Annotated in this window: 45 protein-coding genes; 17 read left to right on the forward strand and 28 right to left on the reverse strand. The window is 70.6% G+C overall.

All coding sequences use genetic code 11. The features are described 5' to 3' along the window. Positions 1 to 157: 157 nt before the first annotated feature. The 6 genes from sufD to VM889_12070 all read right to left on the reverse strand — a co-directional run bounded on the left by sufD (position 158) and on the right by VM889_12070 (position 6,104). A complete protein-coding gene (sufD, locus tag VM889_12045; GenBank protein ID HVL49282.1) occupies positions 158 to 1,483 on the reverse strand; it encodes a Fe-S cluster assembly protein SufD in 1,326 nt (441 codons plus the stop codon). Between the two features lie 5 nt (positions 1,484 to 1,488). Beyond that, a complete protein-coding gene (gene sufC / locus VM889_12050; GenBank protein ID HVL49283.1) occupies positions 1,489 to 2,247 on the reverse strand; it encodes a Fe-S cluster assembly ATPase SufC in 759 nt (252 codons plus the stop codon). 21 nt (positions 2,248 to 2,268) lie between these two features. Next, positions 2,269 to 3,717 carry a Fe-S cluster assembly protein SufB gene (gene sufB, locus VM889_12055; protein ID HVL49284.1) on the reverse strand — a complete coding sequence of 483 codons (1,449 nt, stop codon included), beginning with the start codon at positions 3,715 to 3,717 and terminating at the stop codon, positions 2,269 to 2,271. Further along, positions 3,714 to 4,211, reverse strand: a complete 498-nt coding sequence (locus tag VM889_12060) for an SUF system Fe-S cluster assembly regulator (GenBank protein ID HVL49285.1) — start codon at positions 4,209 to 4,211, stop codon at positions 3,714 to 3,716. The genes sufB and VM889_12060 overlap by 4 nt, the downstream gene beginning before the upstream one ends. Before the next feature lie 86 nt (positions 4,212 to 4,297). Next, the gene (locus VM889_12065; GenBank protein ID HVL49286.1) at positions 4,298 to 5,224 is read right to left on the reverse strand and encodes a DMT family transporter; all 927 of its coding nucleotides are present in this window, start codon (positions 5,222 to 5,224) and stop codon (positions 4,298 to 4,300) included. A gap of 37 nt (positions 5,225 to 5,261) precedes the next feature. Continuing rightward, positions 5,262 to 6,104 carry a winged helix-turn-helix transcriptional regulator gene (locus VM889_12070; GenBank protein HVL49287.1) on the reverse strand — a complete coding sequence of 281 codons (843 nt, stop codon included), beginning with the start codon at positions 6,102 to 6,104 and terminating at the stop codon, positions 5,262 to 5,264. A 73-nt stretch (positions 6,105 to 6,177) separates the two neighbouring features. On the opposite strand from VM889_12070, the gene VM889_12075 reads away from it, so the two are divergent. After that, positions 6,178 to 6,603, forward strand: a complete 426-nt coding sequence (locus VM889_12075; protein HVL49288.1) for a hypothetical protein — start codon at positions 6,178 to 6,180, stop codon at positions 6,601 to 6,603. 70 nt (positions 6,604 to 6,673) lie between these two features. Here the strand turns inward: VM889_12075 and VM889_12080 are convergent, their stop codons facing one another. The 6 genes from VM889_12080 to VM889_12105 form a co-directional block, all read right to left on the reverse strand. Next, positions 6,674 to 8,221 carry a hypothetical protein gene (locus VM889_12080; GenBank protein ID HVL49289.1) on the reverse strand — a complete coding sequence of 516 codons (1,548 nt, stop codon included), beginning with the start codon at positions 8,219 to 8,221 and terminating at the stop codon, positions 6,674 to 6,676. An 84-nt stretch (positions 8,222 to 8,305) separates the two neighbouring features. After that, the gene (locus VM889_12085; GenBank protein ID HVL49290.1) at positions 8,306 to 8,896 is read right to left on the reverse strand and encodes a hypothetical protein; all 591 of its coding nucleotides are present in this window, start codon (positions 8,894 to 8,896) and stop codon (positions 8,306 to 8,308) included. Between the two features lie 37 nt (positions 8,897 to 8,933). Continuing rightward, complete coding sequence (locus tag VM889_12090) at positions 8,934 to 9,278, reverse strand: hypothetical protein (GenBank protein HVL49291.1); 345 nt, start codon at positions 9,276 to 9,278, stop codon at positions 8,934 to 8,936. A 36-nt stretch (positions 9,279 to 9,314) separates the two neighbouring features. Next, entirely contained in the window at positions 9,315 to 10,577 is a 1,263-nt protein-coding gene (locus VM889_12095) for an FAD-dependent oxidoreductase (protein ID HVL49292.1), read from the reverse strand. Between the two features lie 97 nt (positions 10,578 to 10,674). Next, entirely contained in the window at positions 10,675 to 12,513 is a 1,839-nt protein-coding gene (locus tag VM889_12100) for a S8 family serine peptidase (GenBank protein HVL49293.1), read from the reverse strand. A gap of 53 nt (positions 12,514 to 12,566) precedes the next feature. Beyond that, complete coding sequence (locus VM889_12105; GenBank protein ID HVL49294.1) at positions 12,567 to 13,241, reverse strand: metal-dependent transcriptional regulator; 675 nt, start codon at positions 13,239 to 13,241, stop codon at positions 12,567 to 12,569. A 351-nt stretch (positions 13,242 to 13,592) separates the two neighbouring features. On the opposite strand from VM889_12105, the gene VM889_12110 reads away from it, so the two are divergent. The 8 genes from VM889_12110 to VM889_12145 all read left to right on the forward strand — a co-directional run bounded on the left by VM889_12110 (position 13,593) and on the right by VM889_12145 (position 18,890). Then, positions 13,593 to 13,943: a hypothetical protein gene (locus VM889_12110; protein HVL49295.1), complete on the forward strand. Its 351-nt coding sequence runs from the start codon at positions 13,593 to 13,595 to the stop codon at positions 13,941 to 13,943. Between the two features lie 8 nt (positions 13,944 to 13,951). After that, positions 13,952 to 14,296 (forward strand): thioredoxin family protein, encoded by a 345-nt coding sequence (locus VM889_12115; GenBank protein HVL49296.1) that lies wholly within the window; start codon positions 13,952 to 13,954, stop codon positions 14,294 to 14,296. A gap of 50 nt (positions 14,297 to 14,346) precedes the next feature. Next, positions 14,347 to 15,603: an FAD-dependent thymidylate synthase gene (locus VM889_12120; protein ID HVL49297.1), complete on the forward strand. Its 1,257-nt coding sequence runs from the start codon at positions 14,347 to 14,349 to the stop codon at positions 15,601 to 15,603. A 45-nt stretch (positions 15,604 to 15,648) separates the two neighbouring features. Further along, positions 15,649 to 16,176, forward strand: coding sequence for a hypothetical protein (locus VM889_12125; protein ID HVL49298.1), 528 nt, complete (start codon positions 15,649 to 15,651; stop codon positions 16,174 to 16,176). Between the two features lie 61 nt (positions 16,177 to 16,237). Continuing rightward, positions 16,238 to 16,681: a hypothetical protein gene (locus VM889_12130; protein HVL49299.1), complete on the forward strand. Its 444-nt coding sequence runs from the start codon at positions 16,238 to 16,240 to the stop codon at positions 16,679 to 16,681. 46 nt (positions 16,682 to 16,727) lie between these two features. Then, a complete protein-coding gene (locus tag VM889_12135; GenBank protein ID HVL49300.1) occupies positions 16,728 to 16,901 on the forward strand; it encodes a hypothetical protein in 174 nt (57 codons plus the stop codon). 88 nt (positions 16,902 to 16,989) lie between these two features. After that, the gene (locus VM889_12140; GenBank protein ID HVL49301.1) at positions 16,990 to 17,442 is read left to right on the forward strand and encodes a hypothetical protein; all 453 of its coding nucleotides are present in this window, start codon (positions 16,990 to 16,992) and stop codon (positions 17,440 to 17,442) included. 44 nt (positions 17,443 to 17,486) lie between these two features. Further along, positions 17,487 to 18,890: a metallophosphoesterase family protein gene (locus tag VM889_12145; GenBank protein HVL49302.1), complete on the forward strand. Its 1,404-nt coding sequence runs from the start codon at positions 17,487 to 17,489 to the stop codon at positions 18,888 to 18,890. Here VM889_12145 and VM889_12150 read toward each other — a convergent pair whose 3' ends face one another. Continuing rightward, positions 18,891 to 20,072, reverse strand: a complete 1,182-nt coding sequence (locus tag VM889_12150) for a TraB/GumN family protein (GenBank protein HVL49303.1) — start codon at positions 20,070 to 20,072, stop codon at positions 18,891 to 18,893. A 274-nt stretch (positions 20,073 to 20,346) separates the two neighbouring features. Beyond that, positions 20,347 to 20,847 carry a hypothetical protein gene (locus VM889_12155; GenBank protein HVL49304.1) on the reverse strand — a complete coding sequence of 167 codons (501 nt, stop codon included), beginning with the start codon at positions 20,845 to 20,847 and terminating at the stop codon, positions 20,347 to 20,349. Between the two features lie 86 nt (positions 20,848 to 20,933). Here VM889_12155 and VM889_12160 point away from each other — a divergent pair, with 86 nt between their 5' ends. Together VM889_12160 and VM889_12165 are read left to right on the forward strand one after the other, a co-directional pair. Then, positions 20,934 to 21,524 (forward strand): MEDS domain-containing protein, encoded by a 591-nt coding sequence (locus tag VM889_12160; GenBank protein ID HVL49305.1) that lies wholly within the window; start codon positions 20,934 to 20,936, stop codon positions 21,522 to 21,524. Between the two features lie 25 nt (positions 21,525 to 21,549). Further along, the gene (locus tag VM889_12165) at positions 21,550 to 22,227 is read left to right on the forward strand and encodes a hypothetical protein (GenBank protein HVL49306.1); all 678 of its coding nucleotides are present in this window, start codon (positions 21,550 to 21,552) and stop codon (positions 22,225 to 22,227) included. On the opposite strand, the gene wecB is transcribed toward VM889_12165, so the two are convergent. Both wecB and VM889_12175 read right to left on the reverse strand, forming a co-directional pair. Then, positions 22,221 to 23,279 carry a UDP-N-acetylglucosamine 2-epimerase (non-hydrolyzing) gene (gene wecB, locus VM889_12170; GenBank protein HVL49307.1) on the reverse strand — a complete coding sequence of 353 codons (1,059 nt, stop codon included), beginning with the start codon at positions 23,277 to 23,279 and terminating at the stop codon, positions 22,221 to 22,223. The two genes, VM889_12165 and wecB, sit on opposite strands and share 7 nt — an antisense overlap. Next, entirely contained in the window at positions 23,276 to 24,598 is a 1,323-nt protein-coding gene (locus tag VM889_12175; GenBank protein HVL49308.1) for a nucleotide sugar dehydrogenase, read from the reverse strand. Before VM889_12175 ends, wecB begins: the two co-directional genes overlap by 4 nt. 281 nt (positions 24,599 to 24,879) lie before the next feature. Between VM889_12175 and VM889_12180 the strand changes: the two genes are divergently transcribed. Continuing rightward, entirely contained in the window at positions 24,880 to 25,677 is a 798-nt protein-coding gene (locus tag VM889_12180) for a hypothetical protein (GenBank protein ID HVL49309.1), read from the forward strand. Here VM889_12180 and folD read toward each other — a convergent pair. From folD to VM889_12195, 3 genes are read right to left on the reverse strand one after another with little or no spacing between them, the layout of a single operon-like run. Further along, positions 25,674 to 26,549, reverse strand: coding sequence for a bifunctional methylenetetrahydrofolate dehydrogenase/methenyltetrahydrofolate cyclohydrolase FolD (folD, locus tag VM889_12185; protein HVL49310.1), 876 nt, complete (start codon positions 26,547 to 26,549; stop codon positions 25,674 to 25,676). The genes VM889_12180 and folD overlap by 4 nt on opposite strands. Further along, positions 26,546 to 27,370 carry an HVO_0476 family zinc finger protein gene (locus tag VM889_12190; protein ID HVL49311.1) on the reverse strand — a complete coding sequence of 275 codons (825 nt, stop codon included), beginning with the start codon at positions 27,368 to 27,370 and terminating at the stop codon, positions 26,546 to 26,548. The genes folD and VM889_12190 overlap by 4 nt, the downstream gene beginning before the upstream one ends. Positions 27,371 to 27,416: 46 nt before the next feature. Beyond that, positions 27,417 to 28,112, reverse strand: coding sequence for an NUDIX hydrolase (locus VM889_12195; GenBank protein ID HVL49312.1), 696 nt, complete (start codon positions 28,110 to 28,112; stop codon positions 27,417 to 27,419). A gap of 362 nt (positions 28,113 to 28,474) precedes the next feature. Between VM889_12195 and VM889_12200 the strand changes: the two genes are divergently transcribed. The 3 genes from VM889_12200 to VM889_12210 all read left to right on the forward strand — a co-directional run bounded on the left by VM889_12200 (position 28,475) and on the right by VM889_12210 (position 32,552). Beyond that, the gene (locus VM889_12200) at positions 28,475 to 31,678 is read left to right on the forward strand and encodes a hypothetical protein (protein ID HVL49313.1); all 3,204 of its coding nucleotides are present in this window, start codon (positions 28,475 to 28,477) and stop codon (positions 31,676 to 31,678) included. A gap of 1 nt (position 31,679) precedes the next feature. Then, complete coding sequence (locus tag VM889_12205) at positions 31,680 to 32,033, forward strand: hypothetical protein (GenBank protein ID HVL49314.1); 354 nt, start codon at positions 31,680 to 31,682, stop codon at positions 32,031 to 32,033. Between the two features lie 186 nt (positions 32,034 to 32,219). Continuing rightward, entirely contained in the window at positions 32,220 to 32,552 is a 333-nt protein-coding gene (locus VM889_12210) for a hypothetical protein (protein ID HVL49315.1), read from the forward strand. Here the strand turns inward: VM889_12210 and VM889_12215 are convergent, their stop codons facing one another. The 8 genes from VM889_12215 to VM889_12250 form a co-directional block, all read right to left on the reverse strand. Next, entirely contained in the window at positions 32,553 to 32,810 is a 258-nt protein-coding gene (locus VM889_12215) for a hypothetical protein (protein HVL49316.1), read from the reverse strand. A 74-nt stretch (positions 32,811 to 32,884) separates the two neighbouring features. After that, positions 32,885 to 33,376, reverse strand: a complete 492-nt coding sequence (locus tag VM889_12220) for an SRPBCC family protein (GenBank protein ID HVL49317.1) — start codon at positions 33,374 to 33,376, stop codon at positions 32,885 to 32,887. A 163-nt stretch (positions 33,377 to 33,539) separates the two neighbouring features. After that, positions 33,540 to 34,100: a hypothetical protein gene (locus VM889_12225; protein ID HVL49318.1), complete on the reverse strand. Its 561-nt coding sequence runs from the start codon at positions 34,098 to 34,100 to the stop codon at positions 33,540 to 33,542. A 68-nt stretch (positions 34,101 to 34,168) separates the two neighbouring features. Beyond that, on the reverse strand, positions 34,169 to 34,879 hold the full coding sequence (locus VM889_12230) for a hypothetical protein (protein ID HVL49319.1): 711 nt from the start codon (positions 34,877 to 34,879) through the stop codon (positions 34,169 to 34,171). A gap of 57 nt (positions 34,880 to 34,936) precedes the next feature. Then, on the reverse strand, positions 34,937 to 35,557 hold the full coding sequence (locus VM889_12235; protein ID HVL49320.1) for a hypothetical protein: 621 nt from the start codon (positions 35,555 to 35,557) through the stop codon (positions 34,937 to 34,939). Between the two features lie 37 nt (positions 35,558 to 35,594). Continuing rightward, positions 35,595 to 36,662 carry an mRNA surveillance protein pelota gene (locus VM889_12240; protein HVL49321.1) on the reverse strand — a complete coding sequence of 356 codons (1,068 nt, stop codon included), beginning with the start codon at positions 36,660 to 36,662 and terminating at the stop codon, positions 35,595 to 35,597. Further along, a complete protein-coding gene (gene rqcH, locus VM889_12245; GenBank protein ID HVL49322.1) occupies positions 36,659 to 38,671 on the reverse strand; it encodes a ribosome rescue protein RqcH in 2,013 nt (670 codons plus the stop codon). Before rqcH ends, VM889_12240 begins: the two co-directional genes overlap by 4 nt. A 40-nt stretch (positions 38,672 to 38,711) precedes the next feature. Continuing rightward, entirely contained in the window at positions 38,712 to 38,906 is a 195-nt protein-coding gene (locus VM889_12250; protein ID HVL49323.1) for a hypothetical protein, read from the reverse strand. 119 nt (positions 38,907 to 39,025) lie between these two features. On the opposite strand from VM889_12250, the gene VM889_12255 reads away from it, so the two are divergent. Next, positions 39,026 to 39,544, forward strand: coding sequence for a hypothetical protein (locus VM889_12255; GenBank protein ID HVL49324.1), 519 nt, complete (start codon positions 39,026 to 39,028; stop codon positions 39,542 to 39,544). A gap of 3 nt (positions 39,545 to 39,547) precedes the next feature. Here VM889_12255 and VM889_12260 read toward each other — a convergent pair whose 3' ends face one another. Next, on the reverse strand, positions 39,548 to 40,720 hold the full coding sequence (locus VM889_12260) for a hypothetical protein (protein HVL49325.1): 1,173 nt from the start codon (positions 40,718 to 40,720) through the stop codon (positions 39,548 to 39,550). 180 nt (positions 40,721 to 40,900) lie between these two features. Between VM889_12260 and VM889_12265 the strand changes: the two genes are divergently transcribed. Then, on the forward strand, positions 40,901 to 42,658 hold the full coding sequence (locus VM889_12265) for a winged helix-turn-helix transcriptional regulator (protein HVL49326.1): 1,758 nt from the start codon (positions 40,901 to 40,903) through the stop codon (positions 42,656 to 42,658). The last annotated feature ends 223 nt before the right edge of the window (positions 42,659 to 42,881 follow it).

Genomic DNA, 42,881 nt, shown 5'->3' on the forward strand with positions numbered 1-42,881 from the left:
GGGGAAGGGGGGCGGGGCAACGGTCGGAGGAAGGGGCCCGGAGGCGGATCCTTGAGCCGCGTTCCGCCGACCGACACGAAAGCGCTACGCGAATCGGGCCGGGGCCGAAGGGCCCCAGGGGACGCCGCTCGGGACGGGTCCGGCCCGCAAACGTCGATCAGGCTTCGCGCGCCTCGCGGTCGAGCCAGCCCGCGACGAGCGCCTCGACGCGCTCGCGGACCGCCGGGTGCTTGATGCGCGCGAGCACGTCGCCCGCGAACGCGCGAACGAGGATCGCGCGCGCCTCGCCCTCCGGGATGCCGCGGGCGCGGAGGTAGAACAGCGCATCGGCGCTGATCTGCCCCGTCGTGGACCCGTGCGTGCACTTGACGTCGTCCGCATAGATCTCGAGCTGGGGCGTCGAGTCAATGAGCGCGTCTTTCGACAGGATCAGGTTCTTGTTGGTCTGCTTCGCGTCGGTCTTCTGGGCGTCCGGCCGCACGATGATGCGCCCGAGGAAGACGCCGCGCGCGTGGCCGGTCGCGACGCCCTTGTAGAACTCGCGGCTTCCGCAGTGGGGCTTCGCGTGGTCGATGAGTGTATGGTTGTCGACGTGCTGCCGACCCGTGACGAGGAAGAGGCCGTCCAGCTCCGCGTACGCGCCTTCGCCGTCGAGGACGTTCACGAGATTGTGCCGCGCGAGCGATGCGCCGATCGAGACGGAGTTCGTCGTGACCGTGCTCGAGCGGCCCTGGCGGACCGCGGTGCGCGCGACGTGCGTCGCGGCGTCCGATTCGCGCTGCACGCGAAGATGCTCCACGACCGCGTTCTCGCGGGCAAGGATCTCGGTGACCGCGGTCGAGAGGTACGCGCCCGCGGGGCCTGCGTGCGTCTCGACGACGCTCGCCTGGCTCGAAGCCTCGGCGACGACGAACACCCGCGAGGCGACGAATGCGCGCTCCGCGCCCGTCTGGTAGTGGACGACGTGGATGGGCCGCTCGGCGACGGCGCCGCGCGCGACGCGGACCACGACGCCGTCGGCGAAGAACGCCGTGTTGAGCGCTTCGAAAGCGTCGTCCTCGTCGACCGGCTCGGAGCCGAGAAGGCCCTCGAGCGACTTCGGGTCCTTCGCGAGGACCGAGGAGAGCGACTCGACGGTGACGCCCGCGGGAAGCCGCGAGACGTCGGAAAGGGTGGGCGCGTGGCGGCCGTCCACGAGGACGATGCGCGCGCCCTCGTCGGCGCCCGGGAACAGGTACGGCGCGAGCGCTCCGTGGTCGGCGCGCGCGGGGCCCGCCGGCGTCCACGCCGTCTTCGCGACCGCGGAGACGTCCGTGTACTTCCACGCCTCGACCTTGGTGGTGGGAAAGCCCTTCGCGAGGAATCGGGCGAGGGCGGCCTGGCGGAGCTTCGCGACCCAGGCGACCTTCGCGCCGGGAAGCGCGGCCTCGAGCGCGCGGAAGCGCTCGGCCCAGAAGTCGGTCTTCGTGACGGCCTGCGACATGGCGATCACCGGGCGGCCTTGGCCTCAGCTTCGAGCCAGGCGTACCCTTTCGCCTCGAGGTCGAGGGCGAGCTGCTTTCCGCCGGATTTCGCGATGCGGCCTTCCACGAGGACGTGCACGTGGTCGGGCACGATGTAATTGAGGAGACGCTGATAGTGCGTCACGACGATCATCGCGCGCTTTTCGTCGCGGAGCTTGTTGACGCCGCTTGCGACGACGCGCAGCGCGTCGATGTCGAGGCCCGAGTCCGTCTCGTCGAGGATCGCGAGCTTCGGATCGAGCACGGCCATCTGGAAGATCTCGTTGCGCTTCTTCTCGCCGCCCGAGAATCCGTCGTTGACCGCGCGTGTGAGGAGCGACGGGTCCATCTCCACGAGCTTGAGCTTCTCCTGCGCGAGCTTGTGGAACTCGAGCGTGTGCAGCTCGCTTTCGCCGCGCGACTTGCGGATTGCGTTCAGGGCGCTCTTGAGGAAGTACGTGTTCTGCACGCCGGGAATCTCGACGGGATACTGGAAGGCGAGGAAGAGGCCCGCCTGGGCGCGTTCCTCGGGGTCCATGTCCAGGAGGTTGCGGCCCTCGTAGAGGACCTCGCCCTCCGTGACCTCGTAGGCCTCGCGACCGGCGAGCACGCCCGCGAGCGTGCTCTTGCCGGAGCCGTTCGGGCCCATGATGGCGTGGACCTCGCCCGGGTTCACCGTGAGGTTGACGCCGCGCAGGATGCGCTTGTCGCCGATCTTCGCATGCAGATTCCTGATCTCGAGCATGGTCATGAAAGTCACATCCGCTCAGCCGACGCTGCCTTCGAGGCTGACGCTCAGGAGCTTCTGGGCCTCGATCGCGAACTCCATGGGAAGCTCGCGGAAGACCTCCTTGCAGAAGCCGTTCACGATCATCGACGTCGCGTCCTCGGCGGAGAGGCCGCGCGACTTGCAGTAGAAGATCTGGTCCTCGCCGATCTTCGACGTGGTCGCTTCGTGCTCGAGCTGCGCCGTCGAATTCTTGACCTCGATGAACGGGAACGTGTGGGCGCCGCACTTGTCGCCGATGAGGAGCGAGTCGCATTGGCTGTAGTTGCGCGCGCCCTCGGCGTTCTTCATGATGCGGACCATCCCGCGGTAGGTGTTCTGGCCGAAGCCCGCGGAGATGCCCTTGGAGACGATCGTCGAGCGGGTGTTCTTCCCGATGTGGATCATCTTCGTGCCGGTGTCCGCCTGCTGGCGGTTGTTCGTGACGGCGACCGAGTAGAATTCGCCGACCGAGTCGTCGCCCTGGAGGATGCAGCTCGGGTACTTCCACGTGATCGCGGAACCCGTCTCGACCTGCGTCCAGGAGATCTTCGAGCGCTTGCCGATGCACTTGCCGCGCTTCGTCACGAAGTTGTAGATGCCGCCCTTGCCGTCCTTGTCGCCGGGGTACCAGTTCTGGACGGTGGAGTACTTGATCTGGGCGTCGTCGAGCGTAACGAGCTCGACCACGGCCGCGTGGAGCTGGTTCTTGTCGCGGATGGGCGCGGTGCAGCCTTCGAGGTAGCTCACGTAGGCGCCTTCCTCGGCGACGATGAGCGTGCGCTCGAACTGCCCCGTGTCCGCGGCGTTGATGCGGAAATACGTGGAGAGCTCGAGCGGGCAGCGGACGCCCTTCGGGATGTAGCAGAACGATCCGTCGCTGAACACGGCGGAGTTGAGGGCCGCGAAGAAGTTGTCCGAGTAGGGCACCACGGTGCCGAGCCACTTCTTGACGAGCTCCGGGTGATTCTGGACCGCTTCGGAGAACGAGCAGAAGATGATGCCGTGCTTCGCGAGCTCCTTCTGGTACGTCGTCGTAACGGACACGGAGTCGACGACGGCGTCGACGGCAATGCCCTGGAGGCGCTCCTGCTCCTTGAGCGGGATGCCGAGCTTGTTGTACATCTCGAGGACCTTCGGGTCCACCTCGTCGAGCGACTTCGGGCCGTCCTTCGTCTGCGTCTTCGGCGCCGAATAGTAGACGATGTCCTGGTAGTCGATGGGGGGATAGTGGACGTTGTGCCACGTCGGCTCCTTCATCGTGAGCCAGTGGCGGTACGCCTTGAGGCGCCATTCGAGGAGCCACGCGGGCTCGTTCTTCTTCGCCGAGATGGTGCGGATGACGTCCTCGTTCAGCCCCTTCGGGACGGCGTCGGCCTCGAGGTCGGTGACGAAGCCGTACTTGTACTCGCGCTCGGCGAGCTCCTGGATGGTCTCGTTGGACGTCATGGGCGGGTCCTCCGGGGTTCGGGAGAGGCGGCGATCGGGTGCGCGGCGAGACCGCCGAGCGCCACGAAGCGCGGGCCGCTCGGGGCGGCCATGTCGGCGAGCGTGACGGATTCGAACGCGCCGCGGATGGCGTCGTTCAACGCCTGCCACTTGCTGTGCGCGGGGCACGCATCCTCGAAGTCGCAGCGGCCGGCGCCTTCCGTGCAGAGCGTGAGCGCGATCGGGCCGTCGAGCGCCGTCACGATGTCCGCGACGGTCGTTTCGCGCGCCGCGCGGGCGAGGCCGTAACCGCCCGCGACGCCGCGGTGCGAGGTCAGGATGCCGGCGCGCGCGAGGGCCTTGAGGAGCTTGCTCACGGTGGGCAGCGGAAGCTCGGTCTCGCTCGCGAGGTCGCGCGCCGTGTGCATCGGGCGCCCGGGGTGGGCGGCGATGTGGACCAGCAGCATCAGGCCGTAGTCCGTGAGGCGCGAGACGCGGATCATGCAGCTCTCCAAATGGGACAAAAGCGGTCCAGTATAAAAAGGCTCAGCCATTACAGGCTTCCGAACGCGGAATCTCGCTGGAATCGCGTTAGCACGTGTCAGGCTCGCCCGCCCGGCGCGGGCGCCGCGGCGGCGGGTGCCGGGCGGGGCCTGGAAAGCGCCCCCAGCCACACGCCGGCGAGCGTCACCGCGCCCCCGAGCGCGAGCGCCGGGGTGAGCGGCTCGCCCGTGAGCGCCGCGGCGACGGTCACGGTCACGAGCGGCATGAGCACGGCCGTGTAGCTCACCGCGGACGCGGACCAGCGGGCGAGGATCCAGACGAGCAGCCCGAAGCCAATGATCGAGGACGTGACGAGCCACGCGAGGACGCCCCACGTCAAGGGCAGCGCGGGGAACACGATCGGCTCGCGCGCGACGAGCGAGAGCGCGAGGAGCGAGACGGCGCCGATGGGCATCGCGACCGCGTTGGCGGCGAGCGGATGCATGCGCGGCGCGCGCTTGAGGAGCACGGTGGCGAGGGCCCCCGCGGCCGCCCCCGCGAGCACGGCGAGGAGCGACGCGAGCGGCACCTCCGTCGTGAGCTGCTCGCGGAAGACGAGGGCGATCCCAGCGACCGCGAGGAGGCCGCCCGCGACGCCGCGGCCCGTGAGACGCTCGAGCCCGAAGGCCGCCGCGATGACGAGAGTAAGGAGCGGCATCGTCGCGAACGCGACGGACGCGACGCCTGCGGGCGCCGCGAGGAGGGCGTAGTAAAGGAAGGCGTACGACGCGCCGAAGGAGAGGAGGCCGAACCAGCCGGCCGCCCGGAGCCCGGAGCCCGAGGGGAGCGGCACGCGCCGGAGGCGGACGAGGGCAAGAAGGATCGCCCCCGCGATGAAAAACCGAAGCGCCGCGCCCCAGAAGGGGGCGAGCTCGCGGTTGCTCACGCGGACCGCCACGAAATTCACGCCGAGGAACACGACCACCGCCGCGAAAGCCGCGACGATGAGGGCGGTCGGCGTCGCGCGGGGGGAGGCGTCGTGCATGCCCCTGCATCGTCGCGGGGACGGATAAGGCAGGAAGTCAGGCTGCGTGGAGCGACGCGAGGAGCGGGATCGGGAGCCCCATCGCCACGTCGAACCGGCCCTCGGCGGTGATGGCGTAGGCGCCCCCCGTCCGCTCGACGGCGCGCAGGCGCGAAAGTTCCGAGAGCGCGCGCGTGAGCGCCTCGTCGCCGGCGCCCAAGCGCGCGCGGATCCCGGTGAAGCGCAACGGTCCCGCGAAGGCGAGAGCGGCGAGCGTCTCCCCGTGCCATCGACGCACGCACGTCTTTGCGAACCGCCGCGCCGTCGCGAGCCCGTCCTCGAGCCCTGCGGGCGGGGCGCGCGCCCCGTGTTCGCGGGCGAATCGGGCGGTGCAGGCGACGAAACGACGCAGGGCGCGCGCGGATCCGAGGCCGGCGACGGGCGCGGGGGCGCGAACCGCGCTCGACGCGCCCGCGAGGAGACGCGCATGCTCGGATTTCGCGATCACGAGCGCGTACGTCGCGCACGCGAGGCGCTCGCCGCGCGGCGTGAGGCCGAGACGCACGCGCCGCGCGGGCCCCGGGAGACGCTCGCGCTCGAGGAGGCCGTGGAGCGCGAGGTCGTCGAGCTTCGATGCGAGGCTCTCGCCCGCGAGTCCGCCGAGCGCGCGGCGCAGGTCGTTGAAGCCCATCGGGCCGCGCGCTCCCAGGACAAGGAGCGATTCCAGCACCCATCGGCGGTAGACGAACCGCGCGCCGCGACCCGCGACCGCCGGGTCGGGCCCGCCCGGGGCGCCGAGGCGCGCCGCGAGCGTCGCGCCCGCGTCGGCGGCCTCGCCGAGGAGCGCCGCGCCCTTGGCGTCGAGCGGCGCGACCGACCGGGTCGAAAGGACGAGACCCACGCCTCTCGAGAGGGGGGCGGCGGGATCAACGTTCGCTTCAGGGTTAAATCCGGGGCGCGCCCTTGGGAGGCCCGTGCCCGAGCCACGTCGCCGGCTCACCCCCGAGGAGCGCCGCGAGAAGGAGGAGGAGGCGAAGCGCCTGCGCGAGCGCCGCGAGCGCGAGCTCGCGGGCGTCACGACGCCGTCCTACGCCCCGGACGCCCCCCGGCGCGCCCCGGGCGCCGCGCCGCCCGCGACCGTCGCGACGCGCGATCCGCGCAAAGCCGCCGCGGAATCGCGCGCCGCGAAGCGCGAGGAGGAGAAGGCGCTTCGCGAGCGGCGCGAGCGTGAACTCATCAAGGCGAAGTCGCTCGAGCGGGCGCGCGGCGTCATGCACCGCGACGACCCGTGGTCGCGCGCGGAGGCCCCTCCGCTCAGCGCCCGCTTGAAGGAGCTCTTCGGCGACGAGCCGATCGAGCCCGGGCGTCAACGCGGCCCCGCTCGCCGGCACAAACCCTGAACACGGAGGCCAGGCGCGGGCGGCCACGACTCGCACGCCGTCTGGCGAAGGCTTCAGCCCGCCCGTCGCGTCAGCTGCTCTCGTCTGGGTCCCACAGGCTTTCGCAGTCGGGGTCGAGGGGCCAGTCCGGGTAGATGTCGCCATCGTTGTTGTAGCCGTCCCAGCATTCGGGATCGGGGCTTTCGCTCCCGCTCTCCCAGCATCCGCCGTCCACGATGTCGATGCGACCGTCGCCGTCGTTGTCGCGGAGGTCGTCGCAGGGGTTGGAGTTCTGACCGTCTTCTTCTGTGACGAAGCGATATTCCGACGAACCGGTTCCGGCGCTTCGCCACTCGACACGACCCGAGAGTGGATGGACCGACGCTCCATGGACGTGCCACGTGTCGGCGATGCCGGACGGGGTCGGCGCGTAGCTCACGTCGCCTTCTTTGGTGGCGTGGTTCACGGAGCATACGTGTCGGTAGGGTGTGAGTTCGAACGTTCCCGTCCGAACGTCGGCTTCCCGGCCTTCGGCGGCGGCGAGAGCCGCGCGATCCGCGTGCTCGGCGCAGGCGACCATTTTTCCTTCGTAATACGAGAACGGCCTCATGGGGAGGCCGTAGGAGGCGGTCCCCTTCCAGACGACGAAGGGCAGCGCGCCGGGGGCGGCCGCCTTGTGGATCAAGGCGCTTCGCCCTTCGTGGCCGACGGCGTAGACGAGCGACCAGGAAAAGACGGTATCATGGCCCGTTCGGGTCGGCTCCATGAATTCGCGGGCGAACACCGGGTCCTCAACGTCGTAGGTCGCCTTGACGAGGTAGGCTTCGGGGTTTGCCTCCATCCACGTCGCGAACGTCGCCCGGAAGGCGGCGACGGCCTCTTGCAACGTGAAACCCGCACGCATCGGCTCAGCGGGGCCGTCGCGCGTCAGGGGGACCCACGTCGCGTCCACGTGGACGGCGGGGAAGGGTTGGGCAGGATTCTTCGGGGCGAGTCGCGGGGCGTCGGGGTCCCCGCCGACCGAGGTGAGAAGCCGGAGATATTGGCCGAACCAGAGACCGCGCGAAGGCACGGGATGCTCACCATCGTACCAGAACGTGTGACGGGACGTAACCCCCCAAAGCTCGTGTTCAACCTCGACGCGGAAGAGGCGTTTCCCCTCGACGTCCTCCCATCCAACGGCCACGTAACGGCCGTTCCATTCGTGGCCCGGCGTGGTCGAGACGATGTCCCCGGGGGCGATCGTCTTCCCCATGAGGCCCAGCGTGATGTGACCGTGTCGCACGTAGGCGAGTCCTTCGACGTCGGTGGCGCGTCGGTCGCGGAAGTGGGATATGTCCCTCGAATTTTGGTTATCCGTCTGGACGACCGTGGCCACCGAGACGGCGTGGTGGAGCGAAACGAAGGCCGGGGGCAGGTGGCTCAGATCCAAGGCCACGACTTCACGGCGGACGCCCCACGCATCTTCGAGTTCGAGGATTTCGTCGCCCCAAGCCCAGGTGTGGGGACCCACGACGTGCACTTGACCCGCCCTCGGATAGGGGATCGTGATCCCGTCCTCGTTCGAACCGGCCGCGACGCCGATCACGTTCGAGAAAGCGATGAGGCCCGCCATGGCGACGAGTCCGAGCTTCGGCATGGCCCCCTGCAAGAGTCGGGGCCTTCATGACAGTATCACTCCGATGAACCCGACCTCTCGCTTCCGATCCGTACGGGGCAGGTCTCAGAGGCCATCCTTCAGGACGAGGAGGTCCGCCTCGACGAGCGCGATCCCGGAGGCGACGTGATGCGTCTCCCAGAGCCCGCTCTCGCGCACGGCCTTCGCGCCCGAGGCCAGGCCGCGCCAGACGGGCGACGGTCGCACCCGGGCGAGCGCGAGCGTGCGCGTCGCGCGCGCGGCGAGCTGCCGGCGCATCTCCGGGCTGTCGACGACGAGCGTCCTGAACGCGACGCGCTCGCGCATCCACGTCGACACCTCGGCTTCGAGGTCCGCGGTCGCGGCGTCTTCGCCGGGCCGCGCCCACCGCTCCGCGAGCGCCTTGTCGCCGCGGCCGCGCGCGAGGGCGTCGCCGACGAGCCGGCGGAAGGCCCACCGGTCGCGCATCCCCGCGTAGGCGCCGAGCACGACGTCCGCGACGGCGCCGCGGGGCGACGAGGCCTCGACGCGGACGATGCGGGGCGCGCCATCCGCGAGCGTCTCCCCGGCCTCGTACGCGAACGCCAAGCCTGGAAACGCGAGCGCCTCCCGCGCGGCGTCGGGCCCGTGGACCGGCGCCCGGGCGAGGAGCGCGTGCAGGCGCGGCGCGAAGTTCACGCGGCGGGAGCGTCCCGTCCGCTCTTGGGGCTGCCGGTCACGGCCGCCAGGCGAAGCCCGCCTTCGCCGCCCACGACGGGAGCACGGAAGCGACGGCGACGGCGGCGGAGAGCGCGACGGCGGCGTCGCCGGCCCTCGCCGCGACGAAGACGAGCGGCTGCAGGACGCCGAGGACGACGGCGAGCGTCGGGACGAAGCTCGCGCGCGACTCGAGGAGACGACCCGCGCCCCAGGCCTCAAGCGCGGAGAGGATGCCGGCCCACACGAAAAGCAGCTCGAAAAAACCGGGGCGGCCGCTGACGACGACGTAGACGACGGCGAGGTTGAGGAGCGAGGCGGCCACGAGCGCGAGGGCGGGCTTCGAGGGCGTCCGGACGCGCACGGGGATCCAAGGCCTCCGCTCGGTTTCAAGCCCGCGTCAAGCCGGGTTGACCTTCACGCTCGCGGCGAGGCCCTTGAAGTCGAAATCGGCCTTGAGGAACTCCTGCTTCAGGTTCGTGCAGTCGATCCGGCCGATGACGATCTTCTTGAGGTGCGGCAGCGCCTTCGCGTCGCCGATGAGCACGGCGCCGATGAGCTTGTTGTCCTTGAACACGAGGCGGCGGTAGGCGCCCTCGCCCACGACCGCCTCCGTGAACTCGTCGCCCATGATGTTCCCGACGCTCATCACGGGGAATTTGAAGTGCGAGATGGTGTAGGTGTCCACGAACTCGAACGGCGTGGGCTCGCCGATGCCGGTCGAGGCCTGGAGCATGTTGAGCGCCGCGACCTCGCCCTGGCGCTTCGCGCTCGCCCACGAGCCGTTGATGTTGAGGCGGTTGAGGAGCGGATCGAAGTACTGCGCGATGTCGCCCGCGGCCCAGACGTCCGGCACGCTCGTGCGGAGGAACTGGTCGCAGAGGATGCCTTCGCCCGTCTTCACGTTCGAGGACGCGACGGGGCGCAGGTTCATGTTGAGGCCGATCGCGACGCCCACGATGTCGGCGGGGTATTCCTTGCCCTTGTCCGTGACGAGGCCGCGCACGTGGTTGCGGTCGTCGACGCGGAACTCGGTCGGCGTCTCGAAGAAGAGACATTCGACGCCCATGTCCGCGAGCGCCTTCTCCACGATCTCCGAGCCTTCCTTGTTGATGCCTTCGCGCCACCAGCGGTTGCCCCGCATGATGTACTTCGTGGGCACCTTGTTCTTCGCGAAGATGACGGCGAGGTCGATGCCGAGGAGACCCGCGCCGATCGCGACGCCGTGCTTCGCCTCCTGGGCCGCGGCGCGGATCGCGCGCGCGTCCGCGAACGTCCAGAAATTGTAGACGCCGTCGGCCTGCCCGTTCGGGACGGGGTACTTGCGCGGGGTGCCCCCCGTCGCGACGAGGAGCTTCGTGTAGTCGAAGCGGGAGCCGTCCTCGCAGATGACGACCTTGTTCTTGTCGTCCACCATCGCGACGGTCGTGTACAGGTGCAGGTCGATCCGCCGGTCCGTGTACCACTTCACGTCGTGGATCTTGCACTTGTCCTCTTCCTTCTCCCCCTTCGCGTAGTCCTTGATCATCACGCGGTTGTAGAGGGGCTCGCCCTCGTTCGTGATGATGGCGATCTCGGAGTCGGCGTCGCGGGACCGGAGCGTCTCCGCCGCGGTCGCGCCGGCGATGCCGTCGCCGATGATGAGGTACTTCTCCTTCGCCATGGGGATCGACCGGGCCGATCGTCTGACTTGGAGTAAAGCCATAAAGGTTTGGAGGCCGGAAGGCGGCGTGGCACGGTGTGCCACGCCACGTGGGGCCTCAGGGGAGACCGTCATCGTAGACGAACGTGTGGGTCACGTCCGTCGCGGGGTCGACGACGCCGTCGCCGTTCACGTCCAGTTCGAGCGTGACGCGGACGTCGCCGTCGACGCCGTACGCATAGGCGAGCGTCGGGGTCTGGAACCACGTGCCCGTCGGCGAGCCCGCGCGGGACGTCGCGGGTTCGTGGGCGATGCCGCTCCCGAGATATTCGATCTTCGCCCGGACCGTCACGTTGGCGCCCACGGTGCCGAGCGCCGTGACGCCCGCGTCCTCCGCGAACACGCGCACGCTCAAGAACCGCGCCCCCGGAACGAGGACGTCCGTCGACGGCACAGGCTTGCCGAGACCCTCGAGGTCCGTGATCGCGTTCGCCTGAAGGCTCCCGGCGCCCGGGTTCAGCGAGCCGGCCGTCGGGCCGCTGAAGACGACGCCCCATACGCTGTTCGTGTTGACCGCGAGCGCGGCGTCGCGCGGCGTGAGGGGCGCTGCAAGCGCGGCATCGACGGCCGCCCGCGCATCGACGAGGCCGTGGCCCGCATGGCGGTTCGGGTACGGCGCGTAGTTCGCGAACGGGTACGCCGTCGCTTTCAGCATCGCTTCGACGGTCGCGGGCGACAGGGGGGCGACGTTGGCCGCAAGGCGCGCCGCCTGCATGAGGGCAACGACGCCCGCGACGTGCGGGGCGGCCATGCTCGTGCCACTTGTGATCATATAATGCACGGGATCTGTTTCCGCGTACTTTCCTGAATAAACAGGCGAGCCTGCCACGAAAGCTGTGCGGGAGCGCGTGGACTCGATCCAATTGCCGGGCGCGGCGACGTCCGGCCACGATGACATGTCCGCGCCGCCGAGACCGCGGCTCGACGATGTGTCGAGGCCGCCCTCCGTCGAGCCCACGCCGCCATCAGCGTAGTTCGCGACGCAGACGACGCCGGGAAGGTTTGCGTTGTTCCCGGCCTTGATCTTGCACAGCCGGTTCACGCTGTCCGTGCCCTCCCCGCCGTCACCGTTGTTGCTGGCGGAAAAGACGACAGTCATCCCGGCGTTCACCATCGCGCGGATGGCCGTCGTCTCGGCAACGGTTGGGTTTCCGGTGCCGCCGAACGAGTTCGTCACCACAAGAATGGGGGGCTCGCCTGCCGCCTTCGGGTTTGCGAGGACATGGTTCCAAGCGCTCGTGGAGCCGAGGATGCTGTTGCCGGCGCCCAAACCGTATGTGTAAAGCCGAGCCCCAGGGGCTACGCCTTTCACGCGCCCGCTCGAGGCGACGCCTTCGCTCCCGACGATGCCCGCCACATGCGTTCCGTGCCCGCTGTGCTCGTCGGAGTTCTCGACGGCGACCCATACCCCTTGCCCGCCGACGTTTCGGAGGTTGCGGGCGCAGCGGCCCTGGAGATCGGGATGCCCACAGTCGACGCCGGTATCCACGACGGCGACGCCAACGCCCGTCCCGTCGACGCCGAGCGCCGTGTGGACGGCGCGCGCCCGGGTCGCGGTAGTGGCGGTCGAAAGGTGATAACCGAAGGGCTCGTCGCGCTCCACGGCGAGGACACCCGGTGTCGAGGCGAGAACGCGCCAAGCGGCCGCGGGACCCGCGGCATACGCGATCGGAAAGGATTCGAAAACGATCCGGGCTTCGAGCCCTGCATCCGCGAGCGCGGCCTCGCGGTCCACGCCGGGCGCGAACGTGACAATGAAGGCGCCCGCGCCGTCCGCGCGAAGAGCGTCCGCGACAGGTGGTGCGAGAACGGAGGAATAGGCGGCCGACGGAGCGGCGAGGGCAAGGGTCGAAACAAGAGTCATGACAGCGATCGCAACGGTGACCTGACGGTGCAAGGCGGAGCCTCCCACATCGTGACACGTCGTCGCAGGCTAAAAACCATGGGTGTCTAACGGCGGGGCGCGACCTGCACCGCGCGCGCGAGGTCGGCCGCGACGGCCCGCACCGCGCCCTCGACCGCCACCCGCACGATGCCCGTCGCCGCGTCGCGCTCCACCATGCGGACGCCCGTGTTCGGAAAGAGCCCAAGATCGGCGAGGCGCCGCAGCACGCCCGGGTCGCGATCCGACACGCGGCCCACCACCGCCTCCGCGCCCGGCGCGAGGTCCGCGAGGCTCACGAGGCCGCCCGGGCGGTACTCTAGCTCCTTCGTCGGGATCGGGTCCCCGTGCGGATCGAACCGGGGGTCCTTGAGCGCCGCCGAGATGCGATCCTCGAAGGCCTCCGAGATGACGTGCTCCAGGCGCTCCGCCTCCTCGTGCACCTCGTCCCACCCCATCCCGAGGGCCTCCACGAGGTACAATTCGATGAGCCGGTGATGCCGGATGATCTCGAGCGCGATCTTCCGCCCCGCCGACGTCAGCACCACGCCGCGGTACGGCTCGTGCTGCACGAGCTCCAGCTCCGCGAGCTTCTTCAGCATGTTCGTGACGCTCGCCGGCGCCACCGCGAGACGCTCCGCGAGACCCGTCGTCGACACCGTTCCGCCCTTCTCCTCCGTCAGCTGGAAGATCGCCTTCAGGTAATCCTCCATCGCGTGCGTTACGGCCGGCGGGCGGGGCACGAAGGCGCTACGAAGCCCGACCGCCATAAACCGCGCGGCGAGGAAGAGGGGGGACCGGGCGCCGGGCGCCGGGCATCGGGCGTCGGGTGCCGGGACCGGGGACCGGGGGCCGGGTGCCGGGCATCGGGCCCGGGACCGGGCGCCGGGACCGGGTGCCGGGCATCGGGCGTCGGGTGCCGGGACCGGGCGCCGGGACCGGGCGCCGGGTGTCGGGTGCCGGGACCGGGCGCCGGGTGCCGGGCATCGGGCCCGGGTCCGGGCGTCGGGACCGGGACCGGGACCGGGACCGGGTCCGGGACCGGACGTCGCGTCCGAAAGGTACGTGTCGCATGACGCGCAACGGGGAGAACGATGCGCTACGCCGACGTGCAGCGCGCGCTCGATGCGCTTCCGCCCGGGGCGCCGCTCGCCGTGCCGAGGGCCGAATTCGGCCCGCCGCATCCGCGGTGGCGGCGGTCGATCGGGCTGCCGAGGACGGGCGCCCGGTGGCTCACGCAGTGGCGCGACGGCGTCGTGCACGTCCACGTCACGCCGACGCACTACGTCTTCCACCGCGACCGGCACGACCCGATGCGCGCGCCCCTCGCGCATCTGCGCGACGACGTCGCCACCGTGGTCTTCGGCGCGCTCGCCGCGCGGCGCCGCCGCAACCGGTTTTCCCTGGCGCGCCTTGCGCACGCCTTAAGACGCAGGTCCGGATAGGCGACGCCGTGGACGTCCTCACCGAGGCCGACTTCGACGGCGCGCGCCTCAAGCGCGCCGGGCCGGTCGTCGTGACCTTCGTCGCCGACTGGTGCGGCTCCTGCCGCCGATTCGCCCCGATCGCGACCGCCTACGCGGAGAAGCACCCCGACGTCCCCCACGCGTTCGCGGACGCCTCGGACGACGACGGGCCCCTCTGGGACGCTTTCGGTCTCGAGATCGTGCCCTCCATCGCCGCGTTCTACGACGGCGAGCTCGTCGCCCGCCGCGACGGCAAGCGCGGGTGGGGCCTGCCCGAGGACGCGCCCGCCGAGATGGCGGCGGCGCTTCGCAGGCGCATGCGCGGCGGCTGACGCCTCCGGGCGGCCAAAGACTCTTGATGCGTGGCCCCTTTCCGCGGCCCATGCAGGCCGCCGCGACGCCCGCGCGCAAGACGAGCGCCGTCCCCGAGGACGCGCGCCTCATCCTGAAGCCGGTCGGATTCATCGTCCGCCGACCCTCCCGCGCCGACGACGTGAGCATCGTGAACGGCGCCCGCGCGTCGTTCGCGAAGCACAAGGCCGCGCTCGGCCCCGAGGACGTCCGCACGCCGGAGGAGACCGCCGCGCTCAACGCGGACGCCGCGTGGGTCGCGCAGAACGGCGGCCGCCCCGCGCAGGCAGGGCTCGTGTACCGCCTCCTCGGGCAAGGCCACGAGACGCCCTGCGAGCAGCACGGGATGCTCCTCCGCATCCGCCGAGCGCCGCGCGGGCTGCGCAACCTCGTGCCCGACGAGATCGACTGCGAGGACGACGCGCTCTCGGGGACGATCAGCTTCCCCTGGACGCTGAACTTCCGCCATGCGATGACGCTCCATCGAAGGGCCCGCCGCGCGGGGGACGAGGACGCGTTCGCGATCGCCTCGGCGATCCTCATGCGGTTCCACGAGCAGGGCGTCGTGCACGGCACGAGCGCGTATCTCCGGAGCGCGGGCATGACGCTCGAGGGGTTGCGCCGCGACGCGCTTTCCGGCCTCGCTCACGTCGAGATGGTCGCGAACCCCCCGACGGAGCGGGACGCGGTCGCCGCCATTCGCGCGCACCTGGGGAACTCGGTCGAGGGCCTCGACGACGCGGGCGTCGTCGCCTACTGCTACGACCGCCGGCCGGCGCTCCTCAATCTCTGGGTCTTCACGTGGCAGATGCGGGCCATCATCCACGTTTTCTGGGACCTCGTTCGCCACCGCAAGAGCAGCCCGAACGGCGAATCGGGCCGGTACAGCGTCCTCTACGACGAATGGATCCAGCTCGAGCCGCACGAGGTGCGCACGCAGGTCGGCTCGCCGCTTTCGTACGAACGCGGGTCGGCCTCGCCCGAGATGGGCCGCGAGTTCCAGGAGGACCTCGACCGCTTCAACGCGCTCGGCGCGGAGCTCTACCACAAGTGGGTGGACCGCAAGGTCGCGCGCGAGATGGCGTCGTGGTTCGAGACGCTCGCGAAGTTCCGCACGTTCGTGTGGACCTTCCGCGGCCTCGGCCTCGTGAACATGGTGGGCCTGCGCAACCATCCGACGGCGCTCAAGGAGCTCGCCCTCTACGCGGCGGCGATGGAGGACGACCTCAAGGCCGAGGCCCCCCACCTGCACGCGGCGCTCGCGGCGCGCGACCGCCATGCTCCGTGATCTCCAACCGGCATGCTTTATCGGCCGAGGGTCGCTGCCCCCGCCATGGCGGATTACGTCCAGCTGCTCGTCCGTTTGATCCACGTCTTCTTCGGGCTCGTCTGGGTCGGCGGGCTCGTGTTCTTCGGCCACGCCGTCGGCGGCGCCATGCGGAAGCTGCCCGGCCCGATCGCGGGTCCGGCCTCGCTCGCGATCGGCAAGCGCATGTCGAACCTCTTCGCCATCGCCGCGCCGGTCACTGTCGTGTTCGGCGTGATCAATCAATACATGATCGCGGGGAACATCGCCTACGAGGGGAGCCTCTGGAACATCTCGCTCGGCGCCTCGCTGATCATCGGTGTCGTGATGCTCATCCTCGGCTTCGGCGTCTCCCGCCCGTCGCTCATGAAACTCATCGCGCTCGTCGAGGCCCGCCCCGCGCCGGCGCCCGGGACGCCGCCCGCGCCTCCGACCCCGGAGATGGTTGCGATCCAGCAGCGCATGATGAAGGCCGGCATGACCGTCACGGCCCTCGGGGTCATCGCGGTCGTCCTCATGGTCGTCGCGGTCCTCGCGCGCAACGGGATGCTTTGAGGCGACTCGAAAGGCAAGCTTCATGGCCGCGCCCGCGGTCGAAGGTCTGGATGGGTTAGCCATGGCCAAGACCGCGGGCGCAAGCCACGCCTCCCAGATCCTCGCGACGCTCGCGACGTCGGGCATCGTCGTCGCCTTCCTTCTCCCCTGGACCCTCGTGGGCGCCCCGGGCGCGCGCGTCGAGCACGCTCTCTGGGATGGGACGGGCGACGTCTGGTCCATGCCCCTCAAGGAGGTCGTCGGCCCCGTCGTGCTGCCCACGCTCGTCGTCATGACGAGCTTCGTCCTTTTCCTCTGGAGCCTGCGCGGCAACGCGATGTACCTCCGGGTCGGATCCGTCATGCTCTTCGCGGCCGCCGTCGCGTTCTACCTCGCCCGCTTCGTCCCCCTCAAGGCCGCCGATCCCACGGCGGCCCTCGGCGCCGGTTTCTACGGCGCGCTCCTTGCGAGCTTCGTCGGCGTCGCCGCCGCCTCGCGCGCGGTCCGGGCGGGCAAGCTCGCCTGACGATGCGGCCGGATCCTTGATCCGTGTCGCCGCGCGAGCCCGTTGCATGAAGCAACCCAAGAAGCCGAGCCCCTGGCCCGAGGACCGCCGGGCGGACGAGCCGAAGAATCCCGAGACGGAGAAGAACGTCCCCAGGAACGTCGGCGACGAGGAGCGCGGCGAGCGCGACATGAAGCTCGGCGAAGGCGAGCGGAAACCCTCGCGCGAGGAGCGCGTCTGACCGGGTGCGCCGACCTCGACGCATGCGTCGCCTGCATGGCCGTCCGGCCGCAGGAGGAAGGATATGCCATGGCCGCCGAAAGGCGGTCATGGCCCTTCCCGAGACGAGCGAGGTCGAAACGTATCGTCGCCATCTCGCGAACCTCCATACCGTGCGCCTCGTGAAGGAGCGCGTGTCGACCGAGCGGATGCCGAAGCTCCTCGCGCTCGCGCCCGACGAGCCGGCGGAGCGGACCCTCCAGGGCATCATCATGGACGCCCTGCGTCAGAAGGACGAATTGGAGGACATCCTCATCCAATGGCGCCGCATGCTCCCGGGCGCCCGCGAGCACCGTGACGAGCGCCCCCGGGCGCCCAACACGGGCTTCCGTGAAATGTTGGGAAGCCTCGCCGAGGTGAAGCGCAATGCCGTCCTTCTCTACCTCCAGGCTGCAGCGGATTGCCCGAATCCCGCGCTCGCCGAGCGCCTCCGCCGCCTCGCCGCCGAGGACGGGGAGCATGCCCTCATCCTGGACGAGCTTCTCGAGCGCGCGATTCTCTGACCCGTCTGGGCAAGATTCTTGACGGGTCGCCGCCTGACGAGGGCATGCGGCGCCTCGCCTTCTTGGTCGCATTCCTCGCGCTCGCCCCTGGCGTGCTTGCGCAACTTCCCCCGGGTTGGTCGGTCGCGCCGTCCGGGCTCCACGTGGCGCTCGACGCGGACCCGACCGCGGCGCGCATCGTGTGGCTCATGGCCTCCGACGCGCCGGGTCCCTCGCCCGCGCCCGTCGTGCAGTACGGGCCTACGACTGCGTATGGCTCGGTCGCGACGGGCACGTCCGCGCGCCTCCAGGGCGAGTGGTCCATCGTCTGGAGCGCGCGCCTTGCGGGCCTTCCTCCCGCGACCGACATCCATTACCGCGTCGGGTCCGATCTCCACGGATGGACGGAGGACCGCGTCTTCACGACGCCGCCGATACCGGGGACGGATCATTTCGTCGTGACCGCGTACGGCGACCAGGGGAGCGCCTACGACCGCACGACCGTCGCGGGTTCGAGCGTCAACGGCGTCGGGGCCCGCTACAACGAATCCGACCCCACGGGCAAAGTCGTCAAGGCTGTGCTCGCGCGGAATCCGGACCTGCATCTTCACCTCGGCGACGTGAGCTATGGCGCCTGGGACGGCTGGCAGCTCACCACGGAGCCGCTCGCCTCGACGGTCCCGTACATGGCGGCGATCGGGAACCACGACATCGACAAGACGATCGATGTCGAGAACTACGTCGCGCGCCTTCCGATGCCATCCGCTCCCGGCGAACACCACTACGCGTTCACGTTCGGGACCGCCCGCTTCATCGCGCTCGACTCGGAGAACGCGTGCGTTCGCCGCGTGATCCCCGGCGCGACGCCCATGCAGACGGGCTACACCAAGTGCACGGACGAGGCAAACGACGCGCAAGTCGAATGGATCGAGCGCGAGCTCGCCGCCGCCCGCTCGGACCCCGCCATCAAGTGGGTCATCCCGTTCTTCCACCGGCCGATGGTGAGCGACGGCAAGCACGGACCCAATGCGATCCTGAATGCGCTCTGGCTTCCCGTGTTCGAGCGGCACAAACCCGATCTCGTGCTCCAAGGCCACGACCACCTCTACGAGCGCTCGAAGCCGCTTCTCGATTGGAAACCCCATCCCGATGGCATCGTGTATGTCGTGAGCGGCGGCGCTGGCCGCGCCCTCTACGAGTTCCGCAACGAGACCCCGCCCGCTTGGGAGGCGGCGCGCGCGCGGGCGTTCCACTACCTCTCGCTGGCCTTCGACGGCGACCGGCTGACGGTCGAGGCCGTCGACCTCGACGGCAAAGTCCTCGACGCATTCACCCTCGAAAGCCGCGCCTCGCGCGCCGCTTCGCGGTCAGGCGGCGCGGACGAGGATCCGAAGGCGACGCCCGCCGGGCCCGTCGGTTTCGCGGCGCTCGCGATCCTCGTTGCGGCCTGGGTCGCGCGGCGCGCGTGATCAGAAGAACCCGGCCGGCACGACATACGTGAGCGCGAGGAGGAAGCCGATCTGCGCTCCCAAGCCCGTGAAGGCCGCGACGAGAAGGACGCGCAGCACGCGGTTGCGATAGAAGTCGCCGAGCTTCTCGACGCGCCGGACGGCCTGGAAATCCCCGATCGTGGGCTTGCGCAGCCAGGCCTCGATGAATCCGACGATGGGCCCCGTGCCGATCGTCGGCCTCAGGGGCTTGAGCGGCGCGACGACCATCGCGGAGAGGATCGAGAGCGGATGCGCGAGCGCCGCGAGAGCGCCGAGCGCGGCCCCGCCGCCCGTGAAGAGCGCCCACGTGACGGCGATGTCCTTGAGCTTCTCGAAGTCGCCCGTCGTGACGCCGAGATAGAGCTGCCATGCGAAGACCGCGATCACGAGGCCGATGAGCGCGAAGCCGATCGCCGCGCCGAGGGGAAACCCCTTGGGGGGCACCGTCTCGAGGGGCGCTCGCTCGGGGATGGTCCGGGGATCCTCGAGGTATTTCGCGACGCCCGCGACGTGACCCGCGCCGAGCACCGCCACGACCTTCCCGCCCTTCGCGCGGGCCTCCTGGATGCGGGAGGCGAGAACCGCGTCGCGCTCGTCGAGGACGACCGTCTTGACCGAGGGGGCGATCCGCGCCAGCTCCTCCATCATCGCGGAAAGGGCGTCCTCCTCCATGATCTCGTCCGTGTCGAGCACCTCGTCGGCGCCCGAGAACGCCTTCATGAATTCCCACGAGATCCGACCCTTCTCGCGCGCGCCCATGCGCCGCCAGGCCCGCTTGAACGTCACTCCGATGTCGCGGTCCGCGAGGACGAGATCCTTCTTCGAGCCCTCCGCGAATCGGACGGCCTCGAGCATCTCCGCGCCGGGATCCGCGCCGCCCTCCTTCGACATCCGCTTCTGGTGGCTCGCGAGAAGCGTCTGCGCGAGCACGAAGTACGCCTGACCCCCCTTGAGAAGCGCGCTCATGGGCGTCTCCTCCCAGGCCTGCTTGTCCATGAGAGCCTTGTAACGGGGCGGGTCGAGCTCCACGACGACGGTGTCGGGCTGCACCTCGGCGAGCACCTGCTTCACTTCCTCGACGCTCTTCGCGGAGACGTGCGCGGTGCCGACGAGAACGACGCCCGGAAGATCGACGCGCATGGGGAGGGGACCTTCGGGCACGTTAAGTTCCGGCTCACTTAAAAGTTGGGAAAAGAGGAAGGCGTCCCCTCCGTCGACGTTCGAACCTTGAACCGACACCGTCATCCTCCGGCGGGAGGGCGCCGCGACCCATGCCGACGCTACGCATGGGCTCCGTCGGCTGCTCGCCCGTGTGGCCCGGACCGCAAGGCGCGGCTCGAGGGCCGCCGTCGCGACGCGCTCGGCGTGGGCGCCTCGGTTTCGCGCCCGCGCGGCCGAAGTCGCCGGCGTTTCGGCCGGATCGCCGAACGGACGGTCACACCGATTCCTGTCGCGCCTTGATCCCCGTGGGATCGATGCCGTCGCGACACAGGGAAGGGATGAGCGCCCGCGCCGTCACGCGCCGCGATCCTTCGGCGGCGTCGAGCGGCGTCACGGAGGCGGTCGTCCGTCCGCGACACGCCACCTCGAGCGCGAACATGACGACCCGCAGGAGATCTTCGTGAGGGCCTTTCAGCGCGGCCTCCGCATCGTCCTCCTCGATTCCGGTTCCGAACCGCTCCAGGGTCTCGAACGAAAGCTCGACGTCGCCCCCGGCGCGATCGCGCGTGGTGAAGCAGACTGCCGATCCGGGGACGGCGCGCGCCGGAACGATGCGGACGATGGTTTCGAGCGCCTTCCGGATCGCGCGATCGTGGTTGGACACTTCTCCGCGCGCCTCGAGGTCGAGAACGACCGTCAGGCCCTTCTCGACATACCGAGAGGCCTCGGCCGCAAGGGCGGCGCGCAGGATGTCGTCCACCACGGCCGGCGTCATGATGCCCTTCGATCCCGCTTCACGCATAAGCACCATACATACCGCGGCCGCAAAGCTCACCAATGGAGGAAATCGATCGTCGTTTCATGCCGCTGAACACCCTCGAGGGGCGATCGGACGTCCGGCCACACATGCACGCGGTCAACGTCTATCGGGATGGCGACGGGTTGCTCAGGGCCATCACACGCTTCATCGACGACGGCATCGCGGCGGGGGACGTCATGGTATTCGTCCACGCCTTCCGGGACGACGAGGAAGCCTGGGCGTTCCTCGATCGGGCTCGGCCCGGAGCGCGGACCCTCGCCGAGGACCGGCTCGTGCTCGTGAGCTTCTACCAGACCGCTTTCGAGCGGGACGGCTCGATCGATGTCGAGCACGTGGCGAGGACCGTTTCGACGCTCATCGACGCGGCCGTGGAGGAGGGGCGATCGGGCCTCCGTTTGTTCGTTGACGCAAGCCGGACCTACTTCGACTCGGATCGTGTGGACGAGTGGTTCGAGTTCGAGGCCTGGCTCGGCCGTCGCCTCGATTCGGAAGCCGGCCTTGTCTGCGCCTACCGGGAGCCGGACCTCCGCGATCCCGACGTCGTCGCGCGCGTTCTCGAAACGCACGGCTACCGGTTCGAGCCGGAGCCGCGCCAGCCTTCGACGACAAGATGGCACGACCGGGCAGTTTAAGAGAACCCGTCCTCTTCGCCGGCCGATGGCGACCGGCGGCCCGAGGTACCTCCCTCACGACCCTGTCGAACGCTACGCGCTCCTCGCCGGCCTTGCCCTTTCGCTCGCCTTCTTCGTCGTACTGGCCATCGTCTGGGCGGCGGACGAGGCCGCCGGGCGCGCCATGCTCGTGCAGGCCGTCTCCCACTTCTTCATCGGCCGCGAGACGAGTGTGTCGGTCGGCCTCGCGGGCGGCCTCTCGCCGCTCCTCACCGCGTTTGGCGCCGTTGCGCACGACGCCGCGGTGCTCCTCATCGGCTACCCGATGGCCTGCGCCCTCGGTCGGGGCGCCCTGAAGATCCCGTTCATCCACCGCTTCATCGAGAAGCCTGGGGACAAGCTCGATGCGTTCGCCCAGCGGACCGAGGCCGCGGGCATCACCATCCTCGCGCTCAGCCTCTGGATCCCGTTCTTTCCAGGCGGCGCCCTCATCGCGAGCCTGATCGGCCGCGCCGCGGGTTACCGTCCCGCGATCCTCGTGCCGGTGCTCGCGGCGAGCGCCATCATCTCGGTCGCGGCATGGACGCTCTTCGCCGCCTACGTGTTCGAGAGCGTCGAATCGCCGACGCTCAAATGGGGTCTCGTGGGCGTCGCGGCCGCGATCGGCGCGATCGTGGCCGTCGCGATCGCGATCCGGAAACGCCGGGCCGCGAAGGCTCAGTAGCCGCCCGCTTCCAGGATCTCCCGGATGCGGCGGGACGCGTCGCCCGCGCCGAAACGCGCGCTCGGGGGCTTGGCCGGCGTGAACGAGCGCCCGGCCTCGACGATCCTGCGGCGATCGCTCCCGACGAGCACGTTCCAGCCGTCTTCGACCGTCTCCGTCCACTCCGTGTTCTCGCGGAGCGTCACGCACGGCACCCGCAGGAAGTAGGCCTCCTTCTGCACGCCGCCCGAGTCCGTCAGGATGCGCTTCGCGCCCGCTTCGAGCGCGACGAACTCGAGATAGCCAGCGGGGGGCACGATCCGCACGTTTCGCGGAATCGCGAGACCGAACTGGTCGATGCGGGCCTTCGTCCGCGGGTGGAGCGGGAAGACGATCGTCTCGCCGATCTCGCCGAAGGCCGCGAGGATCTCCTTGAGCGCGGCCGGGTCGTCCGTGTTCGACGGGCGGTGGATCGTGGCAAGGAGGTAGGATTTGGGCGCGAGGCCGTGGGATCCGAGGACGTCGCGCTTGCGCGCGGCCTCGGCGGCGTCGCGGTGCGCCTCGATCATGACGTCGCCGACGAGATGAACGTTCTTCGTGATCCCCTCCGCGGCGAGGAGCCGCACCGCCGTCTCCGTCGGCGCGAAGAGCACGTCGGAGGCGTGGTCCGTCAGGATGCGGTTGATCTCCTCGGGCATCGCGCGGTCGAAGCTGCGCAGCCCCGCCTCGACGTGGGCGACCTTGATGTGCAGCTTCGCGGCCGCAAGCGCCGCCGCGATCGTTGAGTTCGTGTCGCCGTAGACGAGGACAAGGTCGGGCTTCTCGGCGACGAAGACGCGCTCGAGGCCGGCGAGCATCTCGCCCGTCTGGGCGCCGTGCGACCCGGACCCGACGCCGAGGTTGTGGTCCGGGCGCGGAATGCCCAGCTCATCGAAGAAGACCTGGCTCATCGCATGGTCGTAATGCTGGCCCGTGTGGACGAGCACCACGTCGTGCTTCGTGCGGAGCTCGCGCCCGACGGGCGCCTCCTTGATGAACTGCGGGCGCGCGCCGACGACGCTCGCGATCTTCAAGCCGAACCCCCTTCGAGGCCGCGACCGACCGCAGAAACGGCGAAGCCCGCCTTGCGCGCGGCCTCCGCGGAAACCGTGTTTCGGCCGTCGACGAGGACACGCGTGCGCGCGAGCTTCGCGAGGCGGCCCCAATCGAGCGCGCGGTACGCGGCGTGGGCCGTCGCGAGGACGATGACGTCGGCGTCCTTCACGACCGTCTCGAGGTCGGCCTCCACGGGGAATTCCTCGAGCCGCTTCGCGAACGGATCGTGGATCGCGACCGTCGCGCCCTTCGCCGCGAGCGCCCGCGCGAGCGGGAGGGTCGGGGCGTGGCGCGTGTCGTCGGAATCGGGAAGATACGAGGCGCCGAGGATCGCGACACGGCTCCCCGCGACCGACCCGCCCGCGCGGACGAGGGCGCGCTCGACGAGCGCGGCCGCGGCCTGCGGCGCGGCCTCGTTCACGGCGCGGGCGCGCACGATGAGCTCCGGCGTATAGCGGCCCTTCGTGCCGTGCGCGAGGAGCCACGGGTCCTTCGGGATGCAGTGCCCGCCGACGCCGAGGCCGGGGAGATGCACGTGCCTCTCGGGCACCTTGTTCACGAGCTCGCGCACGCGCCACGCGTCCGCGCCAAGCGTCTCCGCGATGCGGGCGAGCTCGTTCGCGAACGCGATCTGCACGTCGCGGTACGTGTTCTCGGCGGTCTTCACGAGCTCCGCCGTGAGCATGTCCGTCGTGTCCAGGTCGGCCGACACGATGCGGCGGTAGATGCGCGACGCGCGCTCGGCCGCCGCGGGGGTGACGCCGCCCACGACGCGCGCGAGCGTCGTGAGATTCTTGAGGAGCTTCCCCGGCATGACGCGCTCGGGGCAGTGCACGAGGTCGAAGTCGCGACCCGCGACAAGGCCCGACGCCTTCTCGAGCGTGGGCCGCGCGAGCCGGTCCATCGTCGTCGGCGCGATGGTGCTTTCGACGATGACGAGCATACCCTTCCGCAGCCGCTTCCCGACGTCGCCGAGCGCGGCGGCGAGGTGGGTGTAGCGGGGCTCGAACGCCTCGACGTCGAACGGCGTCTGCACGTTCACGAACACGACGTCCGCCTGCGCGATCGCTTCCGGGTCCGTCGTCGCGCGGAGGCGTCCCGCGGCGACCACGCGGGCGAGCAGCTCCGGAAGGCCCGGCTCGTTACCCTGGATGGGGTATCGGCCCGCGTTCACCGCGTCGACCTTCGCGCGATCGAGGTCGAGGCCCGTCACGTCGTACCCGACGTCCGCGAGCTTCGCGGCGACGGGGATGCCGACGTAACCAAGGCCAATGACGACGACGCGCCGGTCTTCCACGGCGACGCGATGCGCCATCGCTCCCTTAAGCGTTGGTGGTTCTTCCGCTCGGATGCCGAGCATCGACGGCGGGGTCAGAACGGCCTTCCGGGGGGCGCGCGTGAGTCCGCCCGGTGAGCCGCATGAAGCTCTCACGTTGGATGATGGTCGCGGCCCTCGCGGGGGCCGCGTGGAACTGGTATCGGAAGAACCGGGCCGAGGAGCGCGTCGAGACGACCGTCTGACGCTCGATCAAAGCCTCCATCCACGGAGTTGAAGGCGGGCGGCGCGGAACCCCGGGCGTGGTGCCCGTGTCCGCCCGCTCGGCCTTCCGCTCCGCGCTCCTCGCGCTCGTCCTTCTCACGCCGCTCGCCGCCGCGCAGGACCCCGTCGCGTACGCCGCCGGGGCCGCCGCGGAGGCCGCCGCCGACCCCGCCGGCTTCGCGCAGGGCCGCGCCGCCGACCCCGCCCAGGACGTCGTCTTCGCGCTTTGCGTCGCGCACCGCGCAACGGGCCTCACCCCTGACACCTGTCCCATCCCCCCGGCCCCGAGCGACGAGCCGCCCGCCGCCGAACCCGCGCCCGTCGACCCGGTGAGCGAGCCCGTCGCCGGCGCGCAGGACGTCGCCGACGCCGCCCAGGACGCCGTCGACCGCATCGCCAAGGATCCGACCTCGGCCCCCGACGTCCTCGTGGGCCTCGTTGCGACGGTCCGCCAGTTCGTCACCGACCTCCTCGGCCTCCCGCTTGCCGCCCTCGATGCCGCCACGGCGTCGGCGCGCGGCGCCGCCGACGGCGCGCTCGCCGCCGTCGCGGGCCTCGCGGGCGCCGGCGCCGACGCGCGCGACGCGACGCTCGGCGCGTCCGACGCGGCCACGGCCGCGGCGAAGGGCGCGCTCGCGGGCGGCGCGGACGCCGTCGCCGCGGTCGCGGAGGCTGCGCTCGACGCGGTGAAGGGCGCCGTCGAGACGGTGAAGGCGCTCCTTTCGCCCGCCCGCGGCGCGGCGCCCGACCGGGTCATCCGCGACGGGGCGCCGGTCGACGGCGCGACGCGCGAGGCGAACGGGCTCCTCGAGGGCGCGCTTGGGCTCGTCGGCTAGGCGCGTCGCATCCGCGCCGCGTCGAGCGTGTTCGCGAGGACCATCGCGATGGTCATCGGGCCCACGCCGCCCGGAACGGGCGTGATCGCGGAGGCGACGGCCGAGACGGGCGCGAAATCCACGTCGCCGACGAGGCGCGAGCCCTTCGGCGCCGTGGCGTCGGGCACGCGGTTGATGCCGACGTCCACGACGACGGCGCCGGGCTTCACCATGTCCGCCTTCACGAACCCGGGGACGCCGATCGCCGCGACGAGGACGTCGGCGCGGCGCGTGTGCGCGGCGACGTCGCGCGTGCGCGAATGGGCGACGGTCACCGTCGCGTCGATGCCCTTCGTGAGGAGAAGGGCCGCGAGGGGCTTCCCGACGATGGTGGAGCGGCCGAGGACGACGACGTCCTTGCCTTCGAGCGGGACGCGCTCGCGCGCGAGGAGCTCCACGACGCCGCGCGGGGTCGCGGGCACGAAGCGCGGGTGGCCTTCGAGGAGGAGGCCCTGGTTGATCGGGTGGAAGCCGTCCACGTCCTTCCCGGGGGAGACGGCGGCGAGGACCTTGCGCGCGTCGATCTGTTTCGGGAGCGGCATCTGCACGAGGATGCCGTCCACCGCGTCGTCCGCGTTCAGGCGCGCCACGACGTCGAGCACCTCGCGCTCGGTCGCGGTCGCGGGGAGCTTGATCGTCGAGGCGCGGATGCCCGCTTCGCGGGCGGCGCGGTCCTTGCTCGCGACGTAGACTTCGCTCGCCGGGTCGTTCCCCACGAGGACGACCGCGAGGCCCGGCGCCGCGCCGCTCCCGGCGAGTCGCTTCACGCCCTCCGCGACCTCCGCGCGCACCGTCTCGGCGACGCGGCGGCCGTCGAGGAGGCGCGCGCTCATCGCCCGCGGCCTCCGCGGCGGTCGGCGCTGCGGGCCGCGCGCTCCTCGTCCTTGTCGAGCGTCTCCTCGGGGGGACGCAGCGGGATGCCGAGCGCCTTCGCGCGCTTGTAGTTGCGCTCCTTGCGGGCCTTCTCGCTCTCGGGGAGCTGCGTGGGCCGCGCGAAGAGGCGCGTGACGTCGCGCGCGACGGCGGTGCCGCGGCGCATGAGGCGCTGCGTGGTCTTGATGCCGTGGACGGTGACGCGGAGGCGGCCGAGGACGAACTCCTGGCCGACCGCGACCTCGGTCGCGGGATCCACGACGATGTCCTTCGCGATCGTCTTGTCGCCCATGTTCACCGTGAAGCGCAGGCGGACCTCCTCGAAGTCCTTGAGCCAGAGGGTGAGGATGCGCGAGGCCTCGGCGCTCCCGACGCGCTTCGCGCCCGCAAGCTCGATGCCCGTGACGACGGCCGCGCGGCCGTCCACGATGAAGTCGTCGCCCTCGGAGACGACGTCGTCCCCCGGGATCTCGATGGAGGTGCGCGCGCTCGTGGCGCCGCGGCTCACGATGGCGGGGATCTTGACCTCGGGCGCCTCCTTGACGACGACGCGGTGCGTGGTGCCGCATTCCTCGCAGGTCACGGTCGCTTCGAGGGTGAAGCCGCGGCGCGCGCCGACGCGGCCCGAGACGACCTTGTGGACGGTCTCCTCGCCGCAGCCCTTGCAGCGGACCTCGACGGACTTCGGTACGCCGGGGGCGGACCCTTCGTCCTCCTCGTCGACCTCCTCGACCTCGAAATCCTCGAAGTCTTCCTCGGCCGGGGTCTCGCGACGGGGCATGGGCGCGCCTAGGAGGGTGCCTGCGATAAGGCTTTGGGCGGCCGCATCACCGCGCCCAGGGGCGGCCCCGGAGCACGCCGCGGTCCCGGTCGAGCCGGTCGAGCGCCTGGCGCGCGAACGGGTTGAGCGTGACCTCGTAGGCCTCGCGGGCGGGCATCCAGCGAGCCTCGGCGATCTCGTCCGGGTCGAGGTCGAGCGCTTCCGTGACGGCGCGCGCGAGAAACATGTGGCCGCGCATGAAGTAGGGGCTCGCGAAGCGCTCCGAGTAGACCCCCAGGAGGGCCTCGACCTCGATCGCGAGGCCCGTCTCCTCCTCGATCTCCCGGACCACGCTCTCCTCGGGGGACTCGCCGTACTGGACGAAACCGCCCGGGATGTTCCACATCCCCTTCGTGAAGCCGCGGCTCGCCTTCACCATGAGGACCTCCGCCGTCCCGTCGCGGCCCGCGCGCACGACGAGGGCGCCGCTCACCTCGCGGACGAGGCTCGCGTTCACAGCCCTCTGGACGAGGGGGTCCACGTTCGAAAGGGCCGGGACGCGGTCCTTCGGGATCCAGTGCCGGGGCCACGCGTCGAGCCGGGGGACGCAGTACCAGACCACCGTGTCCTCGAAGCGCATCTCGACCTTCCGGTCCGCCTCGAACGGGATCTCCTCCGGGCGCGGGAAGGTGAGGACGCCGTCGCGCTCGACGAGGTACACCATCCCGTCGTGCTCGACGTAGAGGAGCGTCCGGCCCGGCACGAATCGGCCATCCGTGGCATGGCACAAAAGGACGACGGGCGCCCGAGGGCCGGCGGTCCGCGGCGCCCGCGGGGCCGTTGCGCGCGGACATATAGGGGGCGCGCCGAGTCGGGGGCGTGCGTCGCGACGCCCGCGGATTCGTGCTGTTCCTGGCGGCCCTCGCCCTTCTCGCCTGGGCCGGGGCGAACGGCGGCCCCGCGGCGCGCGCCTTCATGGGCCTCCCGTGACCGCGGGCCCCGGTTCCCATTGTTCCCCTCGGGGCGGTTGGCCGGATCACACGATCGTCGGCGCTTCATAAGGCATGCCCGGGGAACACCCTCTGTGTCCGTCCGAACGCTCGGGCGGACCGAGGTGGAAACCGCATGAACACCAGGCTCGTCATCCTCGCCGCGGCCGCGCTCTTTGTCACGAGCGCCTTCGTGCCGGCGGCCAGCGCTCAATCGCAACTGAACGTCCGGAGCGTGGGCGAGATCTTCGTCGATGCCGCGGGTCTCGCGAGCGGCTCCAACGTCGCCGCGAGCATCACCGAATCGCGCGGCGTGCTCGAAGGCTACCAGGCCCTCGCGCTCGGCGTCAAGGTCTTCAACAAGGTTTCCATCGACGGCTTCTCGCAGGCCGAGAAGATCCGCGGCGTCGGATCCTCCGCCCTCACCCTCAAGGGCTCGAACGCGATCGTGTCGATGCACGACAACATCAACGGCGCGATGCGGATCGAGGCCGTCTCGGACGCGATCGTCCGCTACGACCTCGCGCACGCCATCCAGCCCGAGCTCAGCGCGTCCCGCAAGATCGCCGACCTCTGGAGCGGCGCTTCCTACGTCGGCAGCCTCGTCGTCGTGGGCGCGAACGGCCCCGCGAGCGAGGCCGAAGGCTTCCGCATGGACGCCCGCGGCAACCTCGTCGCGACCCTGAAGCCCGGAAGCGAGGTCGCCTTCCAGGCCCGCCCCGTCTACCTCGCCGACAAGGCGTACGTGAACGCGCTCACCTCGGCGCTCGCGAACGGCCGGCTTTCGAGCCACGTCGTCACGGAGCTTTCGGGCAACACGCAGGCCCACTCCGCGATCGACTACCTCGCCGGCTTCCAGACCTCGACCTCGACGGCGGTCCCCGGATCCGTCGAGACGTCGCTCCGTGCGACGGCCGCGAGCGCGAAGCCCGCGATGCTCTCCTACGATCTCGCCTACGAGTCGCTCGGCGCGCCGGCCTCCTCGGCGGCCGTGTACGTGAACGGCGCGCTCGCGAAGCGCGTCGACTCGGCGGCCCGCGTCGAGGACGCGCTCCGCCAGGGCCAGGCGGCCTTCTTCGCCGAGACGCACGGCGGTCGCACGCTCGTCCTCGTCTCGACGCCCTCCTTCTCCGCGTCGGCCCAGCACCAGATCTCGATCACGGCGAATCCCCTCCGCGAGGGCGACGCCTCGAGCGCTGTTCAGGCCCGATCCGAGGCCCGCGCCGCGCGCGAGGCGGCCGTCTCGGGCTCCTTCAGCCTGTTCGACAACGGCAAGCTCGCGGGCGCCTTCGCCACCGGCCTCGTGAACAAGTCCGTGGTCGCGGTCCACGACTTCACGATCCTCGAGACGCGCACGAACGTCTTCGAGAGCGTCAAGGTGGACGACTCGGGCATCGCGTCCTTCGGCGTCGACGGCGCCCACGCGATCTCGATCCGCGGTCTCAAGGCGGACCTCAAGCTCTACGACGACGCCTACGCCACGCTCGTCCTCGACGCGCGCGGCGAGGCGAAGGGCGCGTTCACGCTCGCAAAGGACGTCAAGGCGCGCCTTGTGTCCGAAAGCGTCGCCTTCCTCGAGGGCCCGAACGGCTTCGAGGGCCACATCGTCCTCGTGCGCTCCGACGGCGCCCCGACGGCGTCGTCCCGCTTCATGCTCTCGGGCGCCTCGCGGCTCGATGCCGAGCTCGAAGAGGGCGCGCGCGTCATCTTCCGCTCCGGCCACGCGGCCGAGGAGCGCGCGACGGACGCGATCCTCGCCCAGGCGGTCGCCGACGGCAAGATCGGCAGCCACGTGCTCGCGGGCTTCAACTCCGACAAGATCGCGCACCACGCGATGGCGTACTACGAGAGCGCCGAGCTCAAGATCAACAAGGCCCAGCGCGGCGCCTTCGAGATCGACTACCACGCGGGCACCCGCGCGGCCTCGAGCTTCGTGTTCGACAGCCGCGGGTCGAGCCTCGCCGCGAAGTCGCCCCGCGACATCGCGGTGACCGTCGCCGGCAAGGGCGCGGTCGCGGTGGGCTCGCTCGACGAGGTCCTCGCCCAGACGCCGTATCCCAAGTACTTCGTCGACACGACGCTCAGCGCGGACCCGCGGATCGTCGTCAACGCCGGCGAGGCCGCGGCGGGCAACGCGCTCGTCGTCATCCGCAGCCGCATCGACGAGACGGCCGCCGCGCTCACGCGCTCGGACGCCTTCGGCGCGTTCAAGCTGTTCTACGACGGCCGCGCGGTCGGCAACTTCGTGAGCCTGAAGTCCGACCAGAAGGCCGGCATCGTGAACGACTTCACGATGATCTCCACCGGCACGAAGGTCTTCGCCTCGATCGCCTCGGGCTCGAGCGGCTTCATCTCGTCCGGTTCGGACGGCGCGCCGCAGCTCCTCCTCGAGAACGCGGAGAGCAAGCTCGAGTTCAGCGACACGACGAGCGCCTACATGCGTGTCGTCGCGAAGAAGGCGAACGACGTCGGCTTCACCCTCGCCTCGGGCATCGAGGCGACGCGCGCGAGCCCGTCGGTCGTCGAGATCGCCTCGGCGAACGGCGCCTACCTCGGCTCGATGATCATCACCAACCTCGACGGTCGCCCCGCCCCGGGCAGCGCCTTCGAGCTGCTCTCGATGGGCCGCGTCAAGGCCCACCTCGAGGAGGGCAGCCAGATGATCTTCCGCACGCACTTCGGCATCGAGACGGAGCTCTCGAACGCCGAGCGCTCGATGATCAACGACGCGGTCGCGCGCGGCGCGGTCGCGGGCCACGTCCTCGTGCAGAGCGGCCACGCCCTCTCCGCGAAGGGCATCCCGCGCGCGGCGAGCGGCGCGGCGAGCCTCGAGGCCGTCACCGGCCTCGATGCGGCCGGCCTCGACCTCGGCGCCGTGTCGAGCGTCGCGGCGGGCCACGAGGGCACCGTCACGACGGCGGTCACCTCGTCGTACTACAACACGATCCAGATGGTCACGGCGGCCACGAAGGACCGCGTGGACGTCACCGTGTCGAGCGCGGTCTCGGCCGGCAAGACGCTCATCGTGAGCCTCGACCGCGAAACCATCCAGGGCCTCGCGACCGGCGACGCGGAGATCCTCGTCGACGGCAAGCCCGTGAAGCAGGCTGCGAACTACGCCGACGTGCTCACCCCCGAGGGGAAGACGGACCCCGTCTACTACATCCTCGCGGGCGAGATGGGCACGCAGGTGCTCGTCGTCATCCCGCACTTCAGCACGCACACCGTGACGCTGAAGGAGCGCGACGCCGGCGCGCCGCCGATCTTCATGTACGCGACCATCTTCCTCGGCCTCCTCGTGGCGGCCGAGACCGTCCTGCTCGTCCGCCGGAGGGCGTAAAATGACCAAGAAGCTGAGCAACTACAACGCCGACGACCCGAACTGGGGACTTTTCGTCCACCAGGGCAACCGCGACCTCGAACAGCGCAAGAGCATCAAGGTGAAGCTCCCGATCCGGCAGCACATCAAGCTGCACGCGCTCAAGCTGTTCTCCGAGAACAACATCTCGGAGACGGTCGAGCGCGCGCTGGACGCGTACTTCGCGGAAATGAAGACGGACGGCGCGCCCGCCTCCGAAGGCTCGGGCGCCTCGCCCGGCCCCGGCGCGGTGGCGAACGCCCTCCCGCCGCACGGCGCGGTCGGCGCGAGCGGTCCCGCGACGGGCGGCGCCTCCCGCCCCGAGCGCTCCGGCTAGACGACGAACGCTAGACCCCCGCGGCGGCTCCAACACGCCGCGGGGGCTTGCCCCTCTTTTTTCTGGACGCGCCCGGCCAGCCGCGGCGCCGATGTCCCGCGACGTCAGGGCGTGGATCCGCCCCGCCGCCTCGCGCCACATCCATCGCCCTCATATCGGGGAAGCGCCCGAGCAGGCGCCGAAGCCATGCGCGCCGTGCACGTGAGCATCGAGTGGTGGTCGCCGCCCGCGAACGCGACCACGACGAGACGCGAGGTTCCGAACGAGCGCGTGCGGAAGAAGGTCGAGTCGATGCTCGCGGAGATCGCGCCCCTCCTCAACGAGTACGAGGCCTCGCTCTACGACATGTCGAACCTCGCGTCGAACGGGCTCGACTACCTCATGCCAAAGATCGAGCTGAACATCCCGCTCTACGAGGAGCGCGTGTCCTTCCGCCTCCGCATGATCCGGCTGGACCAGACGCAGATCTTCCTCGAGACGAAGAAGGGCGACGCGATCGCCGAGATCCGGCTGACGTGATCAGACCGGGCCGAGGATGCCGACGCGCAGGACAATGTCGAGCATCGAGAAGATGCAGAGCCCGATGAGCGCGAGCATCGGAATCGAGTCCTCGCGCGCGGCGATGCCGCCGACGAACGCGAGGAGGCCGAGCGCGTAGGGCCAGCCGCCGACCTCGCGCTGCGTGACGCCCGCGAGGAGGACGATGACCAGGAACGCGACGAGGGCGCTCCACGCGAGGACCGCCTTGGGCTCGCTCAGGGTTGCGAACCGTGCCATGATCCGGCGGAGTCGCATGGCCGTATATAACGGTTCGCGAGCGGCGGCCAAGCCCGCGCCCCGCGCGGATCGGCTCAACCCTCGGGGGGGCCGTCCGGAATCGAGGGCTCGACGAGGGCGGCGAGCTGGAGGAGGGATTCCTGCCAGCCCATCGTCGCAAACTCGACCGGGATCGCGGACGGGATGCCCGTCTGGGTGATCTGGACGAAGCAGCCCGCGCGCGTGGGACGGAGGTGGATCGAGACCTCCATCTCGCCCGGCAGGCCGGGGTCGTCGAACCGATCGACGTAGCGGATCGTGCGGTGGGGCTTCAGCTCGACGTAGTCTCCGCGGAAGCTGTGGCTCGTCCCCGTCCCGAAGTTCGTGAAGCTCATGCGATAGGATCCGCCGACGCGCGCGTCGATCTCGTGCACCTTGCCCGTGAAGCCATGGGGTGGCAGCCACTTCTCCATCGCGTCGGGTTCGAGGAACGCCCGGTACACGCGCTCGGGCGGCGCGCGCAGATGGCGCTCGAGAACGACCGTGTTCGCCGTCGCAGCCTCGTCGGATCTCGTCGTTGAACGCATGACGTCACGTCCCGGAGCCTTCGGTCGGCGCCCGCTTCGCGCAAGGCGCCCCGCGACAGGGGGCGGGAGGATGCTTCAGGATTTCTGGACGCCGACCGGCAAGGCCTCGCGCCGGGACGGCGAGCGACCTCGCGTCGACGAGCAAGCGCGCGCTGGCGTCAGCTCAGGAGGGCGACCCGGGCCCGCCCCCGAGGGAATCGAGCTGCAGGATCGGGCCTTGACCGTCGAAGGCGCGGCCCATGCGCTCGGGCGCGATCTCGCGGATGCCCCGGTATTCGAGGTCCACGATGAGGCCGCGCTCGCCGATGAACTTCACGTTCCAGCCGTAGCGTTGCGCGACCGCGTTGAACAGCACGAACTTCGAGGTGTTCGCCTGGATGCCGGCCCAGCGGCCCTCCTCGACCTTCGGGGGACCCGAGACGATGAGGTAGTTGTAGAGCGGACGGTTGCGGGCGCGCACGACGAGGAGGCGTTCGAGGTTGTACACCTCGTTCACCTGGGGGTTGAGGTAGCGGTTGACCTCGTCCTTCGAGATCCCGCTGCGCTCCGCGATGAGACGGAGCGTCTGGTCCTCGCCCGAGCGCTGGATCTCGCTCAGCGTGTCGATGAGCTTGAGGCAGTCGCGCTCCAGCTTCTCGACCGCGGGATTCGAGGCGGCCGGGGAGCCGGCCGGCGCCCTGGGGCGCATCACGCCGCCGCCGGGGGCCAGGGGCCGAGGGGACATGCGTCACCATGGGTTTGAGCGACTATAAAGATTCATTCCCTCCGGGAAACGACCATGGACAGAAGCCTTCATCGTCGGCGCCAGAGGACGCCGCCGAGCCCGAGGGCGACGACCGCGAGCGCGCCCGACGCCCACGTCCAGAGCCCCATCTCTTCGAAGCCCGCGCCGAAGGCCTGGCCCCCCGAGCGCGGCGCGGGCGCGAGCGTGACGATGCGCATCGCGGCGGCCTCGTAGGCGTGCACGGTGATCACGACGTCGAAAGAATTGCCCTTGTCCACCTCGGCGCGGTGCGGGTTGCCGACATCCTCGAGGCGGACCTCGAGGTGCCATGCGCCCGAGCCCGAGGACGACGCATAGGAAGCGAGCTTGGCGCGGAGGTCGTCCGCGTCTCGGGCCCGCACCGACATGGACTCGGGCGGTCTCGCGACGACGGCGCGCACGTCGAGCTTCCCCGACGCGGAAGCCACGGGCGACCCGGGCGCGCGGGACTTGTCGGGCATGTAGAGCGACGCGCTGAACGTGTCCGGGCCGGAGAGACCGACGGGGTCGTCCGTCTCGTTCCACGACACCGTGGCGGAGACCTGCGTGACGTTCATCGTCTCGACGCGCAGGCGCAGGAGCCGCGTCTCCCCCGGAACGAGATGGCCCGTCGCGGTGTACGTTTCGCGGGAAACGGACCACGTCACCTCGTAGGTCGCGAGGCTCTCGCCCTGGGCGAGCGCGCTGGGCGCGACGAGGAGGAGCGCGAGCGCGAAGGCTCGGAAGGGTCGGCAGGCCACGCGGAGAGGTCGGCCCGCGCGGTCATGAGCCCCGCGGGACGTCCGGAGGGCCCTAGTTCACCAGGCCCGCGAGACATCGAGCGCGTGATGCACCTCGACGAGCGCATCGCGCGACGGGTCCGAGAGCGTGAGGTCCGTGTGGCGCGCGATGTCCGCGAGCACGCGACGCGCCGCGGGGTCGCCGACGAGCCTCTCCACGAAATGCGCGTCGGGCGCGCCGACGACGAGGAACGCGTCTTCGTCGCCCGCGAAGAGCGCCGCTTCGCTCGCCCCCGCCCCGAGGAACGGGTCGGCGCGCCAACCGAGGGCGGCCGCCCGGAACGCCGCCGCGTGGCCCGGGAGGATGCGGAGGCCGAAGGCGAGCGGGATGCCTGCGCCCGCCGCGCCTTCGTGGAACGTCTCGGCGACGGCGAGGGACGCGGCGCGATCGGCCGAAAAATCGGAGTGGGCCGCCATGGCCTCGGCCGCCTTGCGCGTCTTCGAGGATTCGAAGAGGGCTTTCGCCGGCTCCTCGACCGCGCCTTCGAGGAGAAGCCACGCGGTCGATCCCTGGTAGAACAGGGCGAATCGGTCGAGCCCGACCTCCCGCGCGACGTCTTCCGTCAGCCCCACGGCGGCCTTGCGGAACGTGCCTTCCTCGCCCGGCCGCACGGCGATGCGGTAGAGACGGCGCGTCATGCGTCGGCGTCGGATGCGGCGATGCTTCAGCCTTGCCTCACGTTTCGAGGCGGTAGCGCAGGGTCGCGCCCGCGCCGCCGAGGGCCGCGAGCTTGAGGCCCGCCTCGTGGACGGCGCTCACGACGAGCGTGCGGCCGCCCGAGCGCTTCGCGAGCGCGAGCCATCGCTCCGCCGGTGTTTCGCCCTCGCCCCCGCCGCGCAGCATCGCGTCGGTGACGAGGAGCAGGTCGACGGCGCCCGCCTCGAGCGCGCGCTCTATCGCGACCGGACCGTAGGCGGCGGGCGCGTTCGTCGCGAGCGCCTCGAGGAAGCTCTCGACGGCGCGCGTCTCGAGCGCGACACGATTCTCCTTCGCGACGCGGTCCACGACGCCGCGACGGATCGCCTCCTGCACGCCCGCCATGCCGGCCTGGCCCGTGCCCTCGACCGCGGCGCCCTTCACGAGGTCGGGCTGCTTCGCGCGGGCGTGGTCCATGAACCGCTCCTTCGCGAACCCCGGCCCGACGATCATGAGCGGCGAGCTCTCGCCCCGGTAGTCCCTGAGCGCGAGGAGGATCTCGTCGAAGAACGCCTCCTCGTCGCGTCCCGACGACGCGAAGCGCTTGCCGGACTGGTGGCCGACGATGTCCGCCATCTTCTGCACGCCGTACTGGCGCAGGACCGCGACCACGGCCTCGTTCTCCTCGATCGCGAGGAAGGTGACGCGCGGCTTCTCGGTCGCGTCGATCGATTCCTTGAGGCGCAGGAGCTCGTGATCGCGCCAGCCGGACGGCTTCACGATCGCGAGGTCCACCCGCTCCTCGACGTTGAGGGTGTGGTACATGCCGAGGTCCTGCGGGCCCTCGACGATGGGGCCGAGCAGGCGAAGCCGGTTCGAGAACACGGCGAATTCGATCGTCTCCACGCGGATGGTGAGCGTCATCGTGCGCTTCTCGGCCTTGCCGGCGCGCGCCTTGTCCTTGTCTCCGAGATCGGGCGTGCGCTGCGTCACCGCCGTCGCGAGGTCGCCCTTCCGCACGATCTGCGCGAGATGGTAGAGATCGTCCATCGAGTCGGGACGCACGCGGACGAGGTTCGCCTGCGCGTCCTGATGGAGGATCCTCATGCGTCGACTCCCTGCGAGGCGACGACGCGGAGCGGCCCGGGCGGCAGGAGCGGCTGGATCTCCTCGACGGGCACGTCGAAGACCTTCGAGAGCGCGTTCGCGAGGTCGTTCGCGCCGCGCTCGCCGGGCTCGATCTCCAGCCACCGCTTCGCGCGCGTCTTCACCGCGGGCGGCGGTCCGCCCATGATCTTGCGGACGCCGTCGATCTCGACCTCGCCGACCGCGAGGCGGACGGAATGGTTCGCGTAGTTGCGCTTGCCGCGGATGATGAAGGCGCCCTTCGCGAGGAATTCGCCCGGGTTGGGCGTGCGCGACACCTGGGTCGGCGCGACCCAGTAGGCGTCCCCCGAGGCGAGGCCCGAGGCCCACGCCTTCGACATCGACACGGCGAAGGCCCCCGCCTCCGCGAGCGCCGCGTCGGAAACCCCGCCTTCGGCGTCCGCCTTCACGACAACGCTCGGCGCCCCGTGGATGTCGGCGTGCACGTAGCGATCGGCGTCGCCGAGGTGCTTCTTCACGAGCTTCTCGTTCGAGGACGCGTCGCGGCCGCCGAGGACGAGGTGGCCCGTGCTCGCGAGGAACCAGCGGTAGCCTTCGTACCAGAAGCGTTTCGTCGCCTTCGGCTTCGTGCGCGCGCGCTCGACCTCCGCGAGCACCTTCGCGCCCTCGGCTTCGAGGCGCCGCTTCTTGTCCTCCGTCATCGCGAGCGCGGTCGCGGCGCCCGCGAGCTTCTCGCGCGCCTTCTTCGCGCGCTCGTAGCAGGCTTCGGCGTTCTCCTGGACGCTCTTCGTGAGGTCGACCTTCACCCGCATCGGCCTTCCCTCGTAGTCCTCGACCGCGAGGGTCGCGGTGCCGTCGGCCGGATTCACCGATTCGATGGTCTTCGCGTCGGGGTGGCCGGCCTTGCGCGCCTCCTTGAGCTTGGCCTGCACGTCGGGCCAGCCGGACGCGCGCGCGGCCTCGATGAGCTTCGTCGCCACGCGCGAGACGACGTCGAAGTGCGCGTAGAGAAGGTCGCCCTTCTCGCGGTATTCGACGCCTTCGCGCTCGAACTTCTCGACCGCGGCCTTCTGGACCGCGAGCATGCGGTCGAGGCGGGCGCGCTCCTCGTTGAGCTTCTTCACGCGCGGGTCGACGCGTTCGATCACGGAGGGCGCGCCGAAGTAGGCGTCGAGCGCGTCGTTGAACGTCGGGAACGTCTCGACCTCGGCGCCCTCGTGCTCGGCGAGGCGAAGCGGCGCGACGTCCACCTTCTTGCCTTTCCGCTTGACGAGCACCGGCTCGAGCTCGCCGCGCTCGAACCGCGCGACGATGGCCTTGAGCGCGGCGAAGAGCGCCTCCTCGGCCTCGGGCGCGAGCTCCGCGACAGGCGTGTTCTTCGCGACGCCCGCGCGGGCGCAGATCTCCTCGGCCCATTGTCCGCCGAGGTTCAGCTCGGTCGCGAGCGTGCGAACGGCGTCGCTCGTGGATCCGCGGACCTTCTCGCGGAAGGCTTCGCGCGTGATCGTGAAGGGGTCGATGCGCTCGGGCGGAAAGACGAGGTCGGCCCCCGGGCGGATCTCGCGCGTCGCCCACGACTGGTGGCTCAACGGGACGATGATCTTCCCGCCTTTCGACAGGATCAGGTTGCCGTCGCTGAAGAACTCGAGGACGAGCGTGAAGACGCCCTCCTTGCGCTCGATCTCGATCTCGAGGACGCGGTCGAAGGCGTGCTGGCGGATGCCGATCACGCGCCCCCCGGAGAGATGGCGCCGCAGCGACATCGCGAACGGCGGCGGCTCGGCCGGGTTCTCGCGCGGGGTGCGCGTCAGGCACGCCCAGCGGCCGACGGCGACCGCGAGCTCGCGCTTCGTCGTGTCGTCGTCCGCGACCGCCCCCGAGGAGAGCCGGAAGCGCAGGAGCACCTCCTGGCGGGCCGGCTGGAACGCCTTGTCGAAGCGGCCGCCGACGAGCTGGCTCAGCTCGAGGGCAAGGGCCCGCACGTCGAAGGCGTTCATCTCCTCCTTCATGGGCGGGCGTAGAAGGGGGGACGGCAAGAAGGTTTGGAGATCAGGCGGACACGCGACGCCCCGCGCGCGCGAACGCGGCGAGCGCCGCGGCGAGGTCGTCGAGGCACGCGTCGGGGACGTAGAGCTCCTGTCCCCCGCGGCGCACGAGGCGCACGCCGCCCGCGCGCGATTCGACGAGGACCGTCTCGTTCCCGTGGCCGACGACCTGCTTTCCGACGAGGAGGGTGGTGGACATGCGCGTCCCTCGGATGCCGGGCCACCAACCGCGCGCGTCAAGACCGTCGCGGCGGGGGTAGGGAGAAAGTGCCCGGCCGGGAAGGGCAGGGTTTAGGCTCCCTCGGCCGATGCGGCCGCATGCCCTCCTCGCTTCCCGGCAAGGAGCTTCCGACCGACCCCGGCGACAATCCATGCTGGGTGTGCGGGCCGCGCAACCCCCTCGGCCTCCGCCTGAGGATGTTCGACGACGGGAAGGTCGTCCGCGCCCGGGCGGAGCTCGACGACCGCTACTGCGGCTGGCCCGGCACCGTCCTCGAGGGGGTCGTGTACGCGGCGATGGACGACGTCCTCTACTGGACGGCGTGGGCGCGGCTCCGGGAGCTCGTCCACACGGACGGCAAGCCCGAGGTCGCGTTCCCGGGCCGCGTGCGCACGAACGAGCCCTTCGTCATCGAAGCCCTCCACGTGGGCGCGCTCGCGGACGGGTGGCACCGCTTCGAGGCCGTCGTGCTCCAGCGGGAGACGGCGCAGGCGCGCATGGCGGTCCGCGCGCGGCTGCGCACCGTCGACGAGCTGAAGGCGCTCCTCGAGCTGCCCGACATGCCCCGCAGCCTCCAGGGGGACCTCGAGGCTGCGCTCGCGGCGCGCGGGTCCTGACCCTCACGGGCAGATCTGGCGCCACGAGTTGATCCACGTGTTGTAGAAGTTGTCCTGGCCATTCCACGTGTACTCGCGCCACTCAGCCTTGTTCGTGAAGGGGATGTAGAGACACTGCCCCTGGGTGGTGCGGACCGTGAAGCCCGGATACGTGGACATCTGGTACGTCGTGGGCCCGCCGCCGTAGTCGAAGTCGTGGCGGACGTAGACGTCGCTGTACTGCGTGTTCGAGGCCTGGGCGACGCCCATGGACTCGATGTAGTACGACCAGCTGAGGAGGTCCGTGAGGACCGCGCCGTGCGTGCCGCTGCGCGGGCCGACGGCGACCGAGAGCGTCGAGCCGCCGCTCGCGTAGGCGTTCGCGGGACCCCAGTCGACGAGGAGGTGCGAGCCGGGGTTGTAGTAGTTCACGTCGGACGTCATCCACGTGGTCGACGTGCGCCACTCGGTCCAATAGAGGTTGTAACCGGGGTTCGTGAGCGTCTCCATGTCGACGTTCCACCAATCGTAGGTGGAGGATCCGTCGGCGTTGTTCTGGTAGAAGCGGGCCGAGTAGCAGAGCTTGCCGTACGGCTCCAGCTCGTAACAGAAGGAGGCGGTCTGCTTGAGGGTCCAGTGCGCGGCGTGCGCCTGCGCCGTCCCGGTGGTCGTGCGCTCGGCGAGGGCGTGGCCCTCGAACCAGGCGACGGCGTCCGAGGCGAACTTCGCCGCGCGGATCTGCGGCGTGGCGTACGCGTGCGTGTAGGTCGCGATCGTGCCGGATGCGAGGACCGCGTAGGCCTTGCCGGCGTGGGCGGGCAGCGGGCGGCCCTCGGCGTCCATCGGGACGTCGCCCGAGGGGGAGACGCCGAGGTAGCCGTCAACCGAGCCGTCCGTGACGGCGAGGAGACGGTTCGACGCGAAGGCGGAGCCGAGGACTTCGCGGGCGCGGCCGCGGGCCTCGAGCTTCTCGACAGCGTCGGCGGTCAGGAGGAGACCCTTGTACTTCGAGACGGAGGTCCGCGTGAGCGTCGCCGGATCGACCTTCTCGGTCTTGCGACCCTTGACGTTCACGGCGTCCGAGACGCCATAGATGGACGAGTCCTCGTTCGCGCCGGCGGCCGGGAACTGGAACGCGGCGACGAGGAGCCCGATGGCGACCGCGGCCCAGAGGCCACGGAGGTTCGTGGTTCGCATCTGATGTTGCCCCCAATACGAGCCCACCCGGGATCCGGGCGAGCAAGCATGGATACTTCCCGGGGGAGCATAAAAGCCTTCTCAGCCAAGTTCTAGACATACCCCGCATTTGACAGGCTTTTTGATCGTCAAAAGGGTGCATGACAAAGTGCATATGGCCCGCTCGCCTACCTGAGGGCCATGGTAGGCCGCTCGCTGCGACGGACCGGATGGACCGTCGCCCTGGCCCTTCTGACGATGATCGCCCTCGTGGGACCCGCCGGGGCCCAGACCGGTTCAGGTCGCGCAACGCTGAGCGGCCCGATCGAGCTGGCGCAGGACCTCGTCGTCGGGTCGGGCGAGACCCTCGTCATCGCGCCCGGCGCGACGCTGACGGGCCCCGGCGCCCTCGTCGTGCACGGCGTCCTCGTCATGGACGGCACGGCCCAGAAGCCCATCACCTCCGCCGTCCAGGTCCGCCTGCTCTCCCACGCGGCCGAGACCTCGACGATCCGCCACACGCGCTTCTTCGACGTCCCCGGCGACGCGGTCGTCCTCCTCGAGGGCGCCCTCGTGATCGAGCACGCGCGCTTCGAAGGCGCCGGATCCGGCGTGCGCGCGACGCCCACGGAAACCTCGACCCTCACGATCACCGACAGCCTGTTCTCGACCCTTGCCGGCCATGCGGTCGCGCTCGCGGGCCCCATCGAGGCGACCCTCGCGTCCAACGTCTTCGACGGCAATGGACGCGGCCTCGTCGCGACGCTCGACGCGCCCGGCGCCATCGTGGCGCGCGGGAGCACCTTCGAGCGCAACGGCCAGGACGTGACCGCGACCGTCGCCGCCGCGACGGGCGGGGGCGCCACGCTCCTCCTCGCGGACAACGTCTTCAAGGGCATCCGCGCCACGGACCTGGGCGTCTCGCGCGATCACGCCGCGATCAGCGTCCAGTCCGACCTGCGCGCCCCCGCCGGCGCCTCGGCCCCGGCGGCCGAGGTCCGCCTCGTGAACAACCTCATCGCCGCGAACCCCATCGGCGTCCACCTGAGCGGCGCGGGCTTCCGCTTCGCAAGCGACCGCGACGTGTACGCGGGCAACGCGATCGGCCTCTCCGCGTACCTCTCGCAGGGCGCGGTCGCGAACGCGACGTTCACGAGCACGAAGTACGACCTCCACCTCCCCGGCCCCGCGACCGCGCTCGCGATCCGCGACAGCGCCTTCGACCCGTCGAAGGTCCACGTCGAAGGCCAGGGCGTCGCCGTCACGGACATCGCGGGCGAGATCCGCGCGGTCGTGGTGGCGACGGCCGTCACGGGCGGCGCGCTCGCGACGCTCTTCATCACGCTCACCGACGCGGGCCGTCAGCTCGCGTTCCGCGTGGCGCTGCCGTTCTACACGCGCATCCAGGCGAACGACCTCCTCGCGCACGACAAGCGCCGCAAGATCCTCGATTACATCGCCGCGAACCCCGGCATCCACATGCGCCGCATCGGACGCGCGCTCGAACTCTCGTACGGCACGCTCTCGTACCACCTGTACCGCCTCGAGCGCGAGGGCATCCTCACGACGCAGGAGTCCGGCCTCTTCAAGCGCTACTACACGGCCGCCGGCCGCCCGCGCGAGGCGGCGCGCGAGGCCCCGCCCGTCGCGGCGCTCCGCAAGATCGAGCGCGACGTGTTCGAGGACATCGCCGCGAACCCCGGCTCGACGCAGGCGCGCATCGCCGAGCGCCTCGGCCTCTCGCGCCAGGCGCTCCACTACCACATCAAGAAGCTCGAGCGCATGGGCTACATCTCGAAGGTCGCGCAGGGCCGAGAGACGTACTGCTACCCGAAGTCGCCCGACGGCGCGCCCCTCCTCGGCGATGCCGGCCAGGCGCCGCGGCTCCACAGCGACGAGCCGACGCCCGCGCCGCCCGCGGCGCTGCCCCGCCCCGCACAGAAGAACGAGGACGCCTGATCCTGTCGCCCACGCGGGCGACAGCGGAAGGTTGACTCCCGAAGGCCGGTCGCAGAGCCGGTCTTCGGAGAAACCCTTTATAGCCTGACGCGGAAGCCCGGCCGGCTGTTCCATGTCGCTCCATCGCGCGATCACGCTCGGCGTCGTCCTCCTCGCGCTCGGCGCCGTCGCGCTCCCCGCGGCCGTCGCCGTCCCCCCGCCCGCGTGGGCGACAGGATCAGGC

This window comes from Candidatus Thermoplasmatota archaeon, assembly GCA_035540375.1.
In the GTDB taxonomy this organism is placed as follows: Archaea; Thermoplasmatota; SW-10-69-26; order JACQPN01; family JAJPHT01; genus DATLGO01.

What these genes read in the sequence shown, in the direction of transcription:
- sufD (HVL49282.1), bottom strand. Translation starts at nt 1,483, where the DNA reads ATGTCGCAGGCCGTCACGAAGACCGACTTCTGGGCCGAGCGCTTCCGC.
- sufC (HVL49283.1), bottom strand. Translation starts at nt 2,247, where the DNA reads ATGCTCGAGATCAGGAATCTGCATGCGAAGATCGGCGACAAGCGCATC.
- sufB (HVL49284.1), bottom strand. Translation starts at nt 3,717, where the DNA reads ATGACGTCCAACGAGACCATCCAGGAGCTCGCCGAGCGCGAGTACAAG.
- VM889_12065 (HVL49286.1), bottom strand. Translation starts at nt 5,224, where the DNA reads ATGCACGACGCCTCCCCCCGCGCGACGCCGACCGCCCTCATCGTCGCG.
- VM889_12080 (HVL49289.1), bottom strand. Translation starts at nt 8,221, where the DNA reads ATGCCGAAGCTCGGACTCGTCGCCATGGCGGGCCTCATCGCTTTCTCG.
- VM889_12095 (HVL49292.1), bottom strand. Translation starts at nt 10,577, where the DNA reads ATGGCGAAGGAGAAGTACCTCATCATCGGCGACGGCATCGCCGGCGCG.
- VM889_12110 (HVL49295.1), top strand. Translation starts at nt 13,593, where the DNA reads ATGCGCTACGCCGACGTGCAGCGCGCGCTCGATGCGCTTCCGCCCGGG.
- VM889_12120 (HVL49297.1), top strand. Translation starts at nt 14,347, where the DNA reads ATGCAGGCCGCCGCGACGCCCGCGCGCAAGACGAGCGCCGTCCCCGAG.
- VM889_12125 (HVL49298.1), top strand. Translation starts at nt 15,649, where the DNA reads ATGGCGGATTACGTCCAGCTGCTCGTCCGTTTGATCCACGTCTTCTTC.
- VM889_12130 (HVL49299.1), top strand. Translation starts at nt 16,238, where the DNA reads ATGGCCAAGACCGCGGGCGCAAGCCACGCCTCCCAGATCCTCGCGACG.
- VM889_12135 (HVL49300.1), top strand. Translation starts at nt 16,728, where the DNA reads ATGAAGCAACCCAAGAAGCCGAGCCCCTGGCCCGAGGACCGCCGGGCG.
- VM889_12140 (HVL49301.1), top strand. Translation starts at nt 16,990, where the DNA reads ATGGCCCTTCCCGAGACGAGCGAGGTCGAAACGTATCGTCGCCATCTC.
- VM889_12145 (HVL49302.1), top strand. Translation starts at nt 17,487, where the DNA reads ATGCGGCGCCTCGCCTTCTTGGTCGCATTCCTCGCGCTCGCCCCTGGC.
- VM889_12155 (HVL49304.1), bottom strand. Translation starts at nt 20,847, where the DNA reads ATGACGCCGGCCGTGGTGGACGACATCCTGCGCGCCGCCCTTGCGGCC.
- VM889_12160 (HVL49305.1), top strand. Translation starts at nt 20,934, where the DNA reads ATGCCGCTGAACACCCTCGAGGGGCGATCGGACGTCCGGCCACACATG.
- VM889_12165 (HVL49306.1), top strand. Translation starts at nt 21,550, where the DNA reads ATGGCGACCGGCGGCCCGAGGTACCTCCCTCACGACCCTGTCGAACGC.
- folD (HVL49310.1), bottom strand. Translation starts at nt 26,549, where the DNA reads ATGAGCGCGCGCCTCCTCGACGGCCGCCGCGTCGCCGAGACGGTGCGC.
- VM889_12190 (HVL49311.1), bottom strand. Translation starts at nt 27,370, where the DNA reads ATGCCCCGTCGCGAGACCCCGGCCGAGGAAGACTTCGAGGATTTCGAG.
- VM889_12200 (HVL49313.1), top strand. Translation starts at nt 28,475, where the DNA reads ATGAACACCAGGCTCGTCATCCTCGCCGCGGCCGCGCTCTTTGTCACG.
- VM889_12205 (HVL49314.1), top strand. Translation starts at nt 31,680, where the DNA reads ATGACCAAGAAGCTGAGCAACTACAACGCCGACGACCCGAACTGGGGA.
- VM889_12210 (HVL49315.1), top strand. Translation starts at nt 32,220, where the DNA reads ATGCGCGCCGTGCACGTGAGCATCGAGTGGTGGTCGCCGCCCGCGAAC.
- VM889_12215 (HVL49316.1), bottom strand. Translation starts at nt 32,810, where the DNA reads ATGGCACGGTTCGCAACCCTGAGCGAGCCCAAGGCGGTCCTCGCGTGG.
- VM889_12220 (HVL49317.1), bottom strand. Translation starts at nt 33,376, where the DNA reads ATGCGTTCAACGACGAGATCCGACGAGGCTGCGACGGCGAACACGGTC.
- VM889_12225 (HVL49318.1), bottom strand. Translation starts at nt 34,100, where the DNA reads ATGTCCCCTCGGCCCCTGGCCCCCGGCGGCGGCGTGATGCGCCCCAGG.
- VM889_12235 (HVL49320.1), bottom strand. Translation starts at nt 35,557, where the DNA reads ATGACGCGCCGTCTCTACCGCATCGCCGTGCGGCCGGGCGAGGAAGGC.
- VM889_12240 (HVL49321.1), bottom strand. Translation starts at nt 36,662, where the DNA reads ATGAGGATCCTCCATCAGGACGCGCAGGCGAACCTCGTCCGCGTGCGT.
- rqcH (HVL49322.1), bottom strand. Translation starts at nt 38,671, where the DNA reads ATGAAGGAGGAGATGAACGCCTTCGACGTGCGGGCCCTTGCCCTCGAG.
- VM889_12250 (HVL49323.1), bottom strand. Translation starts at nt 38,906, where the DNA reads ATGTCCACCACCCTCCTCGTCGGAAAGCAGGTCGTCGGCCACGGGAAC.
- VM889_12255 (HVL49324.1), top strand. Translation starts at nt 39,026, where the DNA reads ATGCCCTCCTCGCTTCCCGGCAAGGAGCTTCCGACCGACCCCGGCGAC.
- VM889_12260 (HVL49325.1), bottom strand. Translation starts at nt 40,720, where the DNA reads ATGCGAACCACGAACCTCCGTGGCCTCTGGGCCGCGGTCGCCATCGGG.
- VM889_12265 (HVL49326.1), top strand. Translation starts at nt 40,901, where the DNA reads ATGGTAGGCCGCTCGCTGCGACGGACCGGATGGACCGTCGCCCTGGCC.